43 protein-coding genes are annotated in these 48,207 nt (G+C 65.4%); 25 read left to right on the plus strand and 18 right to left on the minus strand.

What is annotated here, in order from left to right; all coding sequences use genetic code 11:
• From L286_RS0124130 to L286_RS27050, 3 genes are all read left to right on the plus strand, one after another.
• On the plus strand, positions 1 to 862 hold an 862-nt coding region (locus L286_RS0124130), incomplete at its 5' end, for an efflux RND transporter permease subunit (protein ID WP_031293029.1).
• Positions 859 to 2,256 (plus strand): efflux transporter outer membrane subunit, encoded by a 1,398-nt coding sequence (locus L286_RS27045; RefSeq protein WP_020820220.1) that lies wholly within the window; start codon positions 859 to 861, stop codon positions 2,254 to 2,256. The genes L286_RS0124130 and L286_RS27045, both read left to right, overlap by 4 nt.
• 222 nt (positions 2,257 to 2,478) lie before the next feature.
• On the plus strand, positions 2,479 to 3,660 hold the full coding sequence (locus L286_RS27050) for a cation:proton antiporter (protein ID WP_020820219.1): 1,182 nt from the start codon (positions 2,479 to 2,481) through the stop codon (positions 3,658 to 3,660).
• Between the two features lie 115 nt (positions 3,661 to 3,775).
• Here L286_RS27050 and L286_RS27055 read toward each other — a convergent pair whose 3' ends face one another.
• Both L286_RS27055 and L286_RS27060 read right to left on the minus strand, forming a co-directional pair.
• Positions 3,776 to 4,414, minus strand: coding sequence for a 3-oxoacid CoA-transferase subunit B (locus L286_RS27055; protein ID WP_007686450.1), 639 nt, complete (start codon positions 4,412 to 4,414; stop codon positions 3,776 to 3,778).
• Positions 4,414 to 5,133 (minus strand): CoA transferase subunit A, encoded by a 720-nt coding sequence (locus L286_RS27060; protein ID WP_007684919.1) that lies wholly within the window; start codon positions 5,131 to 5,133, stop codon positions 4,414 to 4,416. The genes L286_RS27055 and L286_RS27060 overlap by 1 nt, the downstream gene beginning before the upstream one ends.
• Positions 5,134 to 5,203: 70 nt before the next feature.
• On the opposite strand from L286_RS27060, the gene L286_RS27065 reads away from it, so the two are divergent.
• The 5 genes from L286_RS27065 (at position 5,204) to L286_RS27085 (ending at position 10,101) form a co-directional block, all read left to right on the plus strand.
• A complete protein-coding gene (locus L286_RS27065) occupies positions 5,204 to 6,001 on the plus strand; it encodes an IclR family transcriptional regulator domain-containing protein (RefSeq protein WP_020820216.1) in 798 nt (265 codons plus the stop codon).
• A 35-nt stretch (positions 6,002 to 6,036) separates the two neighbouring features.
• Positions 6,037 to 7,248 carry an acetyl-CoA C-acetyltransferase gene (locus L286_RS27070; RefSeq protein WP_013054067.1) on the plus strand — a complete coding sequence of 404 codons (1,212 nt, stop codon included), beginning with the start codon at positions 6,037 to 6,039 and terminating at the stop codon, positions 7,246 to 7,248.
• Positions 7,249 to 7,613: 365 nt separating this feature from the next.
• On the plus strand, positions 7,614 to 8,333 hold the full coding sequence (locus L286_RS27075) for a hypothetical protein (RefSeq protein WP_020820215.1): 720 nt from the start codon (positions 7,614 to 7,616) through the stop codon (positions 8,331 to 8,333).
• 149 nt (positions 8,334 to 8,482) lie between these two features.
• Positions 8,483 to 9,493 (plus strand): NADP-dependent oxidoreductase, encoded by a 1,011-nt coding sequence (locus L286_RS27080; RefSeq protein ID WP_013054065.1) that lies wholly within the window; start codon positions 8,483 to 8,485, stop codon positions 9,491 to 9,493.
• Positions 9,494 to 9,636: 143 nt separating this feature from the next.
• Positions 9,637 to 10,101 carry a winged helix-turn-helix transcriptional regulator gene (locus tag L286_RS27085; protein WP_025161107.1) on the plus strand — a complete coding sequence of 155 codons (465 nt, stop codon included), beginning with the start codon at positions 9,637 to 9,639 and terminating at the stop codon, positions 10,099 to 10,101.
• A gap of 18 nt (positions 10,102 to 10,119) precedes the next feature.
• Here the strand turns inward: L286_RS27085 and L286_RS27090 are convergent, their stop codons facing one another.
• Positions 10,120 to 10,755 carry a TetR-like C-terminal domain-containing protein gene (locus L286_RS27090; protein WP_007684910.1) on the minus strand — a complete coding sequence of 212 codons (636 nt, stop codon included), beginning with the start codon at positions 10,753 to 10,755 and terminating at the stop codon, positions 10,120 to 10,122.
• A gap of 5 nt (positions 10,756 to 10,760) precedes the next feature.
• Entirely contained in the window at positions 10,761 to 11,765 is a 1,005-nt protein-coding gene (locus L286_RS27095; RefSeq protein ID WP_007684909.1) for an NAD(P)H-dependent flavin oxidoreductase, read from the minus strand.
• A gap of 441 nt (positions 11,766 to 12,206) precedes the next feature.
• On the opposite strand from L286_RS27095, the gene L286_RS27100 reads away from it, so the two are divergent.
• The 7 genes from L286_RS27100 to L286_RS27130 all read left to right on the plus strand — a co-directional run bounded on the left by L286_RS27100 (position 12,207) and on the right by L286_RS27130 (position 21,845).
• A complete protein-coding gene (locus L286_RS27100) occupies positions 12,207 to 14,528 on the plus strand; it encodes a TonB-dependent receptor (protein ID WP_020820214.1) in 2,322 nt (773 codons plus the stop codon).
• A 148-nt stretch (positions 14,529 to 14,676) separates the two neighbouring features.
• Complete coding sequence (locus tag L286_RS27105; RefSeq protein ID WP_013054060.1) at positions 14,677 to 15,426, plus strand: SDR family NAD(P)-dependent oxidoreductase; 750 nt, start codon at positions 14,677 to 14,679, stop codon at positions 15,424 to 15,426.
• Between the two features lie 25 nt (positions 15,427 to 15,451).
• Entirely contained in the window at positions 15,452 to 16,585 is a 1,134-nt protein-coding gene (locus L286_RS27110; protein WP_020820213.1) for an alcohol dehydrogenase catalytic domain-containing protein, read from the plus strand.
• Positions 16,586 to 16,649: 64 nt separating this feature from the next.
• The gene (locus tag L286_RS27115) at positions 16,650 to 18,629 is read left to right on the plus strand and encodes a flavin-containing monooxygenase (protein WP_013054058.1); all 1,980 of its coding nucleotides are present in this window, start codon (positions 16,650 to 16,652) and stop codon (positions 18,627 to 18,629) included.
• The gene (locus tag L286_RS27120; protein ID WP_020820212.1) at positions 18,626 to 19,363 is read left to right on the plus strand and encodes an SDR family NAD(P)-dependent oxidoreductase; all 738 of its coding nucleotides are present in this window, start codon (positions 18,626 to 18,628) and stop codon (positions 19,361 to 19,363) included. Before L286_RS27115 ends, L286_RS27120 begins: the two co-directional genes overlap by 4 nt.
• Positions 19,360 to 20,349 (plus strand): alpha/beta hydrolase, encoded by a 990-nt coding sequence (locus L286_RS27125; RefSeq protein WP_015449279.1) that lies wholly within the window; start codon positions 19,360 to 19,362, stop codon positions 20,347 to 20,349. Before L286_RS27120 ends, L286_RS27125 begins: the two co-directional genes overlap by 4 nt.
• Positions 20,346 to 21,845 (plus strand): NAD-dependent succinate-semialdehyde dehydrogenase, encoded by a 1,500-nt coding sequence (locus L286_RS27130; protein WP_020820211.1) that lies wholly within the window; start codon positions 20,346 to 20,348, stop codon positions 21,843 to 21,845. Before L286_RS27125 ends, L286_RS27130 begins: the two co-directional genes overlap by 4 nt.
• A gap of 230 nt (positions 21,846 to 22,075) precedes the next feature.
• On the opposite strand, the gene L286_RS27135 is transcribed toward L286_RS27130, so the two are convergent.
• The 11 genes from L286_RS27135 to L286_RS27185 form a co-directional block, all read right to left on the minus strand.
• Complete coding sequence (locus tag L286_RS27135; protein ID WP_020820210.1) at positions 22,076 to 24,370, minus strand: TonB-dependent receptor; 2,295 nt, start codon at positions 24,368 to 24,370, stop codon at positions 22,076 to 22,078.
• Between the two features lie 82 nt (positions 24,371 to 24,452).
• A complete protein-coding gene (locus L286_RS27140) occupies positions 24,453 to 25,616 on the minus strand; it encodes a thiolase C-terminal domain-containing protein (RefSeq protein ID WP_025160776.1) in 1,164 nt (387 codons plus the stop codon).
• A 2-nt stretch (positions 25,617 to 25,618) separates the two neighbouring features.
• Positions 25,619 to 26,029 (minus strand): Zn-ribbon domain-containing OB-fold protein, encoded by a 411-nt coding sequence (locus L286_RS27145; protein WP_020820208.1) that lies wholly within the window; start codon positions 26,027 to 26,029, stop codon positions 25,619 to 25,621.
• Positions 26,030 to 26,054: 25 nt separating this feature from the next.
• Entirely contained in the window at positions 26,055 to 26,969 is a 915-nt protein-coding gene (locus tag L286_RS27150) for an SDR family NAD(P)-dependent oxidoreductase (RefSeq protein WP_021222994.1), read from the minus strand.
• Between the two features lie 45 nt (positions 26,970 to 27,014).
• Positions 27,015 to 28,436, minus strand: a complete 1,422-nt coding sequence (locus L286_RS27155; protein WP_020820206.1) for an aldehyde dehydrogenase family protein — start codon at positions 28,434 to 28,436, stop codon at positions 27,015 to 27,017.
• A gap of 34 nt (positions 28,437 to 28,470) precedes the next feature.
• A complete protein-coding gene (locus tag L286_RS27160) occupies positions 28,471 to 30,777 on the minus strand; it encodes a CaiB/BaiF CoA-transferase family protein (protein WP_020820205.1) in 2,307 nt (768 codons plus the stop codon).
• Positions 30,778 to 30,821: 44 nt separating this feature from the next.
• Positions 30,822 to 31,250 carry a MaoC/PaaZ C-terminal domain-containing protein gene (locus tag L286_RS27165; RefSeq protein ID WP_007687822.1) on the minus strand — a complete coding sequence of 143 codons (429 nt, stop codon included), beginning with the start codon at positions 31,248 to 31,250 and terminating at the stop codon, positions 30,822 to 30,824.
• A 10-nt stretch (positions 31,251 to 31,260) separates the two neighbouring features.
• Complete coding sequence (locus tag L286_RS27170) at positions 31,261 to 31,767, minus strand: FAS1-like dehydratase domain-containing protein (protein WP_007687824.1); 507 nt, start codon at positions 31,765 to 31,767, stop codon at positions 31,261 to 31,263.
• A gap of 20 nt (positions 31,768 to 31,787) precedes the next feature.
• Positions 31,788 to 33,020 carry a cytochrome P450 gene (locus tag L286_RS27175; protein WP_020820204.1) on the minus strand — a complete coding sequence of 411 codons (1,233 nt, stop codon included), beginning with the start codon at positions 33,018 to 33,020 and terminating at the stop codon, positions 31,788 to 31,790.
• A gap of 43 nt (positions 33,021 to 33,063) precedes the next feature.
• Positions 33,064 to 34,164, minus strand: coding sequence for an NAD(P)-dependent alcohol dehydrogenase (locus L286_RS27180; RefSeq protein WP_020820203.1), 1,101 nt, complete (start codon positions 34,162 to 34,164; stop codon positions 33,064 to 33,066).
• A 42-nt stretch (positions 34,165 to 34,206) separates the two neighbouring features.
• Positions 34,207 to 34,422 (minus strand): ferredoxin, encoded by a 216-nt coding sequence (locus L286_RS27185; protein ID WP_013054045.1) that lies wholly within the window; start codon positions 34,420 to 34,422, stop codon positions 34,207 to 34,209.
• Between the two features lie 430 nt (positions 34,423 to 34,852).
• Here L286_RS27185 and L286_RS27190 point away from each other — a divergent pair, with 430 nt between their 5' ends.
• The 7 genes from L286_RS27190 (at position 34,853) to L286_RS27220 (ending at position 41,793) form a co-directional block, all read left to right on the plus strand.
• Positions 34,853 to 35,503: a TetR/AcrR family transcriptional regulator gene (locus L286_RS27190; protein WP_013054044.1), complete on the plus strand. Its 651-nt coding sequence runs from the start codon at positions 34,853 to 34,855 to the stop codon at positions 35,501 to 35,503.
• A gap of 434 nt (positions 35,504 to 35,937) precedes the next feature.
• Positions 35,938 to 37,053, plus strand: a complete 1,116-nt coding sequence (locus L286_RS27195; RefSeq protein WP_007687833.1) for an alkene reductase — start codon at positions 35,938 to 35,940, stop codon at positions 37,051 to 37,053.
• 82 nt (positions 37,054 to 37,135) lie between these two features.
• Positions 37,136 to 37,423 carry a DUF1330 domain-containing protein gene (locus L286_RS27200; RefSeq protein ID WP_020820202.1) on the plus strand — a complete coding sequence of 96 codons (288 nt, stop codon included), beginning with the start codon at positions 37,136 to 37,138 and terminating at the stop codon, positions 37,421 to 37,423.
• 145 nt (positions 37,424 to 37,568) lie between these two features.
• Complete coding sequence (locus L286_RS27205; RefSeq protein WP_020820201.1) at positions 37,569 to 38,057, plus strand: MarR family winged helix-turn-helix transcriptional regulator; 489 nt, start codon at positions 37,569 to 37,571, stop codon at positions 38,055 to 38,057.
• Between the two features lie 369 nt (positions 38,058 to 38,426).
• Positions 38,427 to 39,389 (plus strand): glutathione S-transferase family protein, encoded by a 963-nt coding sequence (locus L286_RS27210; RefSeq protein ID WP_007687840.1) that lies wholly within the window; start codon positions 38,427 to 38,429, stop codon positions 39,387 to 39,389.
• Between the two features lie 68 nt (positions 39,390 to 39,457).
• Positions 39,458 to 40,438, plus strand: a complete 981-nt coding sequence (locus L286_RS27215) for an MBL fold metallo-hydrolase (protein WP_007687842.1) — start codon at positions 39,458 to 39,460, stop codon at positions 40,436 to 40,438.
• A gap of 158 nt (positions 40,439 to 40,596) precedes the next feature.
• Entirely contained in the window at positions 40,597 to 41,793 is a 1,197-nt protein-coding gene (locus L286_RS27220; RefSeq protein WP_025160559.1) for a cation:proton antiporter, read from the plus strand.
• Positions 41,794 to 42,331: 538 nt separating this feature from the next.
• Here the strand turns inward: L286_RS27220 and L286_RS27225 are convergent.
• A complete protein-coding gene (locus tag L286_RS27225) occupies positions 42,332 to 43,294 on the minus strand; it encodes a ring-cleaving dioxygenase (RefSeq protein WP_020820199.1) in 963 nt (320 codons plus the stop codon).
• Positions 43,295 to 43,527: 233 nt separating this feature from the next.
• Between L286_RS27225 and L286_RS27230 the strand changes: the two genes are divergently transcribed.
• Both L286_RS27230 and L286_RS27235 read left to right on the plus strand, forming a co-directional pair.
• Positions 43,528 to 44,505, plus strand: coding sequence for a LysR family transcriptional regulator (locus L286_RS27230; RefSeq protein WP_233448218.1), 978 nt, complete (start codon positions 43,528 to 43,530; stop codon positions 44,503 to 44,505).
• Positions 44,506 to 44,831: 326 nt separating this feature from the next.
• Positions 44,832 to 45,890, plus strand: coding sequence for a maleylacetate reductase (locus tag L286_RS27235; protein WP_007687859.1), 1,059 nt, complete (start codon positions 44,832 to 44,834; stop codon positions 45,888 to 45,890).
• Between the two features lie 111 nt (positions 45,891 to 46,001).
• Here L286_RS27235 and L286_RS27240 read toward each other — a convergent pair whose 3' ends face one another.
• Positions 46,002 to 46,619: an alpha/beta hydrolase gene (locus tag L286_RS27240; protein WP_013054035.1), complete on the minus strand. Its 618-nt coding sequence runs from the start codon at positions 46,617 to 46,619 to the stop codon at positions 46,002 to 46,004.
• A 965-nt stretch (positions 46,620 to 47,584) separates the two neighbouring features.
• Between L286_RS27240 and L286_RS27250 the strand changes: the two genes are divergently transcribed.
• Complete coding sequence (locus tag L286_RS27250; RefSeq protein WP_015460613.1) at positions 47,585 to 47,962, plus strand: glutathione S-transferase N-terminal domain-containing protein; 378 nt, start codon at positions 47,585 to 47,587, stop codon at positions 47,960 to 47,962.
• On the opposite strand, the gene L286_RS27255 is transcribed toward L286_RS27250, so the two are convergent.
• On the minus strand, positions 47,934 to 48,207 hold a 274-nt coding region (locus L286_RS27255), incomplete at its 5' end, for a DDE-type integrase/transposase/recombinase (protein ID WP_021222970.1). The genes L286_RS27250 and L286_RS27255 overlap by 29 nt on opposite strands.

Raw genomic sequence — 48,207 nt, forward strand, 5'->3', positions numbered from 1 at the left:
CCGGCTGGCGCTGGACGGCGAATTTTCCGGCCGCCTTCGCGATGCGGAAGGGGACGACTATCCCGTCCGCGTCAGGCTGCCCATGGCGCAGCGCAACAGGGTCGAGGCGCTCGACCGGATCCATGTTCCGTCCGTCGACGGCCGGGCGGTGCCGCTTCGCGCCCTTGCCGATCCCGGCATGGAAACGGGACCGGCGCGCATCGAACGCCATGATCGCGAACGATCCGTCACCCTGACGGCCTATGTCGGGACAGGCCATCTGACGGGCGCGGTGACGCAAGCCGCGTTCGACCGGGTGCGCGGGGCCGTGCGCCTGCCGGCGGGCTACACCATCGCGCTTGGCGGCGAAGCGGAGGAGCAGGAAAGCGGCAATGCGGGGATGACGGCGGCGGCGATCGTCGCCTGCCTCGGCATATTGGCCGTGCTGGTCATGGAATTCGGGCGCTTCAGGCTCGTCGCGGTGGTGGCCAGCATCATACCGCTCGGCCTGCTCGGCGCCGTCCTGGCGCTGTGGCTGACGGGCAATTCGCTGAGCTTCACGGCGATGATCGGCCTGATCGCGCTGATCGGCATAGAGATAAAGAATTCGATCCTTCTCGTCGATTTCACCGAACAGTTGCGGGGGCAGGGGATCGCCATGCGCGAAGCGATCGAGCAGGCGGGCGAGATGCGCTTCCTGCCCGTGCTGCTCACCTCCGTCACGGCGATCGGCGGGCTGCTGCCGCTCGCCATGGGCGGATCGGGGCTGTACGGCCCGATGGCGGTCGCGATCATCGGCGGCCTGATCGCCTCCACCCTGCTGTCGCGGGTGGCGACGCCGGTCGTCTATCTCCTGCTCGCCCGGACGGGAGAAGCATCGTGACGACGAATCGGTCGCTGGCCGCCCTGATCGGCCTTGCCCTGCTGGGCGGCTGCGCCGCAGGCACGGAGTATCGACGGCCGGCCTTGCCGCTGCCGGCCGCCTTTCACAATGCTCCCCTGATCGTGGAGCCGGGCGGCAGGCCGTGGTGGCGGGATTTCGCCGACCCCATGCTGGACGATCTGGTCGCGCGCGGCCTCAAGGGCGGCTTCGACGTAGAGGCGGCGATGGCGCGGGTCGACCAGGCAAGGGCGGCCGCCGGGTCGGCGCGGGCGGCGCGGATGCCGTCGGGATCGCTGGACGGTTCCGCGGTCCGGACGCGCCAGTCGCTGAGGGCCGGGCTGGGGCAGATCGCCGATTATGTCCCGGATTTCGACCGGACGCAGGACAGTTTCGAACTGGTCGGCGGGGCAAGCTGGGAACTGGACCTTGCCGGCGGGCTGAAGCGTGGGCGGGAAGCGGCCGTCGCGGAACTGGAGGCGGCCGTCGCCGACAGCCAGGCCGTCCGCCTCACCGTGGCGGCGGAGATTGGCGACGCCTATATCCTCCTTCGTTCCGCGCAGCGCAGGCGCTCCATCGCCGTCGATCAGGCGGCGGCGGCGCAGAAGCTGGAAAATATCGTCCGCGCCCGCTTCGTCCATGGCGCGGCTGCCCGTTTCGAACTGGACCAGTCCCGCGCCTCCACCGCCGCGATCAGCGCCGGGATCGCCGAGTTCGACCAGGCGGCGCAGGCGCAGTTGGCGCGGCTGGCGGTGCTGGCCGGCGGCCTGCCGGATTCGGTTGTCCAGGCGCTAGAGAGGCCGGAGCCGGTGCCGGTCGCCGGTTTCGCGGCCATGGGGCTGCCCGCCGATCTGATGCGGCGCAGGCCGGATCTGGTCGCTGCCGAGCGGCGCGTTGCTGCCGGCCATGCGCGGCTGGGCGTCGCCCTTGCCGAATATTATCCCAAATTCACCCTGTCGGGCCTGCTGGGTTTTCAGGGCAATGACGCGGGCAGGCTCTTTTCCGGCCCGGCGAGCGTGGTGCAGGGCGGGTTGGGCCTGCGCTGGCGGCTTTTCGACTTCGGCCGGGTCGATGCGGAGGTCGCACGGGCGAAGGGCGCGGAGCGGGAGGCCATCGCCCAGTTCCGCAATGCCGCGCTGCGCGCCGCCGAGGATGTCGAACGCGCCGTCGTCGCCTGGCGGACCGCCAGAGAGCGCGAAGCCGTCCATGCCGAAGAGGTCCGGGCCGCGACCGCCGCCCGCGACGCGCTGGATCGCGCCTATCGGGCGGGCCATGTTTCGCTGGCCGAACTGGTCGAGGCGCAGCGCCGGGTTCTCCAGGCGGCCGACGCGCTTGCGCTGGCGCAGGGAGACGCCGCGCGCGCGACGGTTGCCGGATGGCGGGCGTTCGGCGGCTGACGCGGCGGGTCCGGCGGACATCGGGGTCGGCTTCCCCGCAACTCGTCCCATCCGTCCGGAACCAACGGTTGAGTGCCGGTCGTTCATGGGATAAGGGCTTGCCGTCCGCGCACCAACGGATCGACCCTCAGGCGCCGCCGGAGAAAAGGTCGGCAATCAGGAAGCGGGCATCCGCCGCCGCGCCATGATGAGGACATAGAGGGACAAGTGATAGTTTCCATATTGGCCCTGGCTTGTGCCGGCAGCGCACTGGCCGCCGTCGTCGCCCAATGGATGCCCAAGGCCCTCTTGCCCGCGCTGGTGCTGGAAATCGCGTTCGGGATCCTGGTCGGCCCGCATGGCCTGGGATTCCTGTCGCCCGGTCCCTCGATGGAGCTGTTCGCCCAGATCGGGCTTGCCATACCCATGGTGATCGCGGGGCTGGAGGTCGATTTCGGCGCGTTGCTGGCCCGGCCGCAGGGGGCGCAGCGGGCGAGGCCGCTCATCCTGGCCATCCTCATATCGCTGCTGACCCTTGCCATGGCCGGCCTTGGCGCCTGGCTGCTGCTCGACCCGGGGACGCCCCTGGTGCACCTGGCGATCTATGCCGCGATCCTTTCGACCAGCTCGGTCGGCATCGTCGTGCCGATGATACAGGAAAAGGGCATCGCCAGCGACATATACGGGCAGACGATCCTCTCGGCCGCGCTGCTCGTCGACTTCTTCGCGATGATCGCCATTTCCGCCCTGGCCGGGATCGTCGTCAGCGGCAGCGCGCAGGGCGCCTTGGGCAGCCTGGCGCTTGTCGCCATCGCCGTCCCGGCGATCCGGCTGCTGCCCAGGCTGCTGGCGCGGGTGCCCGCGGCGCGGCTGGACAACCGGACCAGCCTGCCCTTCGTCAGGCTCAGCCTGGCGCTGCTGTTCCTGACGGCCTGGCTGGCGGAGATGCTGAATTCGCAACTGGTGCTGGCGGCGTTCCTCGCGGGATTGCTGCTGGGGCAGATCGTTCCGCGCGGCAGCCACCGGCGCGAGCGGCTGGAGGTCATCGGCTATGGCTTCATCGTGCCCTTCTTCTTCATCAATGTCGGCCTGAAATTCGATATTCCCGCGCTGCTGGGATCGCCCAAGACCCTGTGGCTGGTGCCGGGCTTCGTCGCGGTCGCCTTCGCCAACAAGATCATCCCGTCGCTGCTGCTGGTCCCGATCCACGGCCGCAGGAAGGCGATGGCCGCCGGCATATTGCTGAGCGCGCGCATCAGCCTGATCGTCGCGGCGTCGGACATCGCGACCCGGATCGGCGTGCTCGACACCGCGACCAACGCGGCCATGGTGCTGGTCGCGATCATCAGCGCGGCGCTCGCCCCCATCCTGTTCAACATCCTCGCCGCGCCGCACAGGCAGCCGCCGATGCCCGTCCAGGCCTGAACGGGCCTTTTCCCCTTCGGCGCGGACGGGGCAGAGGCAAAAGAAAAGAGAGCGTCTCCGCTTCCTGCGAAAACGCTCTCCCCCCGCCGTTTGGCGGCGCCTGTCTGATTTCGGATCAGGCCGACCGGATCGGGATTCCCGTCCGGGCGCGAACGAAATCGATGTCGAGATCAGACGCCAGTTCCTGCACGATCAATTCGCCGCGGTCCCGATCCAGCACGAACCGGCCGAAGTCGGAAATGATGGCGTCGACGACGCCCGTGCCGGTGAGCGGCAGGGTGCAGCGTTCGACGATCTTGGAATTGCCCGCCTTGTCGCTGTGGCTCATCACCACGACGACGCGCTTCACGCCCGCGACCAGGTCCATCGCGCCGCCCATGCCCTTGATCATCTTGCCCGGCACGGTCCAGTTGGCCAGGTCGCCATTGCCGGCAACCTCCATGGCGCCCAATATGGCAAGGTCGATATGCCCGCCGCGGATCATGGCGAAGCTGTCGGCCGAGCTGAAGAAGCTCGACGTGGGCAAAGTGGTCACCGTCTGCTTGCCCGCGTTGATGAGGTCCGGGTCGACTTCATCCTCATAGGGAAAGGGACCGATGCCCAGCAGGCCGTTCTCCGACTGGAGCACGACCTCTATGTCGGCGGGCACATAATTGGCGACCAGCGTCGGAATGCCGATGCCCAGGTTCACATAAAAGCCGTCCTGCAGCTCGCCGGCGGCGCGGGCCGCCATTTCCTCACGTGTCCAGGGCATCAGGCCTTCTCCTCCGTGCGGGGACGCGTGGTCCGGAATTCGATTCGCTTCTCATAGGACGGTCCCTGGATCACGCGATCGACATAGATGCCCGGCGTGTGGACCTGGTCGGGGTCGAGCGCGCCGGCCGGGACGATCTCCTCCACCTCGGCGATGGTGATCTTGCCGGCGGTCGCCATGTTCGGATTGAAGTTCCGCGCCGTCTTGCGATAGACGAGATTGCCCTCCGGATCGGCTTTCCAGGCCTTCACGATGGAAACGTCGGCCCGCAGCCACGTTTCGCGCACATAGAGCGACCCTTCGAATTCCTCGACGGGCTTGCCCTCCGCGACGACGGTTCCCACGCCGGTCTTCGTGTAGAAGGCCGGAATGCCCGCGCCGCCCGCGCGTATGCGTTCCGCCAGCGTGCCCTGCGGATTGAGCTCCAGTTCGAGCTGGCCCGACAGATAGAGTTCCGCGAACAGCTTGTTCTCCCCGATATAGGAGGAGACCATCTTGCGGATCTGGCCGTTGTTGAGCAGCGTCCAGAGGCCGAAGCCGTCCGCGCCGCAATTGTTGGAGATGACGGTGAGTTCCTTGACGCCGTTCCGCAGCAGGCCGGCGATCAGATGTTCCGGATTGCCCGAAAGCCCGAACCCGCCGGACATGATGGTCATCCCGTCGAAGAGAACGCCCTCAAGCGCTGCATCAGCGTCGGGAAATATCTTGCGCTTTGCCATAATAATCCCTATTTGTCCGATTATCGGATAAAAACGCCAATATTCGTTTAAGCGCAAAAGGTCAATGCCCATGGCTGACGACAGCCAAGCCGCCGATCCCAACTTCATGCTTTCGCTGGCGCGGGGCCTTGGCGTGCTGCGCGCTTTCGAGGGGCAGTCCTCGCTCAGCATCACGGAAGCCGCGCGGCTGAGCGGGCTGAACCGGCCCAGCGCTGGCCGCTGCCTGCACACGCTGACATGCCTTGGCTATGTTCGCGAGCGGGACGGGCGCTATTCGCTCACGCCCAAATTGCTGCCGCTGGCCGCCGGGTTCCTGACGTCCACTCCACTGGCCAGCGCCAGCCAGGCGGTCGCCAACGCCTTGCGCGACAGCCTTCAGGAAACAGTGTCGGTCGGCGCGCTCGATCCGTCGGACCCGGGCCGCATCATCTACATCGCCCGCGCCGAGCGGAACCAGGTGATCGCCGCGCCGCTGATGGTCGGCAGCACCTTGCCCAGCCATTGCACGTCGATGGGGCGCGTCCTCCTCGCCTCGCTCGCGCCGTGCGAGACCGAACGGTGGCTGGCGCGCGCCGCCCTGGAGCCGAGGACCGAACGCACCATCGTTTCCCCCGATGCGCTCCGCGCCGAACTGGTCGCCGTGGGCGAGCGGCGCTGGAGCCTGGTCGAGGAGGAACTGGAGGTCGGGCTGCGATCCCTGGCCGTTCCCGTCCGCGACCGCGAGGGGCAGGTCCTGGCGGCGCTCAATGTCGCCACCTTTTCCGACGCCCACAGCCGCGAGGATCTGATCGAGCGCTATCTTCCCGACCTGAGGGCGGCCGCCGGTCAGCTGGAGCGCGCCATCCAGAGCCATCGCCCCAATCCATAAACCCGCAATCCGTTGAATCTACAGGAGTTGACATCATGACATTGCGTCGAGCCGCCATCGTTTCGCCTCTTCGGACCGCCGTCGGGAAATTCGGCGGCGGCCTTTCCGCGCTGACGGCGGGGCAATTGGGCGCCACGATCATCAAGGCGCTGGTCGAACGCAGCGGGATCGATCCCGAACGCGTCGACGACGTCGTCTTCGGACATGGCTATCCCAGCGGGGAGGCGCCCAGCATCGGCCGCTGGTCCTGGCTGGCCGCCGGAATGCCCCAGAATGTGCCGGGCTTCCAGCTCGACCGCCGCTGCGGCTCCGGCCTTCAGGCGATCATCGAAGCGGCCATGATGGTTCAGACCGGCGCCGCCGACGTCGTGGTCGCGGGCGGCGCGGAAAGCATGTCCAATGTCGAACATTATTCGACCGCGCTGCGCAAGGGCGCGCGCATGGGCAGCCTCGAACTGCACGACCGGCTGACCCGCGCCCGCCTGATGTCGCAGCCGATCGAACGCTATGGCGTGATCACGGGCATGATCGAGACCGCCGAAAATCTCGCCCGCGACTATGGCATCACGCGGGAGCAGTCGGACGCCTATGCCGTCCGATCGCACCAGCGCGCCGCCGCCGCCTGGCGCGAGGGCAAGTTCGCTGACGAGATCGTGCCCGTCGCCGTGCCGCAGAAGCGCGGCGAACCCGTGATTTTCGATCGGGACGAGGGGTTCCGCGAGGATGCCTCGCTGGAGACGCTCGGCGGGTTGAAGCCGATCGAGGGCGGCGTGGTGACCGCCGGCAACGCCAGCCAGCAGAATGACGCCGCCGCGGCCTGCCTGGTCGTTGCCGAAGACCAGCTCGCGAAGCTCGGCCTGGAGCCGAGCGGCTGGTTCGTCGGCTGGGCGGCGGCGGGTTGCGACCCCTCCCGCATGGGCATCGGCCCGGTGGGCGCCGTCCAGCGGCTGTTCGCGCGCACGGGCCTGGGCTGGGACGACATGGACCTCATCGAAATCAACGAGGCTTTTGCGGCCCAGGTACTCGCGCTGCTCAAGGCGTGGGAATGGGGTGAGGACGACAGCCGCCTGGACAAGCTCAACGTCAACGGCTCGGGCATTTCCCTGGGGCACCCGATCGGCGTCACCGGGGCGCGAATCGCCGCGACGATGCTGAACGAGATGCGCCGCCGCGATGCGCGCTACGGTCTGGAGACCATGTGCATCGGCGGCGGCCAGGGTCTCGCCGCCATCTTCGAGCGGTCCTAAGCGGGTTTCAAGCGGCAGGCTGGCTCCCGCCCCTTCGACAGGCGCGGGACAGGCCTTTCCGCATGATGCTCCAGGCTGTGAACCGACGCGGCCGGCGAAACCCGCCGGCCGCGGCTCGGTAATGGATGATCTGAAGGCGCCTTGGGCGCCCTGCGCCGGCCGCCCCACCGCGCCGCATCTTGTCGCGCCGCGCTTTTCCGCGCCCGCCGACGCTTCCATCACCTCAGCGAACGCCCTGCCGGCGACCTCTCCGGGAATCCATCGCACGAATTTAGGTTGCAAAGTTAAACCATAAGGGCCTATGGGCTGCATGGTTGCAAAGTTAAACCTATCCGGCATTGGCCGGGGAGCGATGGAGAATAGGTGTGAGCGAATTGTTGGACCTGGCGATCGCGGCGCATGGCGGTTGGGACCGCTGGGAGCAGATCAATGAACTGAAAGCCCATTTCCATGCGGAGGGCACGGTCTGGCATGTGAAGCAGTGGCCCGGCGCCTATGCGGACATGCATTGCTCGATCTCCACGCGGAAGCCGCACACCGAATTCACGCCCTTTCTCAAGGAAGGGCAGCATTGCGTCTGGGAGCCGGACAGCACCGCCATCGTCGCCGACAGCGGCGAACTGATCGATAAGCGGGAAAATCCGCGCTCCTTCTTCGAAGGGCACAGCATTCCAACGCCGTGGGACGAACAGCATCTCGTCTATTTCACCGGCTATGCGATGTGGACCTATCTGACCACGCCGTTCCTGTTCAGGCTGCCCGGCTTCACGTCGGAAGAGGTCGAACCCTGGGACGAGAATGGCGAAACCTGGCGTCGCCTGAAGGTGACATTCCCCGAAGGCGTGCCCAGCCATTCCACCCAGCAGACCTTCTATTTCGATCAATCGGGCCTGCTGCGGCGCCACGACTACAGCGTGGAGATCATGGGCGGCACGACCAGCGCCAACTATGCGACCGATCACAAGGCGTTCGACGGCCTCATCTTCCCGACGAAGCGGCGCGTCTATGCCGCCGGCGCGGACAACCGCCCGATCCTCGACCGGATCGCCATCGCCATCGACATATGGGACGTCCAGGCGGCCTGACCCGCATTCGAACCGGCCGCGTCCTCGCGGCCGGCAGAGCGGAACCGGGCCGAGCGCAGCGCAGGCCCCATGCCGCCACGCAATCCCGTTCGGAACGCCATCCATTCGCAACGGCGCGCGGACCGAACAGAAGAAAAAGGAAACATGCCATGGTGACCACCCACCGGATCGTCCTTGCCGAACGTCCGCAGGGCGCGGTGACGCCCGCCAATTTCAGGGCAGAGGACGCGGCCCTGCCGCCCATCGGGGACGGACAGTTCCTGGTCGGGGCGAATTATCTGTCGCTCGACCCCTATATGCGCGGCCGCATGGATGACCGGAAATCCTATGCCGCGCCGACGCCGGTCGGCGGGGTGATGGAAGGCGAGATCATCGGGACCGTGCTGGAATCCCGCCATCCGGGCTTTTCGGTCGGGGAACGCGTGGCGGGACGGCTGGGATGGCAGACGCACGCCATTTCGGACGGCACTGGCCTTGTGAAGCTGGACGACCGCTTCAAGCCGATCACCACCGCCGTGGGCGTACTCGGCATGCCCGGCCTCACCGCTTATTCGGGGCTGCTGACCCTGGGGAAACCCCAACCCGGCGAAACGGTCGTCGTCGCGGCGGCGACCGGCCCGGTCGGATCGCTGGTCGGCCAGATCGCCAGGCTCTATGGCGCCAGGGCCGTCGGAATCGCGGGCGGCGCGGAAAAATGCGCCTATGCGAAGCAGGAACTGGGCTTCGATGCGGTGGTCGACCATCGGTCCCCGACCTTCGCCGACGATCTGGCCGCGGCGTGCCCGGACGGCATCGACATCAATTTCGAACTGGTCGGCGGCGCCGTCTGGCAGGCCGTGCTGCCGCTGCTCAACAATTTCGCCAGGGTGCCGGTCTGCGGCCTGATCGCCCAGTATAACGGATCGTCCGGCGAACAGGTCGATCATCTGCCCGCCGCGATGCGGATCATCCTGTCGCGCAGCGTCATGATGCGGGGTTTCATCGTCGGCGAATTCTGGGACCAGCGCCCGAAGTTCCTGGACGAGGTCAGCCAGTGGATTTCCGAAGGGAAGATCCGGTTCCGCGAAGACATTGTCGAAGGACTGGACAACGCTCCGGCGGCGTTCATGGGCCTGTTGGAGGGACGGAATTTCGGCAAGCTCGTCGTGAAGATCGACTGACGCCGTCCCCTGCGGTTCGGGAAGGCGGCGACGACCAGGGCCTTCCCCGCCGATGGCTCCCGGCGGCGTCGCGGGGAGGAACGCTCGACAAATCGGCGGAGTTGGTTTAACTTCAAAACCTTCCTGTGATGTTGGAGATGGCGATGAAGGGAAAGCGGACCAATCTCGGCAACGCCGATTGCGGCATTGCCCGTTCCCTTGAAGTGGTCGGCGACTGGTGGTCGTTGCTGATCGTGCGCGAAGCCTTCAAGGGAAGGGAGCGCTTCGGCGAGTTCCAGAAGGCGATCGGGCTGGCCAAGAACATATTGTCCGCGCGGCTGAAGAAGCTGGTCGAACATGACATCTTCCGGATCGAGCCGGACGCCGACAACGGCGTCGGCCACCGCTATGTCCTCACCGCAAAGGGAGAGGGGTTGTACGTCGTTCTCATGGCGCTGTGGCAGTGGGGCGAAAGCACATGCTTCAAGCCGGACGAGGCCCGATATGCGATGGTCGACCGCCAGAATGGCGAACCGCTGGCCAGGATCGAGCTGAAGGCCAGAGACGGGCGGGTCCTGGGGCCGCGCGACTTCGTGGCCTCGCGCATGGACGACAAGGCAGCCGCCTGACGCGGTTGCTGACGCCGGTCAGGAGGGGATCAGGCCGCTTCCCTGGAGGAAGAGTTCGCTCGTCCTGTCATACAGATCGCCGGCATCCGTCTTTTCGCCGAGCAGGCCCCTCAGTTCCAGACTGACGACGCCGTGCAGCGTCGCCCAGAGCATCTGGGAGAGTTGCCGGGCTTCGTCCCGCCGATCTTCCGGAAGGCAGGCGGCGACCGCCTCCCGCATGGCGCGGAATGTCGACCAGGCGCGCCGCCGGCTTTCCAGCGGCGCTTCATAGGCCCGGCCGAGGTCGCCGAACATGACATTGTAGAATGCCGGTTCCGCCAGCGCATAGGCGCGATAGGCCTTGCATATCGCCCGCAATCGGGCGACCGGCGCAGGTTCTGCCAGGCATTTTCCGAATTCGCGGCCCAAGCCGTCGAAACTGTGGATATACAGCGCATCCAGCAGCCCCGCCTTGCCCGAAAAGCAGGTATAGATCATCTTCGTCGAGGCGTTGACGACCTCCGCGACGCGCCGGACCGTCAACGCGGCCGGCCCTTCCTCGCTCAAAATGCGCGCGGCGGCGGCGAGGATGGCGGACCGCGTCTCGTCCCGATAGGTGGCGCGGACCTGTTGCAGGTCGACGCCACCTTCCCATCGGGCCGTGCCGGACGGCATGCCGCCTATGCCGTTTCGAGCGCGTTCTGGACCGTTGCGCCCAGGGAGCGGCCCAGCCGGTCGGTGATGATCTGCTCGGCTTCGTTCATGATGCGGTCGACAAGTTCCTTCACGGTCGGCACGTCCCGGATCAATCCGACGACCAGCCCGCAACTCCATGCACCGACATCGACCTCGCCTTCAACCATTACCTTGGGATAGACGCCCGCGACCTGCTCGAAAATATCGTCGATCTTGATCGCGTCGCCCTTTTCCCGTTCGATCTGGCGGATCTTCTCCACGCCGGGATTGTTGAGCACGCGTTCGGTATTGCGCAGCGGCCGCATCACCAGCCGCGTATCGAGTTCCGTCGCCTCGACAAGCGCCCGTTTCACATTTTCATGGACCGGCGCGTCCTGGGTCGCGACGAAACGGGTTCCCATGTTGACGCCGTCGGCGCCCAGCGCCAGCGCCGCCACCAGGCTGCGGCCGTCGGCCATGCCGCCCGACGCGACGAACGGCACGGAAAGCGCCTCCGCCGCCAGCGGCAGCAGGATCATGTTGGGAATGTCGTCTTCGCCCGGATGGCCGCCGCATTCGAAGCCGTCGACGCTGACCGCGTCGCAGCCGATCCGTTCGGCCTTCAGGGCGTGGCGCACGGAGGTGCATTTGTGGATGACCTTGATGCCGGCCTGCTTGAACAGCGGCATATATTCTTCCGGGCTGCGCCCCGCCGTTTCCACGATCCGGATGCCGTTTTCGGCGATGACCTGGATATATTCGGCATAGGGCGGCGCGTTGAAGGTCGGCAGGAAGGTCAGGTTCACGCCGAACGGCTTGTCGGTCAGTTCCCGTGCCTTCGCGATTTCCTGCCCCAGCAGTTCAGGGGTGCGCTGGGTCAGGCCGGTGATCAGGCCCAGGCCGCCCGCATTGGAAACCGCGGCAGCGAGGGAGGCGAAGCCGACATAGTGCATCCCGCCCTGTATGATCGGATGTTCGATCCCGAACAGTTCCGTGATCCGCGTGCGCATTCCTAAGCTCCTTCGTCGTCTGCCCAATCCGGTAACAGTGTTACCAATGAAAACATCGTTGTTCAAGCGCGGACGGCAGGATTTTAAAATTGTCTGAAAACAGCGACTTGTGAGGAATCGATATGTCTGGCGGCGGCGGGGCGGTTCTGGTCGCCGCCCTGCTGCGCATCGCCGATTCGGCCTGCCCAGGGCTTTTCCGCGCCTTGGCAGGAGTGCGGCGGAACATGATTGACATTGCAGAATGTGTAGATACACATAACGCAACGAGTCGGGATGCCGGAGTGGATCGAGTCCGGTTGCGTCGCTTCGTGAAAGGCAGTCAGCGGGAACCCCGTCGCTCCCTGCCGGGCCGTGTCGCCCGGCGGCGGTCGACGGGCCGTGCCGTTCAAGCCTGTGATTTCAAGGCAACCCATCGGTCGAATGGGCCCAGGAGGGGGATTGATGATGAAAATGCTCAAGACGGCGCTTTATCTGGCTGGGGCGGCTATTCTGCCCCATGCCGCCCATGGCCAGGCGGCCCCCGCCGACCAGGGCAATGGCCTGAACAGCGTCAGCGACATCGTCGTGACGGCGCAGAAGCGCGCCCAGAGCCTCAGCACCGTGCCGATGTCGGTGACGGCGCTGACCGGGGAGCAGCTTGCGGCGCGGGGGATCAACGACGTCCAGGATCTGGCGAAGGTCACGCCCGGCCTCAATTTCGTGCAGAGCGGCAGCGGCGTGCCGGTCTATTCGCTGCGCGGCGTGGGCTTCTACGACACGGCGGTGGGTGCGCGCCCGACCGTCAGCGTCTATGTCGACGAGGCGCCCTTGCCCTTTTCCGTGATGACGACCGGCGCCGCCTTCGACCTGGAGCGGGTGGAGGTGCTCAAGGGGCCGCAGGGAACCCTGTTCGGCCAGAACGCCACGGGCGGCGCGATCAACTATATTGCCGCGAAGCCCAGGGATGAGCTGGGCGCGGGCGTGACGGCGAGCTTCGCGCGCTTCAACACGCTGGACGCGCAGGGCTATGTCACCGGCCCGCTTGCGCCGGGCCTCAACGCCCGCCTGGCGGTTCGCGGGGTGCGGGGCGACGGATGGCAGCAAAGCTATACCCGCAACGACAGCCTGGGCCGCCAGCGCATGCTCCAGGGCCGGTTCCTTCTGGACTGGCAGGCGTCCGACCGCCTCAAGCTCTCGCTCAACCTCAACGGTTTCATCGACGATGGGGATATGCAGGCGGGCCAGCTCCTCGCCGTGGTTCCCTTGTTCGGCGCATTTGCCGGCACCATTCCGCTCGTCACCAACTATCCGCGCGCGCCCCAGACGCCGCGCGCCGCCGACTGGAACGCCGATACGCCGTTCCGCAAGGACAACAGCTTCTACCAGGCGGTGCTGCGCGGGGATTACGAACTGACCGACGACATCACGCTGGTCTCGCTCAATTCCTACGCGCATATGAGCATGGACCAGCGGATCGACCTGGACGGAACGTCGCTGACGAACGGCGACCAGAGCATTCGCGGCCGCATCTCGTCCTTTTCGACCGAGGAGCGGCTGACTGGCAATTTCGGGCCAGCGACCGTCATACTGGGCGTCAACTATGCGCATGACAAGACGCGGGAGAATGCGATCTGGGCGACCTACTATTCCACCCAGAACAGCTTTTTCACGCCGCTGACCAACGACGTCGCCGCCGCGCCCTACGGCTATCAGGACTTCAACACCTATGCCGCGTTCGGCAATGTCGACTATGACATCGGCCGCCTGGTCACGCTGCACGCCGGCGCCCGCTATACCAAGGCGGACCTGGACTATGAGGGGTGCGGGCTTCCGGCCAACCAGAATTCGGCGGTCGGGCTGACGCGGCTGTTCAACAATATCCGCGCCGCGGCCGGGCTGGGGCCGATACCCGTCATTCCGATGGACGGTTGCTCGACGCTGGACGCCAATCTCAACTATGCCAGCCATATCGAAGGGACGTTCAACGAGGACAGCCTGTCCTGGCGCTTCGGCGTCGACGTGAAGCCCGCCGACCGGGTGCTGCTCTATTTCAACGTGAGCCGGGGCTACAAGGCGGGCAGCGTGCCCGTCCTTTCGGGCACCAGCGTCGACCAATATGTTCCGGTGAAGCAGGAAAGCGTGGTCGCGCTGGAGGCGGGGTTCAAGGCGTCGCTTTTCGGGCGGCTGGTCGACGTGACCGGCGCGGCCTTCAACTATGACTATTCGGACAAGCAGCTTCAGGGGCGCATCATCACGCTGATGGGGCCGCTGATCGCTCTGGTCAACGTGCCCAAGTCCCGCGTTCGCGGCTTTGAGGGGCAGGTCACGGTCTATCCGACCAACGGCCTGTCGCTGACCGCCGCGGCGACCTACCTGGACTCGAAGGTCACGTCCGACTTCATCAACTACACGATCATCGGCACGCGCAAGAATTTCATCGGCAATGATTTTCCCTATACGCCCAAATGGCAGGTCAATCTGGACGGCGCATACCGCTTTCCGATTTCATCGCGGCTGGATGCCAATCTGGGCGTCAACTACAGCTACCGGACCAAGACCAATGCGGGCTTCGGCAACGAACCGCTGCTCTACATGAAGGATTATGGCGTGCTCGACCTGCGCGCCGGCTTCGGCGGCAGCGACGGCAATTGGCAGGTCAGCGTCTTCGGCCGCAACGTGACCAACAGCTATTACTGGACCAACGTCGCCAAGCTCTATGACGTCGTCCGCAGGCTGGCGGGGCAGCCCGCGACCTACGGCATCCAGATGAACTGGCGCTTCTAGGCCATGCGGAGCGGAACAGGCGTGCAGGCTTGCAAGGCCGCTCCGACCAAGGCGGGGGACGGGCGCGCCCGTTTCCCCGCCGCCATTTCCGGCACGCGGTCGGCGACCGCGTGCCGTCCGTTTTCAGCCAAGGGTCTTCGAGGGTTCGATGCAGGATAAATCCGTTCTCGTAACCGGCGCCGCGGGGGGCGTCGGAAAAGCCATTGCCAGGCGCTTCGCGGAGCAGGGCGCGTCCGTCCTCGTCACCGACATCGATGCGCGCGCCGCCGGCCAGGTCGCCGAGGCGATTGGCGGACAGGGCAGGGCGCGGGCGGCCACGCTGGACGTCGGCGACGCCGCCTCGATCGAATTCGCCGTCGCCTCCATCGTCGGATGGACCGGGCGGTTGGACGTGGTCGTGCATGCGGCGGGCATGTGGGCGGGCGGCACCGTGCTCGACATCGACGAAGCGCGGTGGACGCGGGTGCTGGAAGTGAACACGACCAGCGCCTATCTGATCGCCCGGCATTGCGTGCCCCACCTTCGGCAGACCAGGGGATCGATCATCAACATCGCCTCCGTCGCGGGGCTGAAGGGCACGCCGGGCGCGGTCGCCTACAACAGTTCCAAGAGCGCGGTCGTCGGAATGACGAAGTGCATGGCGCTCGATTTCGCGGCATCGGGAGTCCGGGTGAACTGCATCTGCCCGGGCGTGATCGACACGCCGATGGTGGATGCGGTGCTGGCGCATCATGGCGAGGCGTTCACGCGGGAGGATCTCGCCCGGCGTCATCCGCTCGGTCGGCTGGGCACGCCGGAGGACATTGCCGGCGCGGCCAGTTTCCTGGCGTCCGACGACGCGTCCTGGATCACCGGAACCGCCCTTGTCGTGGACGGCGGCTCCATGGCCGGGGTCTGATCGCATGAGCGCAGCACCCCCCGCCATGGATGGACGGAGCGACGGGTCGATGACGATCCGGGGCGCGATCCTGGAAACGTCGGACGCGCCGCGGCCCTATGCCGACAGCCGGCCGATCCGGATCGGCACGCTGGACCTGACGCCGCCCGGCCCCGGCGAGATATTGGTCAAGGTCGAGGCGGCGAGCCTCTGCCATTCGGACCTGTCCGTCATCAACGGAAACCGCAGGCGCCCGCTGCCCATGCTGCTGGGACATGAATCCAGCGGGCGCGTCGTCGCCCTGGGGCCGGATGTCGACGACCTCGCCCTGGGACAGCGCGTCGTCCTCACCTTCATGCCCCGCTGCGGCGCCTGCGACGCATGCCGGACCGAAGGGCGCATTCCCTGCACCCGCGGCACCGCCGCCAACGGGGCGGGGACGCTGCTCGACGGCGACGTGCACCTCAGCGAATGCGGCCACCCCGTCCTCCACCATCTGGGGGTCTCCGCCTTCGCGGATCACCTGGTCGCGCATCGCAGTTCCGCCGTCTCGGTGGGCGACGACGTTCCGCCGGATGTGGCGGCGCTGCTGGGCTGCGCCGTGCTCACCGGCGGCGGCGCGCTCCTCAACGAGGCGCGGCCGACCGAGGCGGACGTGGTGGCGATCATCGGCCTGGGCGGCGTCGGCATGGCCGCGCTCATCACCGCGAAGGCGCTGCGTCCGCGCCGGATCGTCGCGATCGACGCGCTTCCGGACAAGCTCGCCCTAGCCCGTTCGCTGGGCGCCGACGAGGCGCTGTCGCCGCAGGACGCCGTCGACCGGGGGATCAGGGCCGACATCGTCATGGAATGCGCCGGCCATCCCCAGGCGTTCGAAACCGCCTTCGCCATCACCGCGCCCGGCGGCACGACCGTGACGGTCGGCCTGCCCGCGCCCGGCGCCATGGCGCAGATATCGCCCTTGCAGGTGACCGCCGAGGCGCGCCGCATCGTCGGCAGCTATCTTGGTTCGTCGGTTCCCCGGCGCGACATTCCGTTCCTGGAAAGGCTGTGGCGCGAAGGCCGGCTGCCGGTCGAGCGGCTGATTTCGCGCCGCATCGGGCTGGAGGACATCAACGCCGCCTTCGACGCCCTGGCATCGGGCGACCAGCTTCGCCAGGTCATCATGTTCGATGCCTAGTTCACGGCCCGGTTCACGCGCCGCCACGCATATGCCGCAGGTTCGCGGCCAGAGAGGAAAGACCATGTCCGCCAACCCCATCGACCATGCAGATGCGTTCGACACCTATCTTCCGATCGACATCGACGATGCCGAACTGGAGCGTATATTGGAGAAGGCGGAACTGCCCGCCCTGCTGGCCGCGCTGGCGAAGCTGACGGGCGACACGTCGCTGGTTCCCCCATCGCTCAAGCCGCCGCATACGCGCAAATCCTTCATCCCGATGCCGCAGGGCGGCCTTGACGAAGCGCAGCAGAAGGAAGCGAGGCGGCTCGCCTTCGACGCGATCAGGCGGTACCGCGACGGCGAGATCCAGACGCCCGGCCACACCGACGATGCGGAGCTGCGGGCGATCGTCAGCTTCCTCATCACCCGCGATTTCGACGATTACCGGGATCTTCTGATCCATGAGGTGGCCGACCATGACGTGGGCGCGCCCCAGTGGACCCTGTCCGAACTCGATCCCGACCGGCCGTTCAAGGTGCTGATCATCGGCGCGGGCATCACCGGCGTCGTCGCCGCCTATCGCCTCAAGCAGGCCGGGGTGGAGCATGTCGTGCTGGAAAAGAATCCAGAGATCGGCGGGACATGGTGGGAAAACACCTATCCGGGCTGCCGTCTCGACACGTCGAACTATGCCTATAGCTTCAGCTTCGCGCAGAAGACCGACTGGCCGCAGAAATTCTCGCGCCAGTCGGAGATCCAGGACTATGTCCTGAAAGTGGCGCATGACTATGGCGTGCGCGACCGCATCGTCTTCAATACCCTCGTCCGATCGGTGATCTATGACGAGGAAGCGGGCGAGTGGGAGGTGACGGCCGTCACCGACGGGGAGGTCAGGGTCCACCGCGCCAATGTCGTCATCAGCGGCACCGGCCAGCTCAACTCGCCCAAGCTGCCCAATATCGAGGGCATGGACAGCTTCGCGGGCGCGAGCATGCATTCCGCCCGTTGGAACCATGACGTAAGCCTGAAGGGCAAGCGGGTGGCGATCATCGGGACCGGCGCCAGCGCCTATCAGATCGCGCCGGCGATCGCCGACGAGGTCGGCAAGCTGGAGGTGTTCCAGCGCAGCGCGCCCTGGCTGTTGCCCACGGCCGACTATCTGGACGACATCAGCCCGGAACTGATGTGGCTGTTCCGGCACATTCCGGGCTATGCGCGCTGGTATCGCTTCTGGCAGTTCTGGCTGGCGACGGAAGGCCGGATGCCCACCGTCACCGCCGATGAAGGCTGGAGCGAAGAGGGTTCCATCGGCGCCATCAACCATGCCTTCCGCCAGGAACTGGAAGCCGAATTCCGCCGCCAGCTCGCCGACAGGCCGGACCTGATCGACAAGGTCATTCCCACCTATCCGGCGGGGGCCAAGCGCCTGTTGCGCGACAATGGCCAATGGTCGGCCACGCTGCGCAAGCCGCATGTCGACCTGGTGACCGAAGGAATAGAGCGGATCGTGCCCGAAGGCGTCGTCACGGCGGACGGCGTGCTGCATGAGGTGGACGTCATCGCCTATGCCACCGGCTTCCGCGCGGACGAGTTCCTGGCCGACATGGAGGTGCGCGGGCGCGACGGCGTGGAGGTGCACGAATATTGGGACGGCGATCCGCGGGCCTATGCCACCATGACGGTGCCGGGCTTCCCCAATTTCTTCATCTGCGGCGGTCCCAATTCGGCCGTGGCGGCGAACGGCAGCGCGATCTTCATCGTCGAATGCAGCATCGAATATATATTGGAGTGCATCCGCACCCTGGTCGTGAAGCGGCTGAAGGACATGGAACCCACCGACGCCGCGACCGATGCCTTCGTGGGGAAGATCGACCGGGCAAACCGGGCGCGGGCATGGGGCGCGGAAGGCGTCACGAGCTGGTACAGGAACAAGACCGGCCGCGTTTCCGCCGTCTGGCCGTTCGAACTGCTGGAGTTCTGGAACATGACGCGCGGGCCGGCCGAGGGCGATTATCGCTTCACCCCCTTGGGCGAGCTGACGACGCAGGCGGCGGAATGAGCCGTCTGACGGGGAAGACCGCGCTGATCACGGGCGCCGCCCGTGGCCTGGGCGCGGCCTATGTCCGCCGCTTCGTCGCCGAGGGCGCCAGGGTTCTGGTCACCGACGTGATCGACGAGGAGGGCCGGCTGCTGGCCGAGGAGATGGGCGCCGATGCCGCCGACTATCTCCGCCTGGACGTGTCCTGCGGCGAAAGCTGGGGGGCGGCGGCGGACCGATGCGTCGAACGGTTCGGCAGGATCGACATATTGGTGAACAATGCGGGCGTGGGCGGGGGCGGCGCGCTGGAAACCACGTCCGACGACCAATGGGAAAGGCAGATCGCCGTCAATCTGGGCGGCGTCTTCTACGGCATGCGCGCCTGCATTCCGCGCATGGCGGCGGCCGGCGGCGGATCGGTGATCAACATCTCCTCGATCAACGGCGTCAGGGGCAATCGCGAACGTTACGGCTATGTCGCCTCCAAATTCGGGGTCATCGGCCTCACCAAGGCGGCCGCCCTCGACTTCGCGGCGGCGGGCGTCCGGGTGAACGCGGTGCTGCCTGGCATGATCAGCACGCCCATGACCGCGGGATTGAAGGTCGACACGTCGCTTATCCCGCTGGGACGGCCGGGGGGCATGGACGAAGTGGCCCAGGTCGTCGCGTTCCTCGCTTCGGATGAAGCATCCTATGTCACCGGCGCCGAATTCCTGGTCGATGGCGGCGTCGTGCAGAAAGTGGTTGGACAATGACAGAGGCAATCGAACTTCGCGTCCCCCTGGAACCGGGGGCGCAGGGCGTCGTCGATCAATATCGCGCGGCGGCCCTGCCTCCGCTCGAACAGGGCACGGCGCAACAGGCGCGGGAAGGCTATCGCGCCACGTCGCTGCGCGCAGGCTTCGAACCGGAACGCGATGTCCGCGCCAGGGATCTGACGATCGGTGCGGGCGGCAATCCGCTGCGGACGCGGATATACGAGCCGGAGGCGGCGATCGGGCCGCGCCCGCTGATCGTCTACCTGCATGGCGGCGGCTGGGTCATGGGGGATCTGGACACCCATGATTCCACCTGCCGGCTGCTGGCCAGGCAGGCGGGCGCGATCCTGGTCGCGGTCGATTACCGGCTGGCGCCCGAACATCCCTTTCCCGCGGCGGTGGAGGACGCCGTCGCCGCGCTGCGCCATGTGCCTGAGGCGGTGGCCGGGCTGGGCATCGAAACGGCGGGGCTGGCCGTTGCGGGCGACAGCGCGGGCGCGACGCTGGCATTGGTCGCGGCGCTCGCGCTGAGGGACGAAGCGACGCCATCCGCGCTGGCCCTCTTCTACCCCGCCGGCGACATGGGCCGCAGAACCGCGTCGATGGACGAATTCAGCAGCGGCTATCCGCTCACATCCTCGACGCTTCGCTGGTTCCGCGACCTTTATCTGGACGATGTGGCGCTGGCGGGCGACTGGCGCGCATCGCCGGCGCGCCATCCGGATTTCGGCGCCCTGCCGCCCACGCTCATCCTGTCGGTCGGCCACGATCCGTTGCGCGACGACACCATCGCGCTGGCCGGGCGGCTGAAGCGCGAGGTGCGGGGCAGCGAGCATCGACACCTGCCTGACCAGATGCACGGCTTCCTGACGCTTGGCGGGGTCATCGCTCCGGCGCGGGGCGAACTGGACCATGCGGCGCGCTTCCTTCGCCAGGCTATGGGCCTTGGCCCCGTGCTGGAGCGGGAGGGAGAAAGCGCATGACGGCCGCGACCATGCAGCAGCAGGCTCTGACGGAGGCGGCCGACATGGTTTCGTCCGTCCCCACGGGACTTTTCATCGACGGCGCCTGGCGCGCGGCGGCCGACGGGCAGCAATTTAGCGTCCACGATCCGGCGACCGGGGATGTCGTCGCCCGGCTGGCGAATGCGACGCCGTCGGACGCCATGGATGCGCTCGACGCCGCCGACCGCGCCTTCCCGTCATGGTCGCGCACGCCGCCGCGCGAGCGCGCCGAGTTGCTGCGCCGGACGTTCGACCTCGTCATGCGCGACAGGGAACGGATCGCCCGCATCATCACGCTCGAAATGGGAAAGCCGCTGCGGGAATCCCATGCCGAGGTGAGCTATGGCGCGGAATTCCTCCGCTGGTTCGGCGAGGAGGCGGTTCGCATATCCGGACGCTTCGGCTCGTCGCCGGAGGGCACCGGGGACATGATCGTCTCGCGCCATGCGCTTGGCCCGGCGCTGCTCATCACGCCCTGGAACTTTCCCCTCGCCATGGCGACGCGCAAAGTCGCGCCCGCGCTGGCCGCCGGATGCACCGTCGTGATCAAGCCCGCCGCGCTGACGCCGCTCACCACCCTGTATCTCGTGAAATTGCTTGAAGAGGCGGGCCTGCCGGCGGGCGTCGTCAACGTCATTCCCACGACGAATTCGGGCGGCGCCACCGGACCGATCATCGCGGACAGCCGCTTGCGCAAGATCAGCTTCACCGGGTCGACGCAAGTGGGGCGGGTGCTGCTGGAGAAGGCCTCCGCCAACATCCTGCGATCCTCCATGGAACTGGGCGGAAACGCGCCCTTCCTGGTCTTCGACGATGCCGATCTCTCCCGCGCCGTGGAAGGCGCGCTCGTCGCGAAGTTCAGGAATATCGGCCAGGCCTGCACGGCGGCCAACAGGTTCATCGTTCATGCAAGCGTGGCCCAGGAATTCAGCCGGCGGGTGGCGGAGAAGGTGGCGCAGTTCAAGCTCGGCTCAGGCTTCGATCCGGACGTCGCGATCGGCCCTCTGATCGACGAGGCGGCGGTCGCGGGGGTGGACGAGCTGGTCCAAGATGCCTTGTCCCGCGGCGCGACCCTCGTCACGGGCGGCAAGCGGCGGGGCGGCGCGGGCACCTTCTTCGAACCCACGGTGCTCACCGATGTCGCAAGGGACAGCCGAATCCTGCGGGAGGAGATTTTCGGCCCCGTCCTGCCGATCGTCACTTTCGACACGGACGACGAAGCCATCGCCATTGCGAACGACACCGAATATGGCCTGGTCGGCTATGCCTTCACCGCCAGCATCGAGCGGGGGCAGCGGCTGATCAATGAACTCCAGACCGGCATGATGGGATGGAATGTCGGCGTCCTTTCCAATGCCGCCGCACCCTTTGGCGGGGTGAAGATGTCGGGCCTGGGGCGCGAGGGCGGCGCTGAAGGGATCGATGAATATCTGACCACCAAATATACGCTGCTGCCGTCCGTTTCCCGCCAGTAAAGCATTTTCCAGGCAGGCGCGGCCGCCTGCGAAAGGGATCGGCAGGGATGCGGGGATGCCATTGCCGGACGTTCTGCCCATCTCGTCCGGCAAAGGGAGCGTGCCGCGCCTGATGGACGCGGCACGCTCCCGAATTGGGCCGCTGGCAGGAACCCGGGTTCGCCGTCTGAACTGGGCGCCTGCCTGCGCAGGAAGGGATAAAAGGTAGAGCAGTCGGATCCGAATCTGCTTTAGAATTTCGCGTCGAAGCTGATCCCGTAGGTGCGCGGGTCGGCGAGATGGGTGTAATCGAACCCGTTGCCGGACAGGTCCAGCGAATAACGCGCATAATATTTGTTGAAGATATTTTTGCCCCACAGGCTGACGCCGTAGCGATCGTCGGCAAATCGATAGCTGAGCTGGCTGTTGACCAGCGCATATCCCTTCTGCGCGGTGCGTTCCGTATTGAACAGGTCGAAATATTGCTTGGACGTGAAACTGCCGTTCACGCCCCAGCTCAGCTTTCCGCCGCCGGTCTCCACTATATCCCAATCGAAACCCGCCGATGCGCTGAGCTTCGGCGCGTTGGGCAACTGGTTCCCCCGCAGGGACGTGCCGTTGAGCGATCCTTCCTTGATCTTCGTGTCCAATATGCCGACCCCGACATTGATCCGAAGCGCCTGGACCGGGCGCACCGTCAGTTCGAATTCCGCGCCCAGGATGCGGGACTTGGGAATATTGATGAGCGTCTGGATATGGGTGACCGAATTGACGCTGATCGCCTGCTGGTCGCGATAATCATAATAGAATGCCGCCCCGTTGAAGGTCACGGCGCGGTCCAGGAACTGACTCTTGAAACCCAGTTCATAGGCGTTGACGGTTTCCGGTTCCGCCACGTTCAATTCGGCCGGGGAAAAATAGGCCTGCGCGTTGAAGGCGTTGGCGCGATAGCCGCGGCTGAAGCTGGCATAGATCAGGTCGTTGTCGGCGGTCTTGAAATCGACGCCGACCTTGCCGGTGACCGTGCCTTTCTTGAAACGGGCGCTGGTCGACGCATCGAAATCGAACGGATCGTCGCCTGGGATGGTGTTGACGATGGGAACGCCGTCCGGCCCCTCTATCTGCGCGCGGTAGCCGACGACCTTGCCCCGATCCTGCGTATAGCGGATGCCGCCGCGCAGGATGAGGCGGTCCGACAGCTTGTAATTCATGTCGGTATAGACGGCGGCGCTTTTCCTGACCTGCTTATAATTGTTGCGGTAGATGCAGGAGACCGCGAAGCCGCTGTCGACGCAATCTTCCCAGGTGAGCGCGCCGTCGCCGTTCACGTCGATGTCGCTGTAGAATCCCGCCGACGTCTCGTTCCACAATTTCTCGATATTATAATAGGCGCCGAAGATGAAGTTGAACGGTCCGTCGAAGTCCGAAGACAGGCGAAGATCCTGCGAAAACTGCTTGCCCCGTCCTTTCAGGTCGGCCTCCAGCACCCGCAGCGGCGTGCCGTCCGCCTCGTCGATGACGCGCAGGCGCCCATAGTCGTAGGACGTCACCGACGTGACGGTCAGCGCGTCCGCGACATGCCAGTTTCCGGTCAGGGACGCGCCATAGGTGCGGTGGCGATGGCGGCCGATATTGTCCGCCTCCATCTCCCGCTGTCCAAGGCCGGTCCTGAAATAGCTGGACGCGCCGAACATCTCATAGACCCCGTTCCCTATGCCCAGAGACCCGACCGGCTCGCCCAGGACGCCATATTCGATCGGATTTTGCAGGCTGGTCGTCAGCCGCAGGATGAAGTCCAGCTTGTCGTTCGGTTCGAACAGCAGGGACGCCCGGATGCCATATTGGCGCACGGCGCTGCCGTCGGGCTTGCCCGGCATCAGATTCTTGAACCAGCCGTCGGCGCGGGAGAATGTGAAGGCGATGCGCGCCGCCAGCGTGTCGCCCAGGCCCGCCTGCACCGCTCCGTCGGCGTCGTATCGGTTGTAATTGCCATAGCCCAGTTTCAGATAGGCTTCGGAATCATGCCCCGGCCTCTTGCTGATGAAGTTGATGGCGCCGCCGGTCGTATTCTTTCCATATAGGGTTCCCTGCGGTCCCCGCAGCACTTCGACCCGTTCCAGGTCGAACATGCCCAGTCCCAGCAGGGGAAAGCTGCCCTTGTAGACTTCGTCGAAATAGGTCGCGACCGGACCCTGCTGGTTGAAGCTGAAGTCCGACATCGAAACGCCGCGCAGCGAGAAGATCGGCAGCCCGTCCCCGGCGACGGTCGACGCCTGAAGATTGGGAACCGACCCGGCGAGATCGCTGACCTGCTGAAGCCGCTGCTGCGACAGCGCCGCGCTGCCCAGCGCCGTCACCGACACGGGCACGTCCTGCAACCTTTCGGACCGGCGGAGCGCGGTCACGACGATGTCGCTGGTGCTGACCGATCCCGACGCGCTTCTTTCCGCCGCGGCCTGATCCGGACCGCTATCCTGCGCCAGGGCGGGTTGCGCAAATGCGAAGGCGCAGACGCCACATAATAGCTGATACCCCAATCCGTTCATTTTCTCTCTCCTTGATTGGCCATCGAGGAGTTTGCCTCCTTCTTGGCAGCGCTTTTGATGGATCGAAACCGTCATTGCCTCCCTAGGGCGCCTGGTTGGACAGGATCAGGGAGGCCGCCGACCAGAAAAGCCCGCCGACCCCCTGGACGAAGCTGAGTTTCATGTCGGGCACCTGCACCACGGCTTCGCCGCGCAACTGGCGCACGGCTTCCTGGATGGCGTACATCCCGTACATGCCGGAATGGGTGTAGGACATGCCGCCGCCATTTGTGTTGATCGGCAGGCGGCCGCCCGGCCGCGTATGCCCTTCGGCATGGAAGGCGCCGGATTCGCCGAAACCGACGAAGCCCGTATCCTCCAGCATGTAGAGCGGCAGGTGCGCGAAGGCGTCGTAGAACATGGCATGGTCGATGTCGGCATGGGTGACGCCGGCCGTTTCGAACGCCTCCGCGCTGGCCCGGCGGAAGGAACCGAAGGAAGTGAGGTCGTCCATCTGCGACACCAGCACGCTCTCGCAGGATTCCCCCGACCCCATCAGATAGACGGCGCGCTTCGCGCTCGGCAGGTCGCGCGCCCGCTCCGCGCTGACGAGGACGAGCGCGCCGCCGCCATCGGTGACGACGCAGCACATGTCGCGGGTGAAGGGATAGGCGACGCGCGGCCCCGCAAGGACATCCTCGACCGTCACCGGCGTCCGGCGCTGGGCGCGTTCGTTGGGGATCGCCCATTCGCGCTGCGCCACCACCACTTCGGCCAGGTCGCGCTGCCCCATGCCCCGCGCCTCCAGGAAGGCCAGCGCGGGCAGGGTGAACAGGGAATAGGGGGCGATGGCGCCAAAGGGCTGCTCGAACTGACCGTCCGGCCCCCTGGGGTTCATCGAATAGTTGGGCATGCCCACCCAAGACCGGCCGGATTCGCCATGGGTGATCAGCACGACGCTGGCCTGACCCGTGGCGATGGCGGCGGCGGCGTGGCGGACATGCGCCATGAAGCTGCATCCGCCGATGGTCGTGCCGTCCATCCAGCGCGGGCGGATGCCCAGCATGGCGGCGACTTCGATGACCTGCGTCTCCGCCGTGGCGATGCCGTCCACGTCGGCGGGCGTCAGTCCGGCATCCTTCAGCGCCCGCCGGGCGGCTTCGGCGTGCAACTGGATCATCGACATATCGGGAACGACGCCGACGCGTTCCGTCTCCGACGCGCCGACGATGGCGATATTGCCGCCATTGGGGGAAGATAGGGGCATGCTCATATCCTGACGGGCTTGAAGACGGGCAGGAACTGGTCGCCGCGCGGTTCGAACGCGACCTGCAATTCCATCCCCAGCGGCAGATTGTCCGGCTCCGGTTCGACCCCGACGATGTTGGTGCAGAGGCGCGGGCCTTCCTCCAGCGTCACCAGCGCGATGATCTGCGGATCCTTGCTCTCGAATTCCGGCGAAGGGCGGTAGTTGATGATGTAGGAGGCCAGCCGCGCCCGCCCCGACACCGGCTTCCATTCGACCTCGTCCGAATTGCATTTCGGGCAGAAGGGACGCGGATAGAAATAGAAGCTCCCGCAACGGACGCAGCGCTGGATGCGCAACTCCCCCTCGGCCGCGCCCTGCCAGAAGGGCGCGGTTTCCGGGGTAGGTTCGGGGATAGGCCCGATCGACATCATGAATCTCCGTCAGTCATGGCCCGGTTCACATCTGCGAATCGAAATAGATGCTGGGCGCCAGCCCGTCCGCGAGCGGGCGGAACTCCTTTTCTACCGTGGCGGCGAAGGTCGCTGCATCCAGATCGGCCATGCCGTTCAGGGTCTTGATCATCTCCGGCACATTGTAGAGCATCAGCTCGCCCCCCGCCGCGCCGATGGTCCGCCCGGACATCCAGCCCGATTGCTTCGAACCCAGGAACACCGCGATGGGCGCGACGCGGTCGGGCGTATAGGGGTCGTCCGCCCGCGCCGGGCCGTCGACATTCTTGTCTTCGGGCGCGGTTTCGGTGAGCCGCGTCGTCGCGCCCGGTGCGATGGCGTTGACTGTGACGCCGTAGCGGGCAAGGCCGTTCGCCAGCGACATGGTCAGGCCGACGACGCCCATCTTGGCGGCGGCATAATTGGGCTGGCCGGGCGACCCGTGCAGCCCCGAAGCGGAGGTGAAGTTGACGATCCGGAAGTCGCCCTGCGGATTGCGCAGCGAACGCCAATAGGCTGCGGCGGGCTTGATGGTCGAATAATGCCCCTTCAGGTGGACGCGGATGACCGCATCCCAATCCTTCTCGTCCAGGTTGAAGATCATCCGGTCGCGCAATATGCCCGCCACATTGACGACGATGTCCAGCCCGCCGAACTTCTCTATGGCCAGGCCGACGAGCCGTTCGCCGGTCGCGACGTCGGCGATGTCGCCGCCGTCGGCAATGGCCTGCCCCCCGGCGGCGACGATGTCGCTGGCGACGGCGGCGGCCGGCCCCAGGTCGCTGCCTTCGCCTGTCGTGTCGCCGCCCAGATCGTTGATGACGACCTTCGCGCCCTCCGCCGCGTAGCGCCGCGCTATCGCCGCCCCGATGCCGCGCCCGGCCCCGGTGATGATGGCGACCCGTCCTTCCAATGCACCCATGACATATCCTCGACTTGTTGCTTGTGGTTCCGTTGTTCCGTGCCCTCAGGCCGCCGCCCGCCTGGGGGGCGCGTAGAGAAGCTGGATGTCGGTGAAGCCGTGCAGGCCCCATGGTCCGTTCTCGACGCCGATGCCGCTCGACTTCAGCCCGCCGAAGGGAAGATGGGGCTGCAGGCCCATGGCATGGCCGTTGACCTGCACTTGTCCGGCTTCGATCCCCAGCCCGATATCGGCGGCGCGGATCGGGTCGGACGACCAGACCGACGCGGTCAGGCCGAACGGACCCGCATTGGCGCGGGCAATCGCATCGTCGACATCGCTGTAGGACAGGATCGGCAGTGCCGGGCCGAACTGCTCCTCGCTCACGATCCGCGCTCTTTCGTCCAGATCGGCGAGGATGGTGGGCTGGAAGAAGAAGCCGGGCCGGTCCATCGGCGCGCCGCCCGCCGCCACCCGCGCTCCCATGCCGATGGCTTCGGCGACCAGTTCCTTCACCCGCTCGAACTGCGGCCGGTTGCAGAGCGGCCCCAGCAGCGCGCCTTCCTCGTTCCAGGCGCCAACCGCCACGGAACGGGCGCGCTCCGCCAGCGCCTCGACCAGTTCGTCATGGCGGCTTTCATGGACATAGATGCGCTTGATGGCGACGCAGACCTGCCCATTATTGGCGAAGGCGCCCCAGAACAGCTCGTCCGCGATGGCGGATATATCGACATCGTCTAATATCACCGCCGGATCGTTGCCGCCCAGTTCCAGCGTCACGCGCTTCAGGTCGTTGGCCCCCGACGCCATCACCTTCCGGCCGGTCGCGGTAGACCCGGTGAAGGTCAGCTTGCGCGGCGTGGCATGGGCTGTCATCGCCGCGCCCAGCGGGTCCGGGCCGGAAATGACGTTCAGCACGCCGGGCGGCAGGACCGATTGCAGCGCCTGCCCCACCGCCAGCGTGGAAAGCGGCGTATAGGGCGACGGCTTCAGCACCAGCGTGTTCCCGGCGCGCAGCGCGGGCGCGATCTTCCAGAAGGCGAGGGCGATGGGATAATTCCACGGGGTGATGCCCGCCACCACGCCCAGCGGCCTGCGGACGATTTCCGCATAGGCCGCCGCATCGTCCTGCACGACCTCCCGCGGCAGTTCGAGATCGGCATAATAGCGGAGCCATTCCGCCGACGCCTCGAACTCTATGCCCGTGTCCGCCAGCGGCTTGCCCTGTTCCTGGGCCAGTATCGGCCCCAGATCGGCGGCAATCTCCATCACCAGCCCGGCGGCCTCCTTCAGCGCCCTGCGGCGCAACCCCTCGTCGCGGCTCCACGAAACGAAGGCGTCCTGCGCGGTCGCCATCGCCTCCTCCAACTGTTCGGGGCTGGCGGCAGGGGCCTCGGCAAAGGCTTCGCCCGTTGATGGATCGATCACCGGGAAGGTGGCCCCTGTCACGACGGATCGACCGTTGATGGTCATTGCGATGGCGTTCACGGCTGTTTTTTTCCTTATGCTTGCGATCCGGGGCTCAACGATAGGCGTGCGGCAATATCTGCGGCATGGGTCCGCCGACCGCGACGGCGCGGCGTTCGATCAACTGGTCGATGGTCGCGGGATCGATCCCCGCATCCTCCAATATCCGGACGCTGTGCTCGCCGATCCCCGGCGGCTTCAGCACGCCGCGCCATTCGGTCCTGCTGAAGGATGCGATGCGCCCCGGCGTGGCGATGAAGCCGCCATTGTCGGAAGGATAGACATGGGCGAACCCAGCCTCGCACAGCCGGGGATCGCGCAGCACCTCCGTCACCTTCCTGACGGATGCGGACGGCACGCCCGCCCGGTTCAGACGGCGCGTCGCCTCCTCGCGGCTGAGATCGATGATGGCGGCCCCGATGGCGGCAATGGCTCCGTCCTTGTCCGCCAGCTTTTCCTCAGGAATTTCCAGGGCGCTGGCGATCTTCGCCGGGGCGTCGGGCGCGGCGATCCGGACCCAGCCGTCCGCCGCCCGATACATGCGGTCGAACGCGCCGTCCCCCTGGAAGTCCACGCCGCCGACGATGGCGGGCGGGCGCCCCTCGAACCGGATGATCTCCGCCGACTGGAGGTAGGTTGCGGTGCCCAGCAACGTGTCCCAGGTCCGCTGGCCTTCCCCGGTGCGCAGCCGGTGGAACAGGGCAAGCGCGATGGTGAGCGAGGACATGGAGGCCGTGCTGATGTCGCAGACGGATATGGTGTTGACGATGGGTTCGCCGTCGCCGCCCTCGGCCGCCATCATCCCGGCCATGCCCTGCAGCACCATGTCCACGCCGCCGCGCCCGCCCAGCGGGCCGGTCTGGCCGAAGGCGGAAAGGGACATGGTGACGATGCCCGGATTGATGGCCTTCAACGAGTCATAGTCGATGCCCAGGCTTTTCGTCACGCCGGGCCGCAGCCCGTCGATGAAGACGTCCGCGCCCTCGATGATCTTGTGGAAGGCCCGGATGCTGTCGGGATGCTTCAGGTCGATGGCGATGCTGCGCATGCCCCGGTTCGCGCCATAGGCGGGCTTGCGGAAGGGGTCGCCCTCTCGCGGTTCCACCTTGATGACGTCCGCGCCCAGCGCCGAGAGCAGGCATCCGGCATAGGGGCTGGCGAGGAACGGCCCGCTGTTGACGACCCTGATGCCCGACAACGGGCCGGAACGCACGAGCGGACGCGCATCGGCGGCCGGGCGGGGCTGCGCGGGCCATGGCGCGACCTTGCCGCTATGCTCGCCAAGGGCAGGGGCGGGGCCGCGAACGGCGCCCGGCGTCGCGGTCAGGTTGATCGGGACGCCCGGCATGACGACAGGACCACGGTCGGGATCGTCGACCTCCACCCGCATGCCCATGGCGGCGACCTGCGGATGGTCCAGCCACCCCTCGCGCCCGTCTATCGGTCCGGAGGGGATGCCGACGGCGTCGAGGCGGTCCAGCCAATATTGGCGGGGCTGCTTCAGCACCGCTTCCTCGACCGCTTTCTGGACCCAGCCGATATTCTCCGGCGCGACCATGTTCGCCAGGCTGCCGCCCAGCCGCTCATCTTCGACAATCGAGCCAAGCCCGATCACCTCCATGAACATCGCCTCGAACCGGGGGCCGAGCGCGCCGCTGGTGAACCATTTGCCGTCGCCCGCGATCATGCGGGAATAGGTCGGATGGCGCCCCGCGCCCCCCACCGCCGTGCTGGGGTCCGGCGCGTTGGGATCGACCACCAGCGATATCATGGTAAGCTGCTGAAGCGCGTTGATGCCGGACACGGTGACGCGCTGCCCGAAGCCCGAACCCTCGCGCTCGATCAAGGCCGCCACCGCGCAGACCGACGCCCAGAGGCCATGCGCATAGAGCAAAGTCTGGTAGACGGACTCGACCGGCTCCCCCGATACGGAGGACTGGCGGGCGAACTGGCCGCCATAGGCCCCCAGCAGCGCGGCGGATTCGACCCCGCCCGCCCAGGGGACATGGCCGGGCAGATAGACGGGCATCTCCAGCAGGATCAGCCGGGGATGGCTGGCCAGCAGTTCGTCGCCGTCCAGCCCGAAGGCCGCCAGTTCCTCGCCGCCCCTGCTGATCAGCATGTCGGCCCCGCCGATCCGGTTCCGCAGCCATGCGCGCCCCTCGGCCGATCCGGGATCGACCACCACGCTGCGCTTGCCGCGATTCCACATCGGAAAGCCGGGACGGCCGCGTTCCGGGTCGCCGTCCGGCGTCTCGACCTTCACCACGTCGGCGCCGAAGTCGGCGCAGAACATGCCGACTATGGGGCCGGCGACGCCGGTCGCCAGTTCGATCACCCGAATATCGCCAAGAGCATCCATTGGTCGTCAAAGCTCCCGAAAAATTATCGTTCTTGCGGCCATGGTCAGGCGCGGGACGGAACCGCCACGATGGCGCGCCCCGGCGAAGTGCCCTTGCCGTCCTGATTTTCCACGTCGATCTGAAGGTGGATGAGGGCCGCGCCGTCATCCGCGACGGACTTTTCCACGACCACCGCCCTGGTCGACAATATGTCGTTCTTCTGGTTGATGGCGCGGAACTGCATGGCCAGTTCCCTGATCTCGCTCTCGTCGCCCGCCCAGTCGCGCAGGGCGTTCAGCATATAGGCCCAGCGCAGATTGCCCATGCCGAACGCGCCCGGCTGTCCCGCCGCCTGTCCCGCCTCATCGTCCATATGGACATAGACGAACTCCTCGTTCACCGCGGCGAAGCGGCTCCATTCCATCATGGTCGTCTTGCGGGTGAAGGCCGGAATCTGGTCGCCCACGGCGATGTCTTCGAAGAAAATGGACAAGGCGAAGCTCCTAATAATGAATGAGGGTCATGACGCGGGACTTCACCCATTCGCCGCGCTGGTTCGTCCATTCGGTCTCGTTATAGGTGTAGAGCGTCAGGCCGTTGCGGCCCTCCCGCTCCTCCCAATGGGTCAGGCGGGAACGGCTGGAGATGACGTCGCCCGGCCGCATGCGCGCCCCGAACCTGTCGACCTGGCCGCCGTTCAATATATTGTCGCCCTTCTTCGTTTCCTGGCCGGGGATCGCGCCCTGAAGCCGCAATTCCTCCTCGGTCAGTTCGCGGGGCAACTGCCAGGCGAAGGGGTTGAAATCCTCCGGCGCGACGATGCCGCCCCAGCGGGTCGTCCGGGCATATTCCTCGTCCCAGAAGAGACGCGGCGGCATCTGCCCCCAATAGGTCGCTATCGCCCAGCGCCGTATGTCGGTGGCCGTGATCGGAAAGCTGGTCTCGAACGAATGCCAGACGCCTTTCGACGCCTCCATCTGCGGCGTGACGAGGGTGGTCGCCTCTTCCATGGTCGGTCCTCCCATCGATCCTAGAGCGCCACCGGCAGTCGGGCGATGCCGTTGATGCTCGCATGGCTCTTGAACCGGATGTCGGCCGGATCGGTCGCCAGCCGCAGGTTCGGGATGCGCCGCAGCAGCGTTTCGAACACGATCTGCAATTCGATGCGGGCCAGCGCCTGGCCGATGCACTGGTGCACGCCATAGCCGAAGGCGACATGGTCGCGCGGGCGGCGGCGGATGTCGAACTTCGCCGCATCCGGGAAATGCCCGTCGTCGCGGTTCGCCGCGAAGTTGAGCGGGATGATCCCTTCCCCGGCCGGAATCGTCACCCCGCCAATCTCTATATCCTCCGTCGCGATGCGCAGGATGATGAGGTGCACGACCGTCAGATAGCGCAGCAGTTCCTCTATGGCGTCCGGGATCAGGGCCGGCTCCGCCTGAAGCTGCGCCAGTTGATCCGGATGCTCCAGCAGCGTCAGCATGCCCAGGCCGATCATGTTCGCGGTCGTGTCATGACCCGCGACCAGCAGCAGCCATGCGGTGTTCAGCACGTCCCGCCGCTCGATCTGGCCCTCCCGGCTGGCGCGCACCAGGTCGCCCAATATGTCGTCGCCCGGATCGTCCAGCTTCTCCCGCTCGGCGATCAGCCGGTCGACATAGTCGTTGATGTTCGCATAGGCCTCCGTGGCGCGCTCTATGGCTTCATCCGTCCCCAGGCTGGCGGCCAGCAGCGCCTCCGTCTCCCGGTTGAAGAAGGGATGGTCCGACGGCGGCACGCCCAGCAGCCAGGCGATCACCGTGGAGGGGACGGGCAGGGCGATCTCCTCCACGAAATCGAACGGCTCCGAACGATCGATGATATGGTCGATATGCTCGTCGACCAGCGCCTGGATGCGCGGCCGCATGACCTCCAGCTTCTTCACGATGAAATGCTTGGAGATGAGCCGCCGGAACAGCGTGTGGCGCGGCGCGTCCATGTTGAGGAAGGTGCTTTCCTCCTCGCTGGGGCGGGGCACCAGTTCGATCTGGGGGAAGCCGGGCAGATTCTGGTTCGAACTGACCCTGGGATCGGCCAGGATGCTCCGGACGTCGTTATAGCGGGTGACGAGCCAGGCCGGCGTGCCGTCGTGCAGGACGACGCGCCGGACCGGCTCGTGCTCGCGCAGCCAGGCATAGGCCGGCGGCGGATCATAAGTGCCGCGCTCCCAGGGGAAGGTGGTTTCGGGGACGGGCTTTTCCTGGATTTGGGTTTCTGTCGTCACTGGCTCGTGCCTTCTTCGTGGTGGGTGTCAGCGGTTCGTCGCGTCATCGGCCCGGCAGCAGGACCGGCTTGATGACCGAACCGGATGCAAGGTCGCGCTCGGCATCGTTGATCTTCTCCAGCGGATATCGGGCGATCAGCCGGTCGAAGGGGAAAAGCCCCTCCGACCAGAGTTCGATCAGTTGCGGGATCAGCAATTGGGGAACCGAATTGCCCTCGATGATGAAGGAAATTTGCTGCCCCTTCATCAGCGCCTCCTGCGGCAGGTCCAGCGGCGCGCCGCCGCCGCCCACCAGCCCCAGCTTCCCCCGCGCGCGCAGGGACGCCAGGGCGGCGGCGATGACGGCGGGCGCGGCGGTCGTGTCCAGCGCATGGGTCGCGCCGCCCCCGGTGATGGACATGATCTGCTCGACCAGTTCGGGATCGCGGCCGGAGATGCGATGCGTCGCCCCCAGTTGCTGCGCGAGCTGGAGGCGGTTTTCATGCAGGTCGACCGCGATCACCTTCCGCGCCCCGGCGATGCGCGCCGCCATGATCGCCGCCATGCCGACCGCGCCCGTCCCGAATATCACGACGCTGCTGTCGAAACGCACCTGCAGGGCGTTGAGGACAGCGCCCGCGCCGGTCTGGATGCCGCAGCCCAGCGGCCCCAGCAATTCTATGGGCAGGTCCGGCGAAACCTTGACCGCATTGCGCTCGGTCGCCAGCGAATGGGTGGCGAAGGACGACTGGCCGAACCAGCGCGTCTGCAATTCGACCCCGTCTGAATCCCGGCCCGACCGATGCGATCCGGGCCGCAGCCCCAGTTCGTTCCGCTCGCTGAATTCGGAGCAGAAGGATGGCGTGCCGCCATGGCAATTGTCGCACCAGCCGCATGAATCATAGGTCAGGACCACATGGTCCCCGACGGCGAAGCGCGTGACGGAGGGGCCGACCGCCTCGACGATGCCCGATCCTTCATGGCCCAGCACGGCGGGCAGGGGCGCCCATTCGGCGGGGATATGCCGGACCACCAGATCGGTGTGGCACATGCCGACACCGGCGACGCGGACGAGGATCTCGTTCCCGCCGGGTTCGGGCAGGTCCAATGGCTCGATGGCGAAAGGGGCTTGCGCATGGCGCAGGATCGCGGCGCTGGCGTGCATGTCTTCGACACTCCTCCTGGAAGCGGAAAGCGGACCTGGAGGTCAGGCCTTCGGGGTCGCCGAAAGCCGGATCGCCGCCGCCGGGCAGACATTGGCGGAGGATCTGACCGCGGCGACGCTGGCTTCGTCGCCATCGTCCACCGTGTCGCGCAGCAGGAGGACGACGCCATCATCGTCCTGATCGAAAACCCCGGGCGCCAGCATCACGCATTGGCCCGACGAAACGCACCTCTCCGGCAAGGTTTTTACTTGCATCATCCACGCCTTGTTTTTTGTTGTTTATGGTCGAATAGAATCGACAATGAACAAGCTAAATCTTCAAATTTTAAAATAAAGAATAATAATTATCACCTATTGTCTCTTCAGTGCCGGAGGATTTGCAAAGTTGGCGCATATGCCCGGCGTGATACGCCCTGTCTTTGGTTATGACCTGTAACTTTCGCCATGGATGTTCGCTGGACGCCGAAGCCAATTTGCCGGTCGGCGCGCCGCGACATCGACAGGGCCATGGCGATCTGATATGCGGTTGAATCCACGCTTGGCCGATGGTCGGCAACAGATCGAACGCGCTTGGAGGACAGCAAACGCCCCAGCGCCGCCGAATGCCGGAACAGGGTCCAAGCGCCATAAGGCCGAGCGCCACAAGAAAATGTCGGGAGAGGAGATGACCCAGATAAGAGCCTTCCCAATGAGCGAGTCCCCTGTCATCCCGTTGCGGGAGCGTCGCCGGCAGGAAACGATGAACGAGATCCTCGATCTGTCGATCGAGGTCATAAGGCAGCAAGGCGTCGCCGGACTGAATCTCACGACGGTGGCGCGGCTTCTGGGCGTGCAGCCGACCGCGCTGTACAAATATTTCCCTTCCTTGATGGCGGTCTATGACGCGCTCTACCGCCGCGCCGAAAACGATGTCCTGCATGAAGTCGAAAATGCCGTCGCGAGCGCCGAACCAGGCATGGCGGCGATAAGGGACGCGATGCTGGCCGTGGACCGATGGGCGACGGTGAACCCGGAAATGGCCCAGCTGCTCATCGGCCGGCCGATCCCCGGCTATATTCCCGCGCCCGACGCGCTGGACCCCAGCATCCGGATATTGGGCATTTTCCGCCAGTCGCTGGACCAGGCAGTGGCGCGGCGGCAACTGGACGCCGGCGCGGCCGGATCGCGGCATGTGCTGATGCTGGCCGCGCTGCTGACCGGGGCCTCCACCCTCCGGATGCTGCACGCCGAAGAACCGCCCTGCCAGGCGGATATGGAGGGGTTGATTCCCGATCTGGTCAGCATGTTCTTCCGGGCGTTTCCGCCCCAGGATGCTCCTGTCCCCGCCACCGACCTCTGATCCGGCGCATTCCCTTTCCGCCGGGTCCGTCGAGGACCGATAGCCGCCCGCGCAGCGCTGCGGTTCGGCCTGGACAGGACGAGCTATAAGGCGGGGGCGCCGGCCTGCCCGCGCTTTTCCCATGCCGTCGGGAGCCGGCGGCGGCAGCCGCCATCCTTGAAAATATTATGGTTGCAATTTTAAACCATAGGCGGCACTATCCGCATGGTTGCAAAATTAAACCGTAACGAGGCGCCGGGCGCGCCTGGTCGAAAGAAGCGGCCATGCTGTCCTGGAGTAGGGTGTCGGATGATCGATTTGCGCGGACAAGCACGTCAGCCATGGCCCGGCCCCTTCGTCCGCGCCCGGCTCCCTTGCGGAGAGAGCCGAACGACAGGGATGAAGTCTCGCGGCCCTCGCCCCCTTTCCTCAGCCAGCATTGCCAGGAGTTGCCAATGACCCAATCCGCCTTGTTCCAGCCGCTCAGGATCGGTCGGCTCGAACTGTCCCACCGCGTGGTGATGGCTCCGCTGACGCGGATGCGCGCCGGTCCGGGCATGGTGCCGCGCGACATCGCCGTCGAATATTATCGCCAGCGGGCGACGCCGGGCGGCCTCATCGTCGCGGAAGCATCCCAGGTGATGCCGACCGGCCAGGGATATCCGCAAACCCCCGGCATCCATACGGCGGAACAGATCGCCGGTTGGAAAAGGGTCACCGACGCGGTGCATGAAGCGGGTGGCCACATCTTCCTCCAGCTCTGGCATGTGGGGCGCATTTCCCATTCCTCCTACCATGGCGAAACGCCGGTCGCGCCGTCCGCCGTCGCCGCCGCGGGCGATCATTTCACCGCGAGCTGGAAGCTGGAGCCGTTCCAGACGCCCCGCGCCCTTGAGCTTGAGGACATCGCCGCGATCGTCGAGGCCTATCGCACCGGCGCCCGCAACGCGCTCGCCGCAGGATTCGACGGGGTCGAGATCCATGGCGCGAACGGCTATCTGATCGAGCAGTTCCTCCAGTCCCGCTCCAACAGGCGGCAGGATATTTACGGCGGATCGATCGCGAACCGCACGCGCTTCCTGCTCGACGTCACGCGCGCCGTGGTGGAGGAGGCGGGGGCCGACCGCGTCGCCGTCCGCCTGTCGCCCTTCGGCACCACCAACGATTCCGGCGAGGACGATCCGCTGCCGCTGTACCGGCATGCGATCGCCGCGCTTTCCGGCTTCCAACTGGCCTATCTGCACCTGATCGAACCGCGGATAGCCGGGACCGGCAAGGCGGACGTCCTCAATGATAGCGCGCCCTCCGCCGCTGAACTCTTCCGCGACTCCTGGCCCGGCGTCCTGATCGCCGCCGGCGGTTATGAGGGGGCTTCCGCCCAGGAGGAAGTGGGCAAGGGGCTGGCGGACGCGATCGCCTTCGGGCGTCCGTTCATCGCCAATCCCGACCTGGTCGAACGAATCCGCCTGGGCGCTCCGCTCAACCCCTGGGACCGTCCGACCTTCTACGGCGGCGATGCCAAGGGCTATACCGATTATCCGACGCTGGAAACGCTGAACGCAGCGGCCTGAACGAAGGTCGGACCGGGCCGCCTCCGCCCGCGGAAGGCGGCCCCCTTGAAGAGACGTCAGAGAATTCGGGAAGGATGCAGGAATGGCGGTCTACACAGTGGCTCAGGTCAAGATCAACGACGGCGAGATATATGAGAAATATCGGGAGCGCTTCGGCGCGGTGCTCCAGCAATATGATGGCCGGCTCGTCGCCGCCGACGACAATCCGGTCGTCCAGGAAGGCCAATGGTCCTATGAGAAGATCGTGATCCTGGAATTCGCCGATCTGGACGCCTTCAATGCGTTCGCCGACAGCGAAAGCTATCGCGAGATCGCGGCCCATCGCCATGCCGGGGCGGACAGCCTGATCCTCGTCGCGAAAGGACGCTGAACCGGCGCGCAGGCGCTCCATCCGGGGGAAAACGCCGGCGGAATCCCTATTGCGACGCCCGGCCGGCACCGTACGGCCGGCTCCCCCGGCGCGGCAATGCGCCTGGGGGGTCGACAGGCGCGCGCCATAAGTGTATGCTCACCCAATGAGCGCGCTACGACCCATCGCCTTCCTGGAGGAAGTCAGGAACACGCCCCACATCTGCCTCGCGGAAGGTCTGCGGGCGGCCAATCGCGCCGTCATGAAGCATTATGTCGACAGCATGGCGGGATCGCCGGTCAATCCGGTGCAGATGTCGCTGCTCATGCGCGTCTATTATCTGCGCAACGCGACCATGCAGACGCTTGCCCAGCATATGGAGACCGATCGCACCACGACGACGCGCAACGTCGATGTGCTGGTGCGGGACGGATTTCTGGAGATCGCGGAGGGCAAGGACAGGCGCCAGCGGCTGGTGCGCTTGACGGAGCGCGGGCATGAGGCGCTGGAGGTGTCGATCCCCAAATGGCGTAAGGCCCAGGATGAGCTGAAAAATGCGCTGGGCGACGAATTGTGGAACAATATCCTGCGCGAAGCCCGGACGTTGATCGAGCTTGGCGGCATCGCCTGCGATCGCACCGCCCAAGCGGCCTGAGGCATTCCCGACCGATCGGGCCGACATGGCCACCGCGCATCCGTTCGGGCGGCGCCGCAATGCCGCGCCCTGACTACATCCGAAAAATGGATAAGGGATTTTCATAATCCGCGCTTGAAAGCGGGGGCGCCACATCCTTTGTGGTTCCGCATAATATGCGCGTGGAGAGAGAGAATGGCCTCATCGTCCGTCCTGCCGGAATCCTGTGGCCCTGTCGTCCTTCCTCGTTCTGACGGATTTCGATCCCATGACGCGCCGGCGCAGCATCCCGGATGCGCGGGATGAGCGCCGTCTCTCGCCGATCATGCGCGAACCTGCCCGGCATCATGCGAAGCGGATCGGCCGGGCCGAAGATGGAGATACCGATATATGGGCCTGTTGGTTGACGGCGTCTGGCGCGACGCCTGGTATGACACGAAATCGAGCGGCGGCAGATTCGTGCGCAAGGAATCGCAATATCGCGACGGGCTGGACGGCCGTTTCCAGGCCGAGCCGGGCCGCTATCATATCTATGCCGGCTTCGCCTGTCCCTGGGCGCACCGCGTCCTCATCATGCGCGCGCTCAAGGGGCTGGAGGGGTTGATCTCCGTCTCCATGGTCAATGCGTTCATGGGCGAGAAGGGCTGGACGTTCCTGCCGGGCGAGGGCGTCGTGCCGGACAGCGTCAACGGCGCGCAATATCTCTATCAGGTCTATCTGGCGGGCGATCCGACCTATACCGGCCGCGTGACCATCCCGATCCTGTGGGACAAGTTCGAGAAGAGGATCGTCAACAACGAATCGTCGGAAATCATCCGGATCCTGAATTCGGCGTTCGATCATGTGGGGGCGCTTCCCGGCGATTATTATCCGCAGGAATTGCGCGCCGAAATCGACGCGATCAACGCGCGCGTCTACGAAACGCTCAACAACGGCGTGTACCGTTCGGGTTTCGCGACGACGCAGGAAGCCTATGAGGAGGCGGTCCATCCGCTGTTCGAAACGCTCGACTGGCTGGAGGAGCATCTGACGGGCAGGGAATGGCTTGTCGGAGACAGGCTGACGGAAGCGGACATCCGCCTGTTCACCACGCTGGTCCGCTTCGATGCGATCTACCACGGGCATTTCAAATGCAATCTGCGCCGCATCGCCGACTATCCCAATCTTTCGCGGCTGACCTGGAAGCTGGCGTCCCATGAGCGCGTGGCGCCGACCATCGATCTGCGCCATGCCAAGGCGCATTATTACCGCAGCCACACCAGCGTGAATCCCACGGGCATCGTGCCCGTCGGCCCGGCCGAACCATTGGGGCCGGGCCATTCGCTGACCGGAATCCAGCCTCTTCCGGCTTGATCCTGCCGGTCCGCCCAGGGCGGCGGCCCGGCCGCAAAAGCGCCAATAGTCGAACAGGGGTCATCCCGATGAAGCATCTGCTCCCAATATTGATATTCGCACTGGCCGGAACCGTGGCTGCGCGGGCGGAAACGCCGCCCGCGCAGCCGCCGCGCCTCATCCTGCTGGGCACGGCCGGCGGGCCGATAGCGCGGCTGGAACGCTCCCAGCCCGCCAATGCGATCGTCGTCGGCGGGCAAACCTATCTCATCGATGCGGGCGACGGCCTTTTGAGGCAGATGGCGGCCAGCAAGCTGGGGCTGGGGTCCGTCAAGGCCCTGTTCCTAACCCACCATCATATCGATCACGTCGCCGATGTTCCCGTGCTGATGATCGACCGCTGGCTTCTCGCCAACGCGCCTCCGCTGGAGATATACGGACCGCCGGGATCGGCGCAGCTCGTCGCGGGGACGCTCGCCGCCTTTCGGCCGGTGGAGCTGGCCCCGGTGACGGTCGGCGGCCCGGTCAAGCCGCCCCTCGCCGGATCGGCGGTCGGCCATGACCTGCCGCTTGACCTCAATGAACCGCGGCTGGTCTACAAGGACGATCGGGTGCGGGTGTTCGCCATCGGCGTCGATCACTATCATTATCCGGCCGGATCGATCGAGGCGCGGTCGTCCCGTTCCTATGCCTATCGCGTGGAGGCGGGAGGCAAGGTCTATGTCTTCAGCGGCGACACCGGACCGTCCGAACGCCTGAAGATCCTGGCGAAGGATGCCGATTATCTTGTCTGCGAGGTGATCGACATTGCCCGGATGGAAAAATTGCTGCGAAGCTATCCGGGCTTCTCCGCCGATCAGATTCCGCCGCTGATGGAACATATGCGCGAAGACCACCTGACCGGGGAGCAGATCGGCGAAATCGCCGCCGCCGCGGGCGTCAAGAAGGTCATCCTCACGCATTTCGCGCCGGGCAATGACGGGGAAACCGATGTCGAATCCTATGCCGCGGGAATATCCCGGCATTTCCACGGCGAAGTCGCCCATGGCCGCGACCTGGACCAATATTGAGGAGCGGACAGTAACGGCCGGATTCGCCGACCCGACATAATCCGAATAATGATTATTCATCCTGAGAGATACTCGACGGGATTGGGAGCCAGTAGGGGAATTTCCCCATATTCACTGTTGAGCGGTGTCGACATCGCGATCTGAAAGCAGGCGGGCGAGTGATCATTTCCGTAATAGCCTTGGCATGTGCCGGCAGCGCGATAGCTGCCATCCTCGCCCGATGGATGCCCAGGGCATTGTTGCCGGCCCTGGTGCTGGAAATCGCCTTCGGCATCCTGATCGGTCCCAACGGCATGGCGCTGCTGGCGCCGGGCCCGGCCATGGAAATGCTCGCCAAGCTGGGATTCGGCGTGCTGATGCTGATCGCCGGACTGGAAATCGATCTCGGCATGCTGCTGGCGCGCGGGCAGAAGGCGAAGCAGGCGAGTCCGCTCATGCTCGCGGTGATGATGTCGCTGATGACCGTGGTCATGGCCGCGTTCGGCGCCTGGCTGTTGCTCGACTCCTCGACGCCGCTGCTGCATCTGGCGATCTATGCCGTGATCCTGTCGACGACGTCGGTCGGGATCGTCGTGCCGACCATACAGGAACGACGCCTGGCCGACGGCGCCTATGGCCAGACCATCCTCTCCACCGCGTTGCTCGCGGATTTTTTCACGATGATCGCCATCTCGTCCCTGGCCGGCATCGTCGTCAGCGGCCGCGCCGAGGGCGCATTGGGCAGCCTGGCGCTCGTCGGCATCGCCGGGCTGGCGATCTGGCTGCTGCCCAAGCTGCTGGCGCGGGTGCCGGCCGCGCAGTTGGACAGCCGGACCAGCCTGCCGTTGGTCAGGCTCAGCCTGGCGCTGCTGTTCATGGTCGCCTGGCTCGCGGAGCGGCTGGAATCCGAACTGGTGCTGGCGGCCTTCCTCGCCGGATTGCTGCTGGGGCAGATCATCCCCCGCAACAGCCATCGGCGCGAGACGCTGGAAGCGATCGGCTACGGCTTCATCGTTCCCTTCTTCTTCATCAATGTCGGCCTGAAATTCGACATTCCCGCCCTCTTCGCCTCGCCCAAGGCCTTGCTGCTGGTGCCGGGCTTCGTGGCGGTCGCCTTCGCCAACAAGATCATTCCCGCATTGCTGCTGGTTCCTGCGCATGGCCGGAAGATGGCCGTCGCGGCCGGCCTGCTGCTGAGCGCCCGCCTCAGCCTGATCGTCGCCGCGTCCGACATTGCGACGCGGATCGGCGTGCTCGATACGGCGACCAATGCGGCCATGGTGCTGGTTGCCATCATCAGCGCAGCCCTGGCGCCCCTTCTGTTCAACATATTGGTCGATCGGAAATCGCCCATATTGGCGAATGCCGAAGCGTAAGGGGCAGGGGGCAAGTGCCCCCTTATCCCCCTGCCGGACAGGCGGGCGCCCTGAGACCGGCCCGGCGCGGGTTCGTTCCAGGGGGCCATCCCATCCATCACCGGAGGGCCGGAGAGCAGTCGCCAAGGGCTCGCCTGAGTTGCTGTCCCGTGCGGGCGGATGTTGCCCGGATCAGGCGGTCATCGGGATCGATTCCCTGCGCTTGGGCAACGTCATCCTCCTCTTGGAGCGGTTTCGATTGCTTGGAAATCGCTCCAAAGAACCCCTGCGTTAAATCACCGGAGTAGCCGTCGAGTCATTCGACAGGCTTAGGGCCTCTCGAAGAGGCGTATCGAAGGACCGATGCTGGCGCGGATGCTTCGATATGGGCCTTCGACTTCGGTTCCTGCTCGGCACGAACGGTTCCGAGTTATTGCTCGATGTTGCAAGGACATTCCGGCAATAGCCGTCCTCTCCTTTTCCAGGACTTCAAGGTTCCAGGACGCAAAAAAAGAGGCCCGACATTTGCCGGGCCTCCCTTTCTTTCCTGCGTCAGCGATCAGACGACGATCGGATCGTCTTCCATCGCCTGCTGGATGAGGTGCTTCTTGTCGTCGAACTGCGGCGAAACCTTCAGGTCCATGCCGAGGGTGTTTTCGTCCTCGTCATGGGTGAAGCCCAGGCTATGGGTCGCTTCGAACATCACGCCGCCCGGGGTACGGACATAGGTGGATTCGAAATAGCCGCGGTTCTTGCGGTCCGAGAAGTCGGTGAAGCCGACGCCCTCGGTGTCGAACTTGATCCGGGCCTGGACGTCCATGTCGGGCACGGCGAAGGCGCCGTGGTGGATGATGCCTTCCGCGATCGTCCAGCTACCCTGGCGCACGTCGGGTTCATGAAGCAGGTCGATGATCGTGCCTGCTTCCGTCGAACCCTTCACGCGGTAGCGGTGACGATTGCCTTCCTCGCCGATCTTCTCGAAATTCCAGCAATTCTCCATGAAGAAGTCCATGTCCTCCAGCTCGCGCACGGAGGCCGTCCAGCTATGGAAGCCGCGCTGGGCATATTCGAGCGGCACATAGGGCGAATCATAGGGCGCCCGCGTGTCGGTCTCGTCCTCCAGCACCTCGAATTCGATGCCGCAGTCGGGATGCTGGAAGCTCACGAAGCGCTGACCGAAGCGGGTGCCCGGCGCGCTGGTCTCGATGCCATGCTTGTTGAGGTGGCCGATCCACCATTCCAGCGACCCCTTGGGGATCGAATAGGTGCAGACGGTGAACTGGTTGGAACCCTTGCGGCCCTTCAGGCCCGTGCGACGGGTGGGGAAGGTCGTCATGACGGTGCCGGGCGTGCCCAGTTCGTCCGCGAAGTAAAGGTGATAGATGGGAATGCTGCCATCATAGAACAGGGTCCGCTTCACGAAGCGCTGGCCCAAGACCTTCACGAAAAAGTCGATGTCGCCCTGGGCTGTGCCGGTGCAGATGGTGATATGATGCAGGCTGGTGATATGGTTCGTATCCACGATCGCTCTCCAAGATCAAAATATAGTCCGAAAATCGCGCCTCTGCTTTTCGCCTGGCGGCGAGGAGCGGGACCTCCATTGAAATAGCACTCCAAAGCCGTTTACTCCACGCGGGTTCACGAATATCCGGCATTCGAAAAGCGAATGTTCCTGGCCATGCAGCGCTTTACGCAATAGCAGGGTTTCCGGTGCTTTCTCATTCGGAAACCGGAAATGGCGCAATGATTTCCTTCATGCATTTGACTGTGTTTCAGGCCCTGATGCGGGCGAAAAGCGTGGGGGTGGCGGCGGAGATGCTGGATATGCCGCAGCCCACGCTCAGCCGTCATCTCAAACAGCTCAGGGAGCATTTCGGGAACCAGCTTTTCGTGCGGACCAGCCGGGGCCTGGAGCCCACGTCCCTGGCCATCACCGCCGCGCCCGCCGTGTCGCAGACATTGGAACTCTATCATTCCCGCCTGAGCGGCGAGCCGACATTCGATCCCGCGACTTCGAACCGCGATTTCCACATCGCGGCTTCGGATGTCGGGCATCTGCTCGTCCTTCCCCGCGTCCTGCAATGGGTGCGCGATCTGGCGCCGGGCGTGCGGTTCAAGGCCATTCCCCTGGGAGGGGAAAAGCTGATCGCCCGGCTCGAGACCGGCGAGGTCGACATCGCGATCGGCAGTTTCCCGGCGCTCTATGCCGGCGTCGTCGAACAGACGCTTTTCCCGGAGGAATATGTCTGCGTCGTGCCGCGAAGCTATCTGCCCGCCGGGCGCCTGACCATGAACAGGTTTAAGGCCGCCCGGCACGTCCTGGTCGACGGCCGCCACCTTGGCCACATCCATGAGGATGTGGAAAAGCTGCTTCGCAAGATCGTGGGTCCATCGAACATCACCGTCATGGCGGAGAGCTTCCTCCTGAGCGCCCATATAGCCGAGCAGTCGGAACTGATCCTGACCACGCCCTCCCGCCTTACCGGCTTGCTGAACACCAAGAGCGTCCGCATTCTCAAGCCGCCCGTCGCCCTTCCAGGCTTCACCGTGAAGCAATATTGGCATGAGAGATTCCATGACGATCCCGGCAATCGCTGGCTGCGCGGAATTCTGTCGCGCATGCGCGGCCTTTCGGAGGAGGGCGAAGGCCCGTCCTTGCCCGAATTCGCCGGCGGTGCGGCGGAGGGCGATGGCGCTTCGAATCCGGATATTCGCAATTCGCTCCATGAATAAGTGCCGCGCCGCGCCCCGCCGGAAGGCGAGCCATGCGGCCGGCGAGCCAAGGATGGGGCGGGTCGGGAAAAGGAAAAACACTATAAAATCCATATGCTTGCGGGAATTTTCTTCATGTCCGGACCGGCCCGTTCCGGTCGTTGCGACAGCCCTGCCGAACAGGGGGCGGGCGGCTCCCGCACCGGCATGGGCGGGCCTGGCCCCTTGTGCGTCTGCCCGATTTCCCCTTTTATCGGTCGACTTGGCTCATGGCGAAGCGCTGGCAGCAGGCAAAGATCCTCTGCCCCGGATATTCGCCAATTCTAATGAGATAGAGAGGAAGCGTGATGCAATTCGTTTATGATCCCCTACCCTATAGGGTCATCTTCGGCGCGGGTTCGGTGCGGCGGGTGGCTGACGAGCTTTCGCATGTCGGCAGCCGCGCGCTGGTGCTTTCGACGCCGGAGCAGGCCGGCAGCGCGCAGGAGCTTGCCGCCACCCTGGGCGACAAGGCCGTGGGTCTGTTCAGCAAGGCGGTCATGCACGTCCCGGTCGCGACGGTCGACGCGGCGGCCGCCGTCGCCAGGGAACTTGACGCCGATTGCACGGTCGCCATCGGCGGCGGGTCCACGGTCGGGCTGGCCAAGGCGCTCTCGCTTCGGCTCGACCTGCCTTCGCTCGTCGTTCCGACCACCTATGCGGGTTCGGAAGTCACCCCGATCTGGGGCCTGACCGAAGATGGGATCAAGACCACGGGTCGCGACAAGAAGGTGCTGCCCAAGGTGGTCGTTTACGACCCCGATCTCACCCTGTCGCTGCCCGCCGAAATGTCGATCGCAAGCGGCCTCAACGCCATCGCCCATGCGATGGAGGGGCTTTACGCCTTCGACGGCAATCCCATCGTCTCCCTGATGGCGGAGGAAAGCATCAGGGCGCTCGCCAGGAGCCTGCCGCTGATCAAGGCCGATCCCACCGATGCGAAGGCGCGGGGCGACGCGCTCTATGGCTGCTGGCTCGCCGGCAGCGTCCTGGGCGCGGCGAGCGTCGCGCTGCACCACAAGCTCTGCCACACGCTGGGCGGCACCTTCGACATGCCGCATGCGCAGACCCACACCGCCGTGCTGCCCCATGCGATCGCCTATAATGCGCCGTCGGTGCCGGAGGCGATGGAACGGGCTAGCCGCGCACTAGGCGGCGGCGACCCCGCGACCAAGCTGTACGAACTGGCGGTGGGCCTGGGCGCGGAAATGTCGCTGGCGAAGCTCGGCATGCCCAAGGACGGCATCGCGAAGGCCGCCGCGCTGGCGGTCGCCAACCCCTATCCCAACCCCCGTCCGATCACGGAGGAGGGCATCGTGCAGCTTCTGAGCCGCGCGGTGGAGGGGCTTCCGCCGATCACCGCATAAGCAAAGGCCTGATCCTGGAACAGTGCCGGCCGCATCCGATCATTTCCGGATGCGGCCGGTTCTCGATCATCCGGCGCTCCCGTTCGGCCATGGCCAAGGACGGGACGAAATTCAGCGGCTTTCCGCGCCGAGCCAGCCCTGCACCGCCGCCTTGATCGGCAACGGCAGTTCATGCCCGCCTTCATAAGGGATGAAAGTCGCCCGCGCGCCGCTGGGGCCGGAGAGATAGGCTTCCGCCTGCTCGAACTTGTGGCGCGGGATCACATCGTCGAATTGGCCCCGGCAGAAGAGGACCGGCTTGTCGAGCAGGCCGTTGTCCGGCAGGTCGCCGTCCTCCACCGCGAAGCAGCCGCCGATCATGATGAGGCCGCTATAGGCCCCCGGATTGCTGAGCAGAAGACTGGCGGCCATCGCGGCGCCGTTGCTGAAACCGCATAGCCAGGGCCGTTGGCGGCCGGTATCTGCGGCGATCCAGTCGCCGACCTTCGACGTTTCGCCCGACAGGCTGGAGGGCAGGGCGACGCCGATCCCGGCATTTTCGAACCAGGCGAACCCCGGCCCCTGGGGAAGCGGCCCGCGATAGGAGCGAACATTCGCGCGGCCGAAAAGGGGCAGCGCGAACCCCGCTTCCCTTTCGGTGCTGCCGCGGCCGTGAAGATATACGATGTCGCGGCCGGACGGAATGTCGGGATTGTCGTATCGCATGACGATGGCATTGTCTCGAGACATGTTCGCTTCCAATTCCTGGCGATGCGAAGCCGAAGCGGCGTCCGGTCCGACGGCGTCGGCCCGGCTGCTCCGGCTTCCTGTTTTAGCGGGCTTTCCGGTCGGCGGATATTCCGCCTGCCGGGAAATGCTCAAGGCGACCATAGCATGCGATGGCTGCTTTCAAAGCGCGGTCGCTCAATCCCCATGACCGATTTGTGGGCAGTTGGCCCCGTTTCGATCAAATCCGTATCGCGAATATTCCTAATTCATTTGCAGCAATTTCCTCCGCAGGCGAAAGCTGCGATCCTTTCCGGACGGCCCGATAAGCATAATAATCACCGACGTGCCGGATAAGACAGGCGCTGATCCATAACAGCGCATGGAGAGGATATTCCTATGCTTCGATCTCCGGGCAATGCGCGGCGCGTCCGTCGCAATCCGCTCCCGGCCTCGACGTCCGCTGGCCCGCTCGCTGCGTGTCCGGCCCATGCGCAACATGGTCCAGGGGGAAACCCCGCCGCCTGTTTTCCGGAACGGCGGGAATGGCCCGATGAACTGCGCGGGCAGGCAAGTTGCGACCGTGCACCGGCTGGAATTCGTCAGTAGGGGAAGATCGAATGCCTAATGGAATGCGCTGTTTGGATCCCTCGATCGCCGATCGGATCACATCATTGTCGACGATGAGAAATAATGAGGAGATATTCGAAACATTCGGCTTCAGCTATAACACGCTGAGAAAAGTCTCGAACGGCATGCCGCTTCGCAGGTCACTTGCGGATCGGATTGAGGAACGTGCCAGAAAGGTTTTCGAAGCCGATGGATTTTTGAACATTTCGGCCTGATCGCATCGGATGGAATGCTCCGGCCTGTCGTTTCGGAGCGTTTTCCGACCGGGCGGATGATTGCTTCCGTTCGGGGCGACGCTCCGGTGCCGAACATATGCATTAAGCCATTTTTTGCCCAGTCCGCAGGAGAATTGCAGGGACATGTTGAAGCTCTACTACAATCCAGGTTCATGCTCATTGGCGTCCCATGCCGCATTGGAGGAAGCCGGCCTTCCTTATGAGGCGGAGCTGATCGACCTGACGCAAAACGCCCAGTTTTCAGACGCCTATCGTCAGAAAAACCCGTGGGCGCGGGTGCCCGCGCTCCAGATCGGCGATGATGTCCTGACCGAAAATATCGCCATCCTCAACCATATCGCGGAACTCGTGCCCGAAAAGGCCTTGCTGCCCACGGAAGGCCTTGCCCGCGCCCGGGCCCTGGAATGGCTCGCGCTGCGGCTCTGTTGCAAAGATTGGCGGCAGTCAGAGGTAGGCTGTCGCTCTGCGCCGATCAGGCGGCTGCTGCGAAATGGTGGTTGAGCATGCCCATGGCCTCCGTCAGCGCCGAGGGCCCAATGCCAAAAGCTCTCTCCACAAGGCGCACCTCGCCCCTGATGCCGGGCTGCAGGCACCAGGGGCGAGCCTGTCCTTTGCGCAGGGCTCGCATGACTTCGAATCCCTTGATCGTGGCATAGGCCGTGGGGATCGATTTGAAACCGCGCACCGGCTTGATCAGTATCTTGAGCTTTCCGTGATCGGCCTCGATCACGTTATTGAGATACTTC

The sequence above is a fragment of the Sphingobium sp. HDIP04 genome, from assembly GCF_000445085.1.
In the GTDB taxonomy this organism is placed as follows: Bacteria; Pseudomonadota; Alphaproteobacteria; order Sphingomonadales; family Sphingomonadaceae; genus Sphingobium; species Sphingobium indicum.

Coding starts and splice junctions, on each gene's coding strand:
- L286_RS27055 (WP_007686450.1), bottom strand. CDS start 4,414: ATGCCCTGGACACGTGAGGAAATGGCGGCCCGCGCCGCCGGCGAGCTG.
- L286_RS27060 (WP_007684919.1), bottom strand. CDS start 5,133: ATGGCAAAGCGCAAGATATTTCCCGACGCTGATGCAGCGCTTGAGGGC.
- L286_RS27065 (WP_020820216.1), top strand. CDS start 5,204: ATGGCTGACGACAGCCAAGCCGCCGATCCCAACTTCATGCTTTCGCTG.
- L286_RS27070 (WP_013054067.1), top strand. CDS start 6,037: ATGACATTGCGTCGAGCCGCCATCGTTTCGCCTCTTCGGACCGCCGTC.
- L286_RS27080 (WP_013054065.1), top strand. CDS start 8,483: ATGGTGACCACCCACCGGATCGTCCTTGCCGAACGTCCGCAGGGCGCG.
- L286_RS27085 (WP_025161107.1), top strand. CDS start 9,637: ATGAAGGGAAAGCGGACCAATCTCGGCAACGCCGATTGCGGCATTGCC.
- L286_RS27090 (WP_007684910.1), bottom strand. CDS start 10,755: ATGCCGTCCGGCACGGCCCGATGGGAAGGTGGCGTCGACCTGCAACAG.
- L286_RS27095 (WP_007684909.1), bottom strand. CDS start 11,765: ATGCGCACGCGGATCACGGAACTGTTCGGGATCGAACATCCGATCATA.
- L286_RS27100 (WP_020820214.1), top strand. CDS start 12,207: ATGATGAAAATGCTCAAGACGGCGCTTTATCTGGCTGGGGCGGCTATT.
- L286_RS27105 (WP_013054060.1), top strand. CDS start 14,677: ATGCAGGATAAATCCGTTCTCGTAACCGGCGCCGCGGGGGGCGTCGGA.
- L286_RS27110 (WP_020820213.1), top strand. CDS start 15,452: ATGGATGGACGGAGCGACGGGTCGATGACGATCCGGGGCGCGATCCTG.
- L286_RS27115 (WP_013054058.1), top strand. CDS start 16,650: ATGTCCGCCAACCCCATCGACCATGCAGATGCGTTCGACACCTATCTT.
- L286_RS27120 (WP_020820212.1), top strand. CDS start 18,626: ATGAGCCGTCTGACGGGGAAGACCGCGCTGATCACGGGCGCCGCCCGT.
- L286_RS27125 (WP_015449279.1), top strand. CDS start 19,360: ATGACAGAGGCAATCGAACTTCGCGTCCCCCTGGAACCGGGGGCGCAG.
- L286_RS27130 (WP_020820211.1), top strand. CDS start 20,346: ATGACGGCCGCGACCATGCAGCAGCAGGCTCTGACGGAGGCGGCCGAC.
- L286_RS27135 (WP_020820210.1), bottom strand. CDS start 24,370: ATGAACGGATTGGGGTATCAGCTATTATGTGGCGTCTGCGCCTTCGCA.
- L286_RS27140 (WP_025160776.1), bottom strand. CDS start 25,616: ATGCCCCTATCTTCCCCCAATGGCGGCAATATCGCCATCGTCGGCGCG.
- L286_RS27145 (WP_020820208.1), bottom strand. CDS start 26,029: ATGATGTCGATCGGGCCTATCCCCGAACCTACCCCGGAAACCGCGCCC.
- L286_RS27150 (WP_021222994.1), bottom strand. CDS start 26,969: ATGGGTGCATTGGAAGGACGGGTCGCCATCATCACCGGGGCCGGGCGC.
- L286_RS27160 (WP_020820205.1), bottom strand. CDS start 30,777: ATGGATGCTCTTGGCGATATTCGGGTGATCGAACTGGCGACCGGCGTC.
- L286_RS27170 (WP_007687824.1), bottom strand. CDS start 31,767: ATGGAAGAGGCGACCACCCTCGTCACGCCGCAGATGGAGGCGTCGAAA.
- L286_RS27180 (WP_020820203.1), bottom strand. CDS start 34,164: ATGCACGCCAGCGCCGCGATCCTGCGCCATGCGCAAGCCCCTTTCGCC.
- L286_RS27185 (WP_013054045.1), bottom strand. CDS start 34,422: ATGATGCAAGTAAAAACCTTGCCGGAGAGGTGCGTTTCGTCGGGCCAA.
- L286_RS27190 (WP_013054044.1), top strand. CDS start 34,853: ATGAGCGAGTCCCCTGTCATCCCGTTGCGGGAGCGTCGCCGGCAGGAA.
- L286_RS27195 (WP_007687833.1), top strand. CDS start 35,938: ATGACCCAATCCGCCTTGTTCCAGCCGCTCAGGATCGGTCGGCTCGAA.
- L286_RS27200 (WP_020820202.1), top strand. CDS start 37,136: ATGGCGGTCTACACAGTGGCTCAGGTCAAGATCAACGACGGCGAGATA.
- L286_RS27205 (WP_020820201.1), top strand. CDS start 37,569: ATGAGCGCGCTACGACCCATCGCCTTCCTGGAGGAAGTCAGGAACACG.
- L286_RS27210 (WP_007687840.1), top strand. CDS start 38,427: ATGGGCCTGTTGGTTGACGGCGTCTGGCGCGACGCCTGGTATGACACG.
- L286_RS27215 (WP_007687842.1), top strand. CDS start 39,458: ATGAAGCATCTGCTCCCAATATTGATATTCGCACTGGCCGGAACCGTG.
- L286_RS27230 (WP_233448218.1), top strand. CDS start 43,528: ATGCATTTGACTGTGTTTCAGGCCCTGATGCGGGCGAAAAGCGTGGGG.
- L286_RS27235 (WP_007687859.1), top strand. CDS start 44,832: ATGCAATTCGTTTATGATCCCCTACCCTATAGGGTCATCTTCGGCGCG.
- L286_RS27240 (WP_013054035.1), bottom strand. CDS start 46,619: ATGTCTCGAGACAATGCCATCGTCATGCGATACGACAATCCCGACATT.
- L286_RS27250 (WP_015460613.1), top strand. CDS start 47,585: ATGTTGAAGCTCTACTACAATCCAGGTTCATGCTCATTGGCGTCCCAT.